Source organism: Acinetobacter sp. ANC_7512, assembly GCF_056779935.1.
On the sequence record NZ_JBWYIX010000006.1, the window covers coordinates 1 to 57,671 of the forward strand.

A 57,671-nucleotide genomic window follows, 5' to 3' on the forward strand; every position below is an offset into this window, starting at 1 on the left:
GATGGTAGTGTGGGGTTACCCATGTGAGAGTAAGTCATCGCCAGCTCATTATTCTAAACACCCCCTTCATTCGAAGGGGGTGTTTTTTTATATATATAAATTGAAATAAAGAATTAAATATAAAGGGAAATGTATCTTAGAACTCACTGATAAAGATTTTTATATAGTGAGGAACTAATAATAAAAGCCTTCATCAAATCTTCATTGATCTGTCAGAGGAATGACACCATCATGCCGTTTAATCATGAGTCCTTAATTAAGTGATACATATGGATTTATGAACAAGACACTTTTAAGCACAGTGGTATTGTCATTTTTAGCCCTTAGCGGTTGTAATGATTCTGATGATAAGATTACCTCAGATCAACAAAATCAGATAAAGGAACCTACACTTGTTTCATTTGCAAAGCTTGATGTAGCTACCTATGCCGATGGACCAGATTCGGGACTTTATGTTAAAGGTGCAAATGGTATTTATCCACCATTTAAAGGTCAGCCAGTTCAAGGATTTTCTGGGGCATTAAAAAATGCTGATGGAACGTATCTTGTAATGTCTGATAATGGATTTGGGGCACAAGATAACTCAGCAGACTACCTATTACGTCTTTATAATATTTCAGTAGATTTTAGAACTGCTAAGACCAACTCAAATAACGTTAAAGTACTGTCTCATATACAGCTTCGTGATCCGAATAAGTTAGTACCGTTCAAAATTGTCAATGAGAGTACGCCAGAACGCCTTTTAACAGGTGCTGATTTTGATCCGGAATCTATACAGCGTGATAAAAATGGTGATATTTGGATCGGAGATGAATTCGGTCCATTTTTACTGCATTTTAGTGCTGATGGTGTCTTAAAGAGTGCTCCGATTGCATTGCCTCATCCTGAAAAAGAAGGAGAGGAGCTTCGATCTCCACAAAATCAACTTCATCAAAGTGCGGCTGAAATAGAAAATGCGCTCGTGCAAAGAAGTGGTGGATTTGAAGGCATGGCTATTTCTCCAGATGGTCAATATTTATATCCAATGCTGGAAAAACCATTAAGCAAGAATGCGCAAAGACATTTATTAATTTCAAAATTTGATATTGCTAAAAAAGCATATACAAATGACCATTACTATTTTGAGCTCGACCCTAAAGCAACAGCAATTGGTGATTTCCAGTTATTTAGTCAAAATGAAGGTGTTGTGATTGAGCGCGATGATTCTGAAAATAATATTGGTGGTTTCAAGAAATTAGTTCGCATACAACTGAATGAACCGAAGAGGTTGGTTAATAAGACTGACTTGGTCAATTTAATGGATATTGCGAATCCAAATCTATTATATGGTACGCCACGTGAGGGCGATATTATGACGGGTGAGCGTTTCGGTTTTCCATTCTTTACCATTGAAGATATTGTGATTGAAGGACCTGATTTAATCACAGTGTTGAATGACAATAATTTCCCTGGTTCGAGTGGACGTAATGCAAAACTTGCAGATGATAATGAAATTATTCAGATTAAATTAGACAAAAAGTTATATTAATTGTTCGAGACCTCATGGATTTTGATCTATGAGGTTTTTTATTAAATTAAGTGAAAAATATCATAATGAAATAAGTAATTTAATAAATTCGTATTTGAGCGAGATATCATCATTACTCACCAATAAAATGATGGAAACACTGATTTTCGTAAGTCAAACAAACTTTGGTCTAATGCGATATTTAGATAAAAAGCCTAATTTTGATTGGATTTTAGACTAACGTTCAATTTTTATTAACACAGAATTATGTGAAATTTACCTCACAGACTTTAAGCACACAATTTTGATGCGTGGCTCACAACAATTAAATTCAAAGTTGGTTGGATCGTGCTTAAAGATTATTGAAATACGATCTCTCACAGGAGGTGAGGAATGTCACAGCAAGCAATGAACGTCAATAAAATTATTGACCATGCTAAATTCACACCATTTCACTTCAATGTTGTCGCTTGGTGTTTACTCATTATCCTGTTTGATGGTTATGACTTAGCAATTAATGGCGTAGTTTTACCATTATTGATGGATGAATGGGGTTTAAGTGCTGTTCAAGCAGGCATGCTCGCAAGTACTGCACTTGCAGGGATGATGTTTGGCGCAATGATTTTTGGTTCTTTAGCAGATAAAATTGGCCGTAAAAAAGTCATTATGATCTGTATTATTTTATTCAGTGGATTAACCTTTGCGGGTGGTTTTGCATCCAATCCAACTGAGTTCGGTATTTTGCGTTTCTTGGCAGGTTTAGGGATTGGTGGTGTTATGCCAAACCTTGTGGCTTTGACCTCAGAATATGCACCTCAAAAAATGCGTAGCACCTTGGTAACTACTATGTTTAGTGGTTATGCGGTAGGTGGTGTGATGGCTGCATTATTAGGTTCATGGTTTACACCAAGTTTTGGTTGGGAAATCATGTTCTTTATCGCAGGTATTCCATTACTTTTACTTCCAATTATTTGGAAATTCTTACCTGAGTCTTTAACTTTCATCGTAAAAGAAAATCGTCAGGAAGAAGCTCGTCAAATTGTGGCGAAGATTGAACCTAAAGTAAAAGTTGAGAAAGATACAACTTTCGAGCTTGATCAAGTAGATGAGCCTGAATCGGCAACTGTTGTCAGCTTGTTCCGTCGCGGTCGCGCTGTAAATACATTGTTGTTCTGGGTTGCATTCTTTACATGCTTATTAACCATGTACGCACTCAGCAGCTGGTTACCGAAATTGATGATGGCTGCGGGCTACTCAATGGATAATAGCTTAATGTTCATGATGGTCATGAATGTTGGAGCGGTAGTGGGGATCGTTGGCGGTGGTATCTTGGCAGACCGTTACCATTTAAAACCTGTATTGATGTTCTTGGGTTTAATGGGTGCGATTGTGATGAGCTTAATGGGCTTCCAGTCGAATATGCTGTTACTTTACATCTTGGTGTTCTTGGCAGGTGCTGCATCGATTGGTTCACAGATGTTGTTATACAGCTACGTAGCTCAGTACTATCCATTGGCAGTTCGTTCAACAGGGATTGGCTGGTCATCTGCGATTGGTCGTATGGGAGCAATTGTTGGTCCAATCTTGATTGGTGGCTTATTAGGGATGAACTTACCAGCGCATTTTAACTTTATGGCAGTAGGTTTACCTGTGTTGATTACCGCAATTGCAGTGGCTCTGATTATGAATGAAAGTGAATCTGAAAAGATTGGTTCAAGTCAGCCAAGTATTGCCAAAGCTTAAATAATTGAATGATTTAAAAGCCTCCGTAAGGGGGCTTTTTTATTAAAGTAGCAGGAGCTAATATAATGATAATATTTAAAATTATTATCATTGATATGGAAAAAGATTGGATAGATTATGTTGTGGCTTTAAGTAATACATTAACACCTTTGCTAGTTTTAGCATTAACTGGCGTTGGATGGCATATAAAAAATAATGTCGAAAAAAATACAGATTTAGAATTAAAAAATTTAGAACGCATTAAAGAGTTAGAAGATAAATTACATGTAGATAGAATTGAAACATATAATTTATTATTAGAGCCGTTCATCATTATGTTCACAAGTGATGCTATCTTTAATTCAGATCCAAAATATAAGGGAAAGACTAAGGATCAATTAAGTATCGGAAGAATGCTGAGTGTAGACTATCGTAAAATTGCTTTTAAGCTTTCATTAGTTGCTGATGATTCGGTAATTCGTGCTTACAATGCCTTGATGCAGCATGCTTATTCTTATAACAAGATGAAAGATAATTCCCCTGAGCATGTGTTAGTCCAAACATCAGTCTGGATTTCTTTGTTATCTGAAATGTTATTGGCAATTAGAAAAAGCATGGGTAATGCTTCGACTGAATTAGATAATTGGGAAATGATAGAATGGTTTATGTCTGATTCAGCAGAAATGAAAGACTTATATTTATCTACTCAAACTAAATGAAAAAACGAATTTTTCATTATGGAACAAGACATGAAACTTAACTCATTCTCCCCAATCCCTGACGATGATAGCGAACTTCATCTTCCTGAACTCATCTATTGGGCTTCATTAGGCGAAATCACAGAAGTTGAAACAGCTTTAAACAACGGAGCTGATGTAAACCAAATTGATGATGAAGGTTATAGCGCACTTCAAGCAGCCGCAGAGAATGGGTACTTAGATGTAGTACAACTGCTAGTCGCAAAAGGTGCAAATGTTGCTTACAAAGGTCAATTTACTGCATTAGAACTCGCTGAAATGGCAGGCGAGCAAGAAATCGTAGATTACTTAAAAAGTCTGTAAAACATACAAAATAAAACCCCTAAAAAGGGGTTTTAATCTTTTAAGACTGCGTCAATTCTTTATAAATGGCTTCATTAAATGCAGGAATATCATCAGGACAACGTGAAGTAATGAGCGGCCAACCGCCAGTATTACAACGATGCACCTCTTCATCGACCCATTTACCGCCTGCATTTTCTAAATCAATTTTTACTGACTTATAAGACGTCAGATTTTTATCTTTGATACGTTGCGCATCAATTAATGCCCAAGGCGCATGACAAATAGCTGCGATTGGTTTTTGATGGTCAGCAAAAATTTGAATCAATTTTTGAACCTGTGGATGAATTCGCAAGTTATCCGCATTCACCGTTCCCCCAGGAATAATCAGGATGTCATAGTCATTTGCGATGACTTCATCGAAGCTTAAATCAGGTTGAACTTGATCAGAAGGCTCTTGATCCCCAACCACAGTCTGAACAGATTTCTTTTCTTCAGCAGCATGATAGGTTTCAATCCCTTTTGATTTTAAAAATGCTAAGGGTTTGATTAATTCATCTTTTTCAACACCAAAATTTGCAGTAATAAATAAAGCTTTTGCCATGTTCACATCCTCAATCTTTAAAATTTTGTATGCAAGCCGTTTGCACTAGGCTATTCCGTATTGTAGGAACAGCATAAGTTGCTTGCACTTTGGAAATTACAGTCAGAGTTGTTGCGTGACACACTTTAAAACTAACAAATGGAATGCATGAAAGTGTTGTGAAAGCGAAAAAGCATGATGAATAATTGTTTTACAAGCGTGACAACGTGTAGTGTGCTTAAAAAATTCTACGTCTAAGAAAAAGAAAAGCCCATCTTCCTGATGGGCTTTTCTTCGTATCGGCTGCTTTTAGGTATAACTCCTGTCGTACCTCACGTCCTGATGCTCAAACTTATTATTGTTGTTTTTTGTTTGGGAAACTTCCTGTTTCCTGATGGTTTAAGAATAGTGCAGTGTCGTTGATATGCATAGCCGACAATGGAAGAGATGATTGTAGGAAAATGCTTACAAAACAATCTAAGTGATTCATTTATCGTTCAATAGATCAATTTAGCGTTGTAAATTTTCACGAATGAATTGATCACTGTATTTTACCAGCTGATCTAATGCAGGTTGCTCAACAGGGTAGTGCCCGCCATTTTGTAAACTCATCACACGATAAGGTACTTTCAACTGTTTCAAAACAGGTTGGCTCAATTTTAAAGGAGTCCATTGATCCTGTTCAGGTTGAGTCAGTAACACAGGTGCTTGATTAAACTGAGTCAAAGGATATGGTTTTTGGTAATGCATATAGCTGTTTAAAAATTCAACGCTCATGCTATTACCTGCAGATGTTTTGTCTGCCAACATGATGCGTAAGGCTTCAGGGTCATTGGTGAGTTTTGACATCTTTGAAACCAAGGACATAGGTAAGGTGATTTGCTTCAAAGGGGTATGCGCTACTGCTTTCATACTTGGCAAAAGAATAGGGCTTAGAGCACTAAAACGCATAGTTCCTTTTTGAACGTCTTTAAATTCTTGATCGAGAAACGTCATTCCGATGATGCCATCGACATGTTGATTCTGCATGGCCACATGTAGCGTGAGCATTCCACCTGCTGAGAGTCCATAAAGGAAAATAGGACGATCATCTTTTTGCGCTTGTTCGTTCACAAAATCATTGACCAATTTCACCCAATGATCATAACGAATTTCTTTTTTTGAAGGATATTGTGTCAGACCATAACCGGGTAAATCCAATGCGAAGGTTTCATACCCTTTTTGGGCAAGTGGACGCCCAAGAATTAAACTCATCTGACGACCATTTGTACCTACGCCATGTAATAAAATGACTTTGGCTGGCGCTTTAGTATTGGGATAAGCATCGACATGTACACGGTAATCATTCCAACTCCAGTAGTACTCATGTGGTTTGTTTTGGTCATTGATACGAAACTTCGAAGGGAGTCTTTGTTGTAATTGTTGCCAAGCTGCTTGTTGCTGGTAAGACTGTGGAATTTTAGTTTGAGTCCAAGCCAAATTGGAAATTAATAAAGCCATCATGGTGGCAACGGTTGTGAGTATTATTTTGAGCACGATTAAACGCCTTTCGTTTTTTTCAAACACTATAAAAATGAAAAGCAACTTTGTTTATTACCCAAATCATCAGTCGTAAAGGAATCGAGTCAATTGCTAAGCTCAAGTTACTGAAATTAAATGCATATTATTTTTTGTTTAGATTTGGTTGTATGTTAAGTGTACACAACTAGGTCTTAGGTCATCAGTGATGAATAGAAAATTTAAGCAGTTGTATTTGATTGTTTTTTAATCAAGCAAGTTGAGTTGAATTCATGGTAAAATGATCGGCTTTCATCTTTGATCTAATTTTTGATCTTCCATCTGCCAGCCGAGAATTGCTAGCCATGTCTACTGCTTATACCGCTCAGACTGCGCCAAAAGCGTTGTTTGATTACGACAAATATTGGGCGTCTTGTTTTGAACCCGCGCCTTTTTTGCCGATGTCACGCGAGGAAATGGACCAACTCGGTTGGGATAGTTGTGACTTTATTTTTGTTTGTGGTGATGCTTATATCGATCATCCATCATTTGTAACCGGTATCATTGGCCGTGTGCTTGAAGCGCAAGGTTTCCGTGTTGGTATTATTGCCCAACCAGACTGGACGAATGTTGAAGCATTCCGTGTACTTGGTAAACCAAATATTGCTTGGGGCGTATCGGCAGGTAACATGGACTCTATGATCAACCGTTATACGGCTGACCGTAAGATCCGTTCAGATGATGCTTATTCTCCAGATAACCAACCGAATAAACGTCCTGACCGTGCAGCAACAGTCTATTGTCAACGTTGTCGTGAAGCGTTCCCTGATGTTCCTGTTCTGCTAGGCGGTATCGAAGGCTCATTACGTCGTATTGCGCATTATGACTATTGGTCTGACAAAGTTCGTCGTTCTATTTTAATGGATTCAAAAGCAGATCTATTGATGTATGGTAATGGTGAACGCTCAATCATTGAAGTGATGCACCGTCTAGCCAAAGGCGAAAAAATTACAGACATTACTGATGTTCGTGGTACTGCATTTATTATTAATAAGCATAACCGTGCAGCGAAAGCTAAATTTGTTGAGATCGCATCAAATGATGTTGATACCATAGGCCGTGTTGATCCAATCATCAATCCATATGTGATGACCGAAGATATTGATGGCTGTGAAATTGAGAAAGACAAAGGCAACAGCTTAACGCAGTATCAGAATTTCCAAAAAGAAGTGGTTAGCAATCCGATTGTTCGTGAAGGCGACAATTTGGATGCAGATACGCAAATCGTGCAGTTACAGCCATCATCTAAGGCGATTAAACATAAATTGCCACCACGTGAATTGGCTGTGATTCGTCTGCCTTCTTTTGAAGAAGTTGCCAATGATCCAGTGCTATATGCCCATGCAAACCGTATTTTGCATCTAGAAACCAATCCAGGGAATGCGCGCGCACTCGTGCAGAAGCATGGTGAGCGTGATGTCTGGATTAATCCACCGCCAATCCCACTAACCACAGAAGAAATGGATTATGTGTTCGACTTGCCTTATGCACGTCTACCACATCCATCTTATGGAGATGCGCGTTTCCCAGCGTTTGACATGATCAAATTCTCCGTGAACATCATGCGTGGTTGTTTTGGTGGTTGTACCTTCTGTTCGATTACGGAGCATGAAGGTCGAATTATTCAAAACCGTTCTGAAGAATCGATCTTACGTGAAGTTGAAAAGATTCGTGATACGGCGCCAGGCTTTACAGGTATTATTTCGGACTTAGGTGGTCCGACAGCCAATATGTATCGTTTGGCATGTAAAGATCCAGAAATTGAAAAGAACTGTCGTAAGCCATCGTGCGTGTTCCCAGGTGTTTGTCAAAACTTGCATACTGATCACGCACCTCTTACGCAGTTATATCGTAAAGCTCGTGCTTTACCAGGTATTAAAAAGATTTTGATCGGTTCGGGTCTACGTTATGACCTTGCAGTATTGAACCCTGAATATGTCAAAGAATTAGTCACGCATCATGTCGGTGGCTACTTAAAGATTGCACCTGAACATACCGAAAAAGGCCCTCTCAATAAAATGATGAAGCCGGGTATTGGGACGTATGACCGCTTTAAGCAAATGTTTGATCGTTTTAGTAAAGAAGCAGGTAAGGAACAATATCTTATTCCTTACTTTATTGCGGCGCATCCGGGTACAACCGATTACGACATGATGAACCTTGCAATTTGGTTGAAAAAGAATGGTTTCCGTGCTGACCAAGTACAAACCTTCTATCCATCACCAATGGCAACTGCGACCACCATGTACTACACCGGTAAAAATCCGCTTGCGAAAGTGGCACGTTATACTGAAGATGTCGACATTGTAAAAGGTGAAAAACGCCGCCGTTTACATAAAGCTTTCTTACGTTACCATGATCCAAATAACTGGCCTTTACTGCGTGAAGCTTTGAAAGAAATGGGTCGTCAGGACTTAATTGGTAATTCTAAGCAACATTTGATTCCGACGTATCAGCCTCAGGGCACGGATGGTCAATATCAATCTGCACGTAAGAAAAATTCAACTGTTGCAGGTGATTCACAAAAACGTACGGGTCAAACCGCTAATCGTGGTCAATCACAAGGACAAAATAATCGTCCGAAGAAAGGCCAAATCTTGACACAGCACACTGGTTTGCCACCACGTGAGACTGGAGATCGCAAAAAACCTTTTGGCGAGGGGAAACCTAAGGGTAAATCCAAACCCAAGTCTCGTGCATAAATGATAATTTCTTTCAAAAGGACGCTGCGGCGTCCTTTTTTGAACATTTTCTATACAATATTTTCGATGATGCTCATTTTATCGGAATATTGGGCTTGATTTGGGTAAGTCTCTTTTTTATTTTAAAATAATCATTTAAATTAGTAGTTTAGTGAGGTTTTGAGTTTTTCATTTCAGGTGATATTGTATTATCTTCAAATGAAATTTTCATCATTGTCCAACAATTATGTAATAGTGTGATGTGGTTCATGTTTTAAACTATAGCCAATAAGTGCAGAACATGTTTAATATAAGCTTGGTCTGAAGCGCTTTTCACTTGGACTATGCGATGTATAACATCAGCATAATGAAACAATAATAAAAGTTGTGTTTTTTGAAGTAGTTTAAAAAAGAAATTAACGATAAGAATTCAAATAAGGATACTAGTCATGGATATCATGATCATCGCGAGTGTGATCATACTCGCTGTGGTGTTGTTCATTGCTTATAAAGGATTAAAGCATCAACAACCCTCTGATAGCATGCTCCGTCAAAGAGCAGTGTTTAGCCCCTATCAGCAAGTAACTTTCAATCGTCTTAAAGAAATCATGCCAAATGCGCATATTTTGGCACATGTCTCTTTTGACGCCTTACTGACCACAAAGTTACCGCGTACACGCCGTAAATATGAGTCAATGTTTGCTGATTTTGTGGTGATGAATAAGGATTGTAAAGTTCTTGCCATTGTCAGTTTAGAAGATAAATTTTCATTCAAACGTGGACATACTTTACAGTTTCAAAATGCATTACTTGAAACCGCGGGATACAAAGTGATCTCTTACCATGCTGTCCCAGAATATGTGCAGTTAAGACGTGATTTTTTGGATGAATACACTGAGGATATGCCAATTGAATGGGGAGATGAATCCGTGATTGAGCATAAATTAGAAAAGTATAGTGCTGGGCGATTGGCAGATATTCGCGCATTTAGCTAATCATCTTTGAAATAAAAAAGCATGCTCAGGCATGCTTTTTTTTATCAAGGTTTCGCGGCAATTACCGTTAGCTCAACAAGAACATCGGGATGATACAGTTTAGCCTCTACGCATGTACGCGGTAGAGCTTGAATATCAGAAACCCATGCATCCCAAACTTCATTGAATGCTGCATAATCTTTGTCAATATCTTTTAGATAAATTGTCACAGACATGATATGGCTTTTATCTGTACCTGCTTCAGCCAATAAACGGTCAATAATGTCAAAGGTTTGTTGTGACTGTCCACGAATGTCGAGAGACGTATCTTCTGCTAACTGACCTGCCAGATGAACGAAGTGACCAAAAATAGCAACCTCAGAAAAACGTTTTTGAACGTGTAAACGTTGAACAGACATAAAGCTCATCCCTTATAGATATAAATATAGATTATGAAATGCCGTATAGGATTTAGAAAGTATAGGGTAAGTGGAACTATGAATTCGGTTTAATTGCTGTATCTCTGAAAGTTTATTTTTATGGGAGGAGATCAGAAATATTTGGAGGAAAAAGACATTGTACCCATTCAGATTAGAGTGCCCTGTAATATTCGGATGGATTGTCACGCCAATCACAGGACAAATGTGTTAGATATAGGTCTTCTAACAACATCTCAGCAGACACATGGGTAAATGTATTGCGCGATTAGATTACTCTAAAAAGGAAAAAAAGGCGAAAAAAATTGACTTAATTTTGTTCTTTTGCATGAAAACTAGACGAAATTTACAATCCGAATAAATTGAGTTGCGTGTCTTGTTGTTTTTCTGAAAGTTGATACACCCCAACACCAATGAGTCTAAACTGATATTCATCAGGAATATTCATTTCCATTAACAATAATTTGAGTGCCAGTTGCAAATCCTCTATGTGATTGAAAGGTTGTTTAAAGCTTTTAGAGTGTTGTAAAACTTGAAAATTTTTAAGTTTGAGTTTGACGCTGATACCTCTAGCGATCATTTCCTTGTTTTGAAGATTTTGCCAAACACGAGAAAGCAGTGAAGTCCAAAATTGATCACATTGGTTTAAAAAAAGATCTTCATCAAACGTGGTTTCTTTAGAAATTTGCTGTCTTTGGCGTTCGCTTTGAACAGGTCGCTCATCGATCCCTTGAGCATAGAGAAATAATTGTTTGCCATATTTTCCGAAATGATGAGTGAGAAAGTTTTCTTCGACTTGCTGTAAATCCCCAAGTTTTTCGAGTTGCAAAGCTTTTAATTTTTCCTGTGTGACCTTTCCTACACCAGGGATTTTTTTGAGTGGAAGATCATAGATAAACTGTTGCACCTGATTGGGTTTGATCACACAAATGCCATTCGGTTTATTCCAATCAGATGCAATTTTGGCTAAAAACTTATTTGGTGCAACGCCTGCTGAGGCGGTCAATCCAGTAAGCTGAAATATTTCATCACGAATATGCATCGCAACTTCAGTAGCGCTTGGGATCTGCTGTAAATTTTCAGTGACATCCAGATATGCTTCATCCAGCGATAAGGGTTCGATGATGCTGGTATGTTTTTGAAATATCTCATGAATTTGGGCTGATACATGTTGGTATTTAGAAAAATTTGGCTCAATGACGATCACTTGTGGGCAAAGTTTTTTGGCTTGTGTCATCGACATGGCCGAACGTAAGCCATACTCACGAGCTGGGTATGATGCTGCTGCAACGACGGCCCGTGGGTGATGAGATGCAATGACCACAGGTAAGTGTTGTAATTCTGGACGCTCTCTAAGCTCCACAGAAGCGTAAAAAGCATCCATATCGATATGAATTATCTTTCGCAAAATGTTCAATCAATCATGAGATGCCTTAATTTTAACCCATAATTAAGGCATCGTTGAGCTGATTATTGGGTATGCGTAAGGCTCCGTCAGTAAAGTCACCTTTCGACCTTGATGCTGTGCATGATCAATCACGAGTTGTAGGCTTTTCGGAGAATGATCTGCTATTCGTGGTAGAAACTCTAAAGGCTGTGAAAGTGGTTTAAAGAAATTGTCCCAATGAATTGGAATGACTTCTTTCGGTTGTAACTGATCAATGGTTTCAGCGAGATACTGTTGTTGAAACTCGGGTGATTGTTTTGAAAGCTGAGCAATTCCTAAAAACAAGACATCTACATTTAACTTTTGAAATTGATTAGGAAGCGCACCTGTGCTGGCTTTAACTAAAATTTTGTGATTATTGTGCTCAATCAAGTAGTCAAAGCTACCGCCTTCTTTAAACTCATAAAAACGTGCTGGCTGAGGCAGTGGATGCAGAATCTCTTCACCTAAATCATTGTTCACTGCTGTAGGTGGCGTATGTTGTGAGGGAATAGGCGTAATACGAAATGCACCCAATTGTAGTGCTTGAAAAGGCACTGCCAGTTTCAATTGATGCTCAGGCACTTTGCCGCCTCGTGCTATATTTAGTGTACTCAACGAACCAATGATGTGAGTTTTTGGGAGTGAACTTCCGAGCACTGAGATATCCAAAGCATGATCATAGTGACTGTGGGTCACCAATATGGCTTTGAGGCGTTTAAGCTCATGGTCCTGAATCATATTGTGAAGCAGTGCTTGATCACTGGAGAGGCGTTGTAAAGCAATGTTCATGAGAGATGGTCGACTAAAAAAACCATCAATTAGAATTTGTGAATTACCATCATCAAATAGCAATGTGGAAACGCCAAAAAAGCGAACATTTAATTTTTGTTCACTGACGGGTTGGTCTATTTTAGCCTTCCATTGATTAAATTCGGAGAGCTTTCCTGATGGTTGCCATAAATAAAAAAACGCAGCCATGAGCGTGACAGCCAAAAGACCAACCACTGTTAAAATCCCTTTTTTAAGCGACATCATGTCATCCTTATAAAGCGTAACTCGCTTGCTTGAGCCCAGTTGCACTCTATTTTTTTGTTAGATCTCTTTAGTTGTAACGTACTGACTCCTTAAGATTTATGGCTCAATTTGATTTAATTTTAGAAATTTTATCCAGTCGTTTTGATCGCCATTAAATACATTCAAATCCACTGGTGTAGAAATACCCTTAATTTTACCTTTATTAGTGTATTGCCAAAAGATCCAATCTGGATTGTCTTTTAATTCAGGTTGAGAGTTGTATTCACGTACCCAGAGTAGGGTATTCGTAAAAGCACCCGCAAGTACGATGTTATAGAAGGCTTTAGAAACATAAAAGATAGGTTGTTTGCCATAATGTTGATGCAGCAAATCGTGCATAACATCGATTTCATATAACAGTTGTTCTTTGCTATAGGTATTGATGCAATTGCTGTCGTATTCCAAATCAATGACTGGAGGAAGGGCATCTTCTTTACGTGGCACAGAATCAATGAAATTTAATGCCTGAACTTTACCATCACGGCAAAGTCGATAGAAATGATACGCTCCGACTTTAAAACCATGCTTGCGTGCTTTGAGCCAATGATCCTGAAATTTTCGATCTTTAAAGTCGCCACCTTCTGTCGCTTTGAGGTAGACAAATTGATATTCCTTTTTGGGAATTTGTGACCAGCGAATTTCTTTTTGATGATGTGAGACATCAAATCCTTTGATTGGATATTCTTGAGCTGTTGCTGGTTGAAACGGCAAAAAGAAAAAGCTCAATAATCCGACCATGAGTGCGATCAGGGCTGCACCTAAAAGGGAAGTCCACAAGATAATCTTCTGCGAATAGATATGCTGCTTATTTTTTGAATTCATGAGCACTTAAAGTTTGGTGCAAAATATAATTAATATCATAACGCGAATAAACGTAAATGGTAGTGACAGTATCTAGAATCCATATCCATTAGTCATCATCCATTTCTTTCGGAATTTTCCAAAAAATAAAGATGGTAATAATGTTAATTGAGCCCATTAAAATTAAGGTCCATTGGAAGGCCTGTTGCATTTGTGCAGTACCAAGATAAGCGGTGAATACATTGACCAGTGTACCTGCAAGCGCTACACCAATACTCATAGATACCATCATAATCATCGAGAGAAAACTGTTACCACTACTAGCATCTTGTTGAGGCAAATCCTTTAAGGTTAGCGTATTCATAGAAACAAATTGCAGTGAGTTCAACATACCAAAAATGAAGAAATGCAATGTTCTTAACCATAAAGGTGTTTCGGCTGAGGTGAGGGCAAAACTTGCAATACATAAGCCAATAAGGCAGGTATTGACTAATAACACCCGACGATACCCAAATCGTTGAATAATTTGGCGAATGATCGGTTTGGATGCCAGTGAACCCAATACCGTTGGAATCATAAGTAAACCGGTAATAAATGGTTCAAAACCAAAAGCAACTTGTAGCATTAAGGGGATAAGAAAAGGCATCGCATTGCCGCCTAAGCGGGCAAAAAAGTTGCCTACAATACCAATCGCGAAAATTTGATTTTTGAATAGTTTCCCACGAAATAGAGCATTTTGGTGGGTATGGGCATGCACCATGTACCAAGCACTTGCAGATAAACCAAACACAATAAGAACAATACTCCACCATAGTGGAAGATAGGGGCTAGCAAAATTTTCAATCCCTAAACTTAAGCCAACCATCGCGATGACTAATAACAAGAAGCCAAAAAAATCAAATTTAGCAACATGGGTCTCGGTCACATTTGGCATGGCTTTAAATGTGAGAAAAACTCCAATGAGTCCAATAGGAATATTAATTAAGAAAATCCACTCCCAAGTCACGTACTCCACCAGCCATCCGCCAAGAGTAGGACCGATTAAGGGGCCAATCAGACCTGCAAGACTCATCAGAGACATGGCTGCAAGGAATTGCGTTCTAGGAATGATTTTCAACATTGCAAGACGCCCAACTGGAAGCAGTAAAGCACCTCCAATCCCTTGAATCACTCGGAAAAATAAAAGCTCATTTAAATTAGAAGAAAATGCACATCCGAGCGATGCCAAAGTGAAAATGATAATTGCAGAAAAATAAACATTTCGGACACCAAATCGGTCAGCCAGCCAACCACTGAGTGGAATACAGGCTGCGACTGACAATACATAAGCCACCACGACACTATGCATGTGTAGAGGATCTTCATTGAGGTGATGAGCGATTGCAGGAATCGCAGTATTGATGATAGTTGTGTCTAGACCTTGCATAAAAAAGCCGATCGAGACCAAAAACACCAATAATCTAAACTCAGGCTGTAAGGGTTGGTGTGCTGTGCTGCTCATCTTGTAGGATCATATTAGTAAGTTAATATTTTAAAACAGTTTCTCAGTATCACTTGTGGTTTATTTACGAAGGATTTGCAACAAAATTGCAATCTGATGGTCACAGCATTGTCATCGCATGGTCATAGAGTTGTTGCCAACAACATCATAAGAAGATTAAAAAAATGAAGCTAAAGTCTAACGCACTTGTGATCGCAATGTGTGCATTGGGGCTAGGGGCATGTAATGATGACACTAACAATATCACATCAGTACCAAATATTACGCCTGAATCGATTGAACTCAACTATCTCAGTCGTACAGAAAGTCGTGGTTTTGCGGTCAGCGCAGCAGAGATACCTGCCTATGATGCACAAAGCCAAAGATTGTTTGTTGTAAACGCAAAAGAAGGCGTGGTTGATATTTTTGATTATCGCCAACCTCAGCAACCTAAATGGATTGGCTCTTTAGATGCTAAATCATATTTAACAGACTCAGAAGTAAATAGTGTTGCTGTAAAAAATGGAATTGTTGCCTTAGCTGTACAAGCCAAAGATAAAACAGATCCAGGAATCGTGGCACTTTTTAATGCCAATGATTCGAGCTTTATTGCCCAAGTTCCAGTGGGTTCTCTACCCGATATGCTGACCTTTAGTGCAGATGGTAAAACCTTATTGGTGGCGAATGAAGGAGAGCCATCTCATGATTATGCGATTGATCCCGAAGGTTCGATTTCAATCATTGATCTCTCAAATTTGAACAAACCAGTTGCAAAAACGGCTGACTTCAAAGCCTTTAACAGTCTAGCACAGCTATTACGTGATCAAGGTGTGCGAATTTATGGTCCAAATGCAACAGTAGCGCAAGATTTTGAACCTGAATACATCACACTCAGCGCAGATGGCAAAATTGCATGGATCGCATTACAGGAAAATAATGCCTTAGCTAAGGTGGATGTTTTAAATGCCAAAGTCATGGCTGTTTATCCGCTCGGTTTTAAAGATCATGGCTTACAAGGTCATGGTTTAGATGTCAGTGATGCCGATGGTGAAAATGGTCTTGCGAAGATCAATATTCAAACTTGGCAGCATGTTCGTGGCTTATATATGCCAGATGCGATCTCAAGTTACGAAGTCAATGGTAAAACGTATATTGTCACTGCCAATGAAGGGGATGCTCGTGCTTGGGGTGAAGATGATCCTGAATATTGGGGAGAGAGATTGAAGGATAATCCGAATGCTCAAGGTAATATTAAAAAGGGTTTTGTTGAAGAATGGCGTGCGAAGCATCTATTCCATAAAGATGGTTTCGACAGACGGCAAGGTGAAGATCTGCCACCACAATTAAGAGCACTGGCGAAAGGTGCTGAATTGAATCCTCTGCATTTTGCATATTGTGGAGCGATCGATGGCGATGCTAAAGGATGCCGTGAAGACAAGATGCTTGGTCGTTTGAATATCACTTGGACTGAAGGTTATCAAAAGAATACTGATGGCACACCTAAACTCAATGCTCGAGGCAATTTAGTTTACGATCATTTATATAGCTTCGGGGCACGATCTGTCAGTATTTGGACAGAAAATGATGCTCAAACAGGATTAGAGCTGGTTTGGGATTCGGGTGATGATTTTGAACAATATATTGCTCAGCACCATCCTGAGATCTTTAATGCAAACCATGAAGAAGCAGGGTTCGATAATCGTAGTGACAATAAGGGACCAGAGCCAGAAGGCGTGGTGATCGGTCAAATCGGCCAGAAAACTTATGCATTTATTGGTTTAGAACGAGTTGGAGGCGTGATGGTATATGACATCTCCAATCCTGCCCAACCCCAATTTGTGCAATATATTCATTCGCGAAAACTTGATGCAACCACTGCCGATATCGAGGAAGGTCAGGCAGGAGACTTAGGTCCTGAAGGATTAACCTTTGTTGCCGCAAAAGAATCTCCAACGGGTACGCCTTTACTGATTGTAGGGAATGAAGTCAGTGGTACTACAGCAACGTATCAAATCACGTTGAAATAGAGCCTGATCGTGTAGATGTATGATAAAAGAGCCATATGGCTCTTTTATTTTTTACCCGTCATGCGTAATGCTTTAAAGTCTTGTCGAATTTAGACCACGAATTGTTCAGGGCATTTCATGTTTGCGATGGCATTGATGATTTGATGTGAATGCTCGCATACGATGATTTTTGCCCGATGTTGAGCAGGTAGAAAACCTTCTTCTACTGCATGATCGAGTTGTGCAATCAAGGCATTATAGAATCCATTGACGTTATAAATAATCATTGGTTTTTGGTGTTGATTTAACTGTCCCCAAGTTGCGATTTCTAAGATTTCTTCAAATGTACCTAAACCTCCCGGGAGCGCAACAAAAGCACTAGCACGTTCAGCCATCATGGCTTTGCGTTCATGCATTGTTCTTACCACGTGAAGTTCTGTTAACTGATTATGGGCAACCTCGTAATCAAGCATAAATTCAGGAATAACACCAACAACTTCACCATTGTTTTCAATGACTGTATCTGCGACTTGTCCCATTAATCCGATACTTGCACCACCATATACAATGCCAAATCCTTGCCTTGCAATTTTTTCAGCCAAAGCAATGGCTTTTTGTTGGTAAATAGGATTATTGCCAAAACGAGAACCACAATAAAGTGCAATAAGGCATTGAGTTGCTTTTGATTTAACTGATGTATCGGTCTCTAAGGTGTTATTAAGAACGCTTGTATTCATATTTATTTACTCACCTTTTTTAAATGAACTTCATCATGCAGTTTAATCTAAGCAAGAAAGGTGACAACTGTATAGATAAATAAGAATTTTTTGAAATATTTTGTAGTTTCATTCCAAAATGATTGATAAAGCCAATCTTGATTCACCGAAAAAATAGTGAATTGCAATAAAATCTTTTCTATACTGAAAATCTGTTCGGCAACCAATACATCAATATGAGTAGTGATCGACATCGCTCAATAGAACAAAATATTATTTATTTTCTAAATTTAAATACTGCATTTATAACTTTGCCTCATCACTTTGGTTTAAATGAATCCCATCTTCCTGAAACGTGGGAGTGTAACTCATGATTTTTGAATGGATGTCTGATCCTTCCGCATGGGTGGGACTCTTAACTTTAATTATTTTAGAAATTGTTCTCGGGATTGATAATCTCGTCTTTATCGCGATTTTGGCGGAAAAACTGCCGCCTGAGCAACGCAATAAAGCCAGAATTTTAGGCTTAACGCTCGCGCTTGGCATGCGCCTAATCCTTTTGGCGTCAATCGCTTGGATTATCACGTTAACGAATCCATTATTCCATATCTTTGATCATCCGTTTTCAGCCCGAGATCTTATTTTGATTTTTGGCGGTATTTTCTTGTTAATGAAGGGAACTTTAGAACTACATGAACGTCTAGAAAGTAAAGTTCATGTTAAAGAAGAAAATCCTGTTCATGCTGCATTTTGGATGGTCATTGTACAGATCGTGGTATTGGATGCAGTGTTCTCACTCGACAGTGTGATTACAGCAGTCGGTATGGTCAAAGATCTTTCGGTCATGATGATCGCCGTAATTATTGCGATAGGAATCATGCTATGGGCCTCTAAAGCCCTCATGGACTTTGTGAATAAGCATCCAACTGTGGTGATTCTGTGTCTATGTTTCTTGATGATGATCGGTTTCTCATTGGTTGTCGAAGGCCTAGGCTTCCACATTCCGAAGGGTTATCTATACGCTGCAATTGGTTTCTCTGTCCTGATTGAGTTTTTAAATCAATTGATGCGCCGTAACCAAGAAAAAACGGTAACAACGACTGATTTACGTTTCAAAACAGCATCTGCCGTCATTCGTATGCTTGGTGGTAAGTCAAAAACGGCAGATGCTCAATCGACAAATACGGATGATGTTTTGGCTACCCAAGCGTTGGTAGAGGAAATGTTCTCGGATGAGAATGCTGTATACCAAAGCGTGATGTTGCAAGGAGTATTAGGTTTATCTGAGCGACCAGTCAAATCATTAATGACCCCACGTCCAGAACTCGAATGGATCGATTTAGATGACGATCCTGAAAGTATTAAACATCAAGTGCTTTCTATGAAACATTCACGTTTGATCGTTGCACATGGCGAGCTAGACAATATTGCTGGGGTGGTGCTCACGCATAACGTTTTGAATGACTATATTGAATCAGGCGATTTTAATTTCGAAAAACACATTCGAGAGCCTGTCATTGTCCATGAAAGCGCTCAAGTCTTAATGGTGATGGATCAATTGCGTCAGGCACCCTTACAAATGGCGATTGTGCTCAATGAATATGGTTCCATTGAGGGTATTGCAACACCGATTGATATTTTAGAAGCGATTGCGGGTGAATTCCCGAACGAAAATGAAATAGAAACTGCAGTTGAAAGCTTAGAGGATGGTTCACTCATGCTCGAGGGTTCAACTGATATTCGTCATATTTCATTATTGCTTGATCGTGATTTAGTTGATGAGTCAGAACAGTATTCTACGCTGTCTGGTTATATCTTATTCCATTTAGGACATTTACCTGAAAATGGAGAAACCTTTGAAGCAGAAGGGTATCTATTTGAGGTGGTTACAATGGATGGTCATAAAATCGAAAAAGTACATATTGTACCCATCGTAAAACAAGACCCATCAGAATGATTTAAACTCAGTTAAAATAGCATCTCATTAGGTGCTATTTTTTTGGAATATTGATGTCCGAACTCAATTGTCCTTGCGGGCATGGAATTTATACACACTGTTGTGAACCTTTACATCGTGGTCAGCGTGTTGCAGAAAGTGCTGAACAGCTCATGCGTTCTCGCTATAGTGCATTCGCTAAACATGAAATCGACTATATTGTGAGTACCACAGCATCAGGTCAGCAAAGTCATTTAGACATTGCTGCCATTCGGGATTGGGCGATGAGCAATCAGTGGTTAAAATTAGAGGTTATTCAGCATTTACCTCGTCTGGATAAAACCCATGCTCAAGTTGAATTCAAAGCACATTACCAACATGTCGATCAGGTACATCTCCATCATGAAACCTCAAATTTCGTATTCACCAATAGACAGTGGTATTTTTTAGACCCAACGACAGATCAAACTGTGACGATGAAGCAGACTTGTATTTGTGGATCAGGAAAAAAATTTAAGCAATGTTGTGCGCGATTTCTCTAGAATTAATTTTTAATTAACTTAGAATATTGCGCATTAAAAACCCTCATTTGGAAGTAGGGCAATGTTACTCACCGTTATTTATATTATTGCGATTACTGCGGAAGCGATGACAGGCGCCTTGTCTGCAGGTCGACGAAGTATGGATTGGTTTGGTGTCATTATTATTGCCTGTGTGACTGCTTTGGGCGGAGGATCAGTTCGTGATGTTTTGCTAGGGCACTATCCTTTAACTTGGGTGAAACATCCTGAATATCTAGTACTTACATGTTGTGCAGCATTATTTACGATTTTTATCGCAAAATGGATGCGACATCTACGTTCGGTATTCTTACTTCTAGATGCCTTAGGTCTGATAGGTTTTACCATTATTGGTTGTCAAATTGCGATTCAAATGGAACAGGGTTTCGTGGTTTGTGCAGTGGCAGGGGTATTGACAGGCGTTTCAGGGGGTATTTTACGAGATATCTTATGTAACGATGTGCCTTTAGTCTTCCGTCGCGAACTTTATGCCAGTATTTCTTTTGTTGCGGTCATTTTCTATTGGGGCTGTATCGAAGTCGGTTTTTCACAAGATATCACCATTATTTCTACTCTTATTTTTGGTTTCACATTGCGTTGTATCGCAATTTACTTTGGCCTTGAAATGCCAAAATTTATTTATAAAGATGATGATGAACAGTCGGCGTCATCAAAAGATGTAAATTAAACTTTTTACACTCATCTTTCAAAATGGCCGATAATGTGATCGGTCATTTTTATATGGTTCTTTAGAAAATAAAAATAAGCAGTGTTGAGAAAACAGCGATTGTCATTGGTTGTATTTAAATCACTCCTCACAGAGAGCATGCTATGGATTTAATCTCACGAATACAGCGTTTACCTATTGGTAAATTTCACTACACCTTGTTGTGGGTGATTGGATTAGGCTGGATGTTTGATGCAATGGATACTGGACTAATTTCCTTTATCTTGGCGAAGATGGCTGAAGACTGGCAAATGACGCCTGCTGAAAAAGGTTGGGTTGTATCCATAGGCTTTGTGGGGATGGCGATAGGTGCAGTGTTCTCTGGTGGACTGGCAGATCGAATCGGGCGTAAAGCAGTATTTGCTACAACTTTGGTCATCTATAGTATAGCAACAGCTCTTTGTGCTTTCGCACCAAATTTAACATGGTTATTAATCTTTAGATTTATTGTAGGTTTAGGCTTAGGCGGACAGTTACCAGTTGCCGTGACTTTAGTGAGTGAATACATTCCAGCCCATGTTCGTGGTCGCTTTATTGTGTTACTTGAAAGCTTCTGGGGGCTAGGATGGTTATGTGCTGCACTGGTTTCTTATTTTGTCATCCCCAAATTTGACTGGCATGTTGCATTTTTATTGGGTGGTTTGCCTGCACTTTATGTCTTCGTCATTCTAAAAAAAGTTCCGGAATCTGTTCCTTACTTGATCAATCGAGGTCGTATTAATGAAGCGCACGCGATTGTGCAAAAAATCGAGCGACAGTGTGGTGTCGAAGTCATCGAAAAAATTGAAGTGAAACCAGTTTCAACACATTCAAATGTCAGTTTTGGTCAGTTATGGTCAAGCGGTTTCGCTAAGCGCAGTTTAATGCTGTGGTTAATTTGGTTTGGGATTGTTTATTCGTATTACGGTATTTTTACGTGGTTACCAAGTCTTTTAGTCAAAGAGGGATATACCATTGTGCAGTCTTTTGAATATGTTCTCGGGATGATTTTAGCACAATTGCCAGGTTATATTGTCGCGGCATGGCTCGTTGAAAAGTTAGGGCGTAAAGCGACGCTTTCAGGCTTTATTGCAATGTGTGCAGTATCAGCATATTTCTTTGGGCAGGCTGATACCGTAGCGATGATCATGTTCTGGGGATGCTTGATGTCATTCTTTAATCTTGGTGCATGGGGCGTTTTATATACCTACACGCCTGAACAATATCCTGCAAATATTCGTGCTTTCGGATCAGGATGGGCAGCAGCAATTGGGCGTATTGGTGGGATTGTTGCACCTTTAGTGGTTACCCATATGATGGTGGCTTCAAATGGATTTAGCCAAGTATTTATGATGTTTACCGCTGTATTATTGGCAGTTGCAGCCGTGATCTTGGTGCTCGGTGAGGAAACCAAAGGTAAGACACTTGAGTCTATGGGGATGTAAATCTGTGAAAAAAGAGGAGCTAAGCTCCTCTTTTTTAGACCCATTTTTGACGTGCTTTAGTTAAGTCAAAATGTAATGTGTTCGACACTTGCTGAAGATTGAATTTTTCTTTATCTTCAGGGAGTTGAATTAAAATAGGCAAAGCTGATACCCCATTGTCGCCATTGACAAAAGCATAGTGACGCTCAGTCTGATTAATTGAAATCAAACTTTCAAACTCAAGGTACACCGTCGTTTCATCATGTTTTTTGGGCACTTTCACGAGATCTAAATATGCAATTCGTCGATTATTAATTCCAGCCAATTTAAGCGCTTCAAGCTCCGATTTTAACTTTTCAGTTTTATCAAACATTTTTTGAAAGAATCCTTTGTTTGATTGGCTTTCGAGTTCTCTTTTTTTCTGATTAAAAGCAATTTGATTGACTTTATGTTGGTCTAGAGCATCGGCAATAATAGTTTTGACTTGCTCAATCGCTGCTTGAGATTTGCTATGACTTGCCGCATAAGACTCTGCATCTAAACTCACGAAAATAGTATGTCGTCTTTTTTCCATCAATTTTAAATAGGATAAAATTTTATATTCGAAAATTTGAGCTTGAGTATTGAAGGCGATAATGGGTTCACTTGAAAAGTCTTTATAAAAACTCGCAATATCAGAGAACAGACGATGCATACTGATAAAACAATAATCAAATTCATCAGGGTGACGAATTGAATGACGCAGTGCATATTGAAAAGGTTGCAAGATCTCAAGGGTTAAAGCTTTTTCGAAATCTAAAAGTCGCTCGTTAATGACTTGTTCGACTGAAAATCCAGAAGCATCGAGCGGTTTTTTGAGTAATGGTAATAACAGATCAAAATTGACGTTATGAAATTTTTCCATCAGATCCAAAATAGGAGTCGTGATCTGTCGTTGGATCGTAATAATTCGACTGACTTGCCATTTAAATTGTTCTAAATAGCTTGGATCATTTAAGCGTTTCTTATCTAACACCACGCCATTTAGGTAAACTCGATCTTCAAGACCTAGCTTTTCTTCCATTAAAAAGCGGCGGATAGAATATGGGTTCTGTCTAAAGTCATGAATGGTCGCGACCAGATATAAATACTGACTGCTTTCAATGACATCAAAATCACGAATTTTTTGTTCTTGAATAATAAAGTCTTGGAATAATGGATGGCTAATTTGCTTCAGTTGTCTCGGGAGGATGGTTTTGAACCAATAGCCTAGAATTTGATGTTTAATATGAACTTCAAGAATAAAAGTACGAATTTCTTCAGCTGTTAAATGTCGGCAATTATCAGGAACATTTAAGTCGAGTGTTTTGATGATATTTGCAGCATCATATAAAAAAGTTTTTCGTAGGAGTTGTTTGTCTCTAAGAAAACTTTGATCTTCTTCTGTTTCAATACGATCAATTTGATTTTGTACAGTTTCTAAGTAATCGGCGATTTTAATTACGTCTTGATATGATTTAAGCGTTTCTAAAGTGGCTGCGATCTTTTCAGCCAAAGTTCGCATTTTCGGTGAGATTAAATGACTGCTTAAATCCTGAAGACCAACAATGCCCTTAAAAGTGAATGATTGTCGATGTTGATCCCAGTAAATATTCTTCGCAGTCAGGAATTGTTCCTGGATCAGACCTTGTATTGGTGCGGGAACACTATTAAAAATATTTTTTAAACGCGTTTGCCAATGAACATCTAGATTAGGGTCAATTTGAAATAATTTTGAGCGAAGATCATAAGGAATGTAATTATGCATGTTTGTTCCGTTCATACGATGAGCGTATGTAAAAGCATTTGTTATAAAGTTGTGTTTTGATTATTGTATATTCAATAAAATTAATTGGATACAAGAAAAAAGTCCAATTTAAAATGAAATAAAACCAACTGGCCTTTTTTTTGTTATTTTATCTTTACAAAGTGTCCAACCTTGCTTGTTCTTCGCAGTTTGGGAGACTAGCATACACCCTTAAACTATTCATTCATTAGGATTTCACGATTCAATGACAAGCCTTGCGCACCAAGCGACAGAGAATCGTTCTGTAGCAGAATTTACAGAACAAGCTTACCTAAACTATGCGATGTACGTGATTATGGATCGTGCATTGCCTCATATTAGTGATGGATTAAAACCTGTACAACGCCGTATCGTATATGCGATGAGCGAGCTTGGTCTAAAGCATAGTGGTAAACCCAAGAAATCAGCACGTACAGTTGGTGATGTTTTAGGTAAATATCATCCGCATGGTGATTCTGCTTGTTATGAAGCAATGGTCTTAATGGCACAGCCATTTAGTTATCGTTATCCATTTATTGAAGGGCAGGGCAACTGGGGATCACCAGATGATCCAAAGTCGTTTGCTGCAATGCGATATACCGAGGCCAAACTATCACAATATAGTGAAGTCCTGCTCTCTGAGTTAGGTCAAGGAACTGTCGACTGGCAAGATAACTTTGATGGTTCATTAAAAGAGCCTGTAAATTTACCAGCACGCGTACCGAATATTCTTTTAAATGGTACGACGGGAATTGCGGTGGGAATGGCAACAGATATTCCACCACACAATTTACGGGAAGTTGTTAAGGGTACAATTGCACTGATTCGTAACCCGAATTTGTCTGATGAAAAAGTTGCTGAATATATTCCTGGTCCAGACTTACCGACTCAAGCAGAAATTATTACACCTGCTGATGAATTACTGAAATCACAAAGCACTGGGCGCGGCAGTTATCGCATGCGTGCGGTATATTCGGTTGAAAAAAATGAAATTGTCATCAGTGAATTACCATATCAGGTTTCTGGCTCTAAAATTATCAGCCAAATTGCTGATCAAATGCAGGCAAAAAAATTACCGTTGGTAAGTGATGTACGAGATGAATCAGATCATCAATGTCCAACACGTTTGGTAATTGTCTTGCGTTCAAATCGTATCGATGCAGATGCGGTCATGAGCCATTTATTTGCCACGACCGATCTTGAGTCGAGCTACCGCGTCAATATGAACATGATTGGTGCTGATGGTCGTCCACAAGTAAAATCAATCCGTCGTATTTTATTGGAATGGATTGAAATTCGTAAAACGACTGTGACGAGACGTTTGCAATACCATTTGAATAAAATTGAAAAACGTCTACATATTCTGGCGGGACTTTTAATTGCGTATTTAGATATTGATACGGTAATTCGCATTATTCGTGAGGAAGATCATCCGAAAGAAGTCTTAATGTCACATTTCGGTATTGATGAAATTCAAGCCGAAGCCATTCTAGAGCTTAAATTACGTCATTTGGCGCGTCTCGAAGAAATGGAAATTCACCGTGAACAAGAAGAGCTTGAAGCTCGAGCAGCCGTGATTCGAGAGCAATTGGCGAATCCTGAATCTTTAAAAAATCTGATCATTTCAGAATTAAAAGAAGATGCGAAAAAGTTTGGTGATGATCGCCGATCTCCAATTGTTCAGCGTGAAGAAGCGACCGCGATTAGTGAACAAGATTTGATGCCAGCTGATCCTGTCACTGTCATTTTATCGGAAGCGGGTTGGATTCGTTGTGCGAAAGGACATGAGATCGATCTAGATAAAGTCAATTTCCGTGCAGGAGATCAATATTTAAGTCATGCACAAGGTAAATCTAATCAAAAAGTGTATGTATTAGATCAATCTGGTCGAAGTTACGCATTACCAATTACAGGATTACCTTCAGCGCGCGGCTTAGGTGAACCATTAAGCTCGAAATTATCGCCAGCAAATGGAGTAAATTTCCAACAAATTCTGATTGCTGAAGATGAGGTGGAAATATTAGCGATCAGCTCCAAAGGATATGGTTTTAAAACACAAGCGAAACAATTGGACACCAATGCTAAAGCGGGTAAAGCGTTTTTAACGCTTGCAGATGATGCAAGCGCAATGCCATTGCAACAAATTGATGGTACACATATCGCTGTACTCAGCAGTTCTGGACGATTATTACTGACAGAGCTGACAGAATTACCAATGCTCAATAAAGGAAAAGGTAATAAATTGATGCAGTTGGATGCAAAGGAACGCATTGTGTCTATGACAACACTTAACTTGGATGATGTGCTTCAGGTCGTTGCTGGACAACAACAATTGAAATTAAAAGGTGATGATCTGCTGAAATACATCGGTAAACGTGCTTCAAAAGGGCAGGTATTACCACGAGGTTATCAAAAAGCAAATAAACTCTTCATTCAAAGATAAAGCTAGCATCTAGTCGACAAAATACGTTATATATGAAATGTATTTATGGCTATGGATGCTTTATTGAGCAATAAATTAAATAAGATGCTCAATACATTATCGAAAAGAAGAGTTTAAAACCAAGTATTACTAATTGGAGAATATGGCATTATGGAAAAGATTTGGTTCGCTGAATACCAAAAAACTGGAATTCCACAAACAGTAGAGTTACCACCAGAAAATACCTCTCTTGTTGATATTTTTGAGAGAAACTTCCAGAAATTTGGTTCGCGTGATGCTTTTATCTTTATGGATAAAACATTAACGTTCAATGAACTTGATACGGCGAGCCGTCAATTTGCAGCCTATCTTCAAAGCCTTGGTTTAGCAAAAGGTTCTCGCGTAGCGGTCATGATGCCAAACGTACTGCAATATCCAGTAGTGGCACTTGGTGTATTCCGTGCGGGCTTAGTTCTTGTCAACGTGAACCCACTTTACACAGCTCGTGAACTTGAGCATCAACTGAATGACTCAGGCACTGAAGCGCTTGTGATTATTGAAAACTTCGCTTCTGTTTATCAATCAATTCTTGGTAAAACGCCAGTTAAGCATGTGATCGTGGCGACAGTAGGTGATATGTTAGGTACCTTAAAAGGTACACTCGTGAATTTTGTTTTACGTAAAGTGCGTAAGCAAATTCCAGCTTGGAGTATCCCAGGACATGTGAAATTCACGACTGCGATGTCTAAAGGCAGTACTGCACATTATAAGCGTCCAGCAACAACGTTGAGCGACACTGCTGTATTGCAATATACAGGTGGTACAACAGGCGTATCAAAAGGTGCGGAATTAACACATCGCAACCTTGTTGCAAACTTAATGCAAGCAGATGGTATTTTCCAATCTAAATTTGGTGCTCAAGATGGTGCGAGCGACGATCGCATTTTCTGTGCATTACCGCTATATCATATCTTTGCATTCATGGTTTGTGCACTTTATGGTATGTACAAGGGTCAAGCAAACGTACTGATTCCTAACCCTCGTGATCTCCCTGCAGTCATTAAAGAGCTACGCAAATATCAGCCTGGTTTCTTCCCAGCAGTGAATACTTTATTCAACGCACTCGTTCATAATGAAGAATTCAAACAACTTGACCATAGCAAATTAAAAATGGCGATGGGTGGTGGTATGGCTGTATTGCCTTCAACTGCTGCAGCTTGGAAAAAAATCACAGGTACAAATATTATTGAAGGCTATGGTCTTTCTGAAACTTCACCTATTGCAACGGCAAACCCACCAGCATCTGAAGAGTTTAGCGGTACGATTGGTATCCCATTACCTTTAACGGATGTCGCTGTCTTGGATGACGATGGCAATGAAGTTCCACAAGGTGAGCAAGGTGAAATTTCAATCCGTGGTCCTCAAGTCATGAAAGGCTATTGGAACCGTCCAGATGAAACAGCTAAGGTGATGACCGCAGATGGTTTCTTCCGTACTGGTGATATCGGTATCATGGATGCTCGTGGTTACTTCAAGATTGTTGATCGTAAGAAAGATATGATCTTGGTATCAGGCTTTAACGTATACCCATCTGAAATCGAGGAAGTGATTGCAACACATCCTAAAGTACTCGAGGTTGCAGCGATTGGTGTAGCTGATGAAAAATCAGGTGAAGTGCCTAAGCTATTTGTTGTGAAGAAAGATCCATCATTAACAACAGAAGAAGTATTAGCTTTTGCGAAAGAAAACTTAACAGGATATAAGCGTCCTCGTTATGTTGAATTCATGGATGAATTGCCAAAATCGAATGTTGGTAAAATCCTTCGTAAAGATTTACGCAAATAATTCAAATAAAAAAGCGCCGTAAGGCGCTTTTTTAATTTATTCTTTCATTAGCCAACGGTCGATATAAGGTCGCGCTGTTGCAATAATAAATGTAAATGTCAGCATTGTACCTAAATGACGCCCTACAGCAGAACTCGGTAACTGTCCTGAATAACTGAAGTAAATATCAACTAAGCTATATACAGAAATAATGCTCAGCCAGATCCATTTATTCGCTCGTTTAATCCCCACCGCGATAAAGGCGATGATGAGAACCAGCAATGTGCCGAGAGTCGATTGCCAATTCATATTGGCACAAATTACGCTTATCAAGAAAGCCATAATCGGAAGAACGATATAAAGCACACGATCGACACGTTTTTGATGTTGCTTTTGTAACTCGAGAACATCAAATAACTTTTTTTGGTCAGAATTGGTCATGCCATTACTCAGAATTTTAATAAACAAAATAATTTAACTAAAATTATCGCACAAACATCATGCTAAGATAAAACCAGCTTAAATCATTGGACTGAAATCCATGCACGGTATTGAAGGTGTTATTTACCTTATTTTAATTGCTTGTTTACTCCCTTATTTATTTACAGTCATTGCTAAAATTGCAGGTGGTTTTAAAGGGCAGGATAATCAAAATCCGCGTGAATTCATGTCTAAAACCACAGGCTTAGCGGCTCGAGCAAATGCAGCTCAGCAAAATAGCTTTGAAAGTTTGCCATTATTTATTGCGGCAGTTTTGATGGCTGAGTATATGGTTGTTCAACAACAATTGGTGATTCTATTAGGTTCGGCGTATATCGTCTTACGAATCATCTATGGGATTTGTTATTTATGTAATTGGGCGACCCTTAGATCAATTGTTTGGTTCTTATCAATGCTTTGTCCGATCTTATTGCTTTTATTAATTATTCGATTGCTCTAAGAAAAACAGACTAACACCATACCTAAAATACATCTTCAGCTTGTATAATCGAATGATGATTGCTTAATAAAGCGTTATAATCAACCCCATTTTAATGAACACTGACAGTAAAGAGTTTGCTATGAGCTACAGTAATATCCCTGCAGGTAAAGATGCACCAAACGATATCTATGTAATTATCGAGATCCCTGCAAATGCAGCACCAATTAAATATGAAATTGATAAAGATTCAGATGCACTTTTCGTAGATCGTTTCATGGGTACTGCAATGTTCTACCCAGCAAACTACGGTTATGTACCAAATACATTATCTCTTGATGGCGATCCATTAGACGTATTAGTTGTTACTCCACATCCTGTAGAACCAGGTTCGGTTATCCGTTGCCGTCCAGTGGGTAAATTAAATATGGAAGATGATGGTGGTGTTGATGCGAAACTTGTCGCTGTACCACACGATAAATTAACGCCAATCTATAAAGATGTTCAAGAATATACTGACCTTCCTCCTTTATTGATTAGTCAAATTGAACATTTCTTCCAACACTACAAAGACTTAGAGCCAGGTAAGTGGGTCAAGTTAAGTGGTTGGGAAGGTGCAGATGTTGCTAAACAAGAAGTGTTAAGCTCAATTGCTGCTTATGCAGAAGCAAACAAATAATTTGCCTGATGTATAAATAAAGCTACAAACTTTGAGTTTGTAGCTTTTATAAAAAACCTGCACAAAGTGCAGGTTTTTTTTATTGATCTTTTTAGTTGAAAATTAGAATAATTTCACGGGAATGTCTAACCAAATACGCCATTCGTTGGTCGAACCAATTGCATTACTCACGTAATTGCCAGAAGCGTTGTTGTACGTATCACTACCACGTAAATAAGAGTGGCGTAATCTTAAGCTTGCATCTTTAAGATATCCAGTTTGGATGGTGTATTTGATCTGGTTGAAGAATTCATGCTCTTCTGCTTGATCAACAATTATCGAAGGAGTGTTTTTTTCAGCAACATCAATATCCCAACCATAAACAAATGCAGTCGTCCAATTTAAGCCTGCTAAGCCGTGATTTTTGAAGTTGTAGTTGTATTGAAGACCAACAGATTTCTCATCATTACCATTAAAGTCAGATAAATATGAGTTTGGTACATAAATACTTTGTAAACCATCTGAGTTATAAGCATAGTCATAACCTGTATTTCCAGCATTGTCTTGATACGAGATCATCACATTGTGAACATCTTTACTATAACTTGCTGAAACACCCCAGATAGAGTTGCTTAAATCTTGGAAGTCAATACGTGGGTCAGATGAACCTGCACCTTGTTTCCAATCAGTGTGATAACCAGAAAAATCTAAACTTAAAGATGCATCATTTTTTAAACCATGTGTATAGTTCACATTGGCATAATGACGATCTAATTTGTCTTTGACATCTAAGCCATAGTATGAAGAATTTAGTTGATCATTAAATTTATATTTAGCACCCCAATAGACTGCACGATCTAAATTTTGCTCATCAGTACTAATATCATTAGACCATTGATTTTTAGTAAATTTTCCTGCATACAAACTTAAGTTATCTATTTCGTTACTGATAATAGAAAGACCAGTAAAATACTCAGGTGTTAAACGGGCTGTGTTACTTGCGATCACAGGGATTTCTGAAATTTGTGTACCATAAGTAATGGTTGTATTTGAAACTCGTGCTTTAACAAAGCCACCACCACGAACCCAGTGATCATAGGCATTGCCATTATCATCTACAGGGATCATTTGGTTAGCTGTATTGTTATTTGCGCCTAATTTAAATGAGGCATCACCGATAATACCAGCACCAAAGCCGACAATGCCCTCAGTAAAACCTGTTTCTAATTTTACTATTGCTGTTTGAGCGGTAGAACTTGAATCGTTTGTTAAACCATCTTTTTTGTCACGATTTAAAAAACCAGTACGGAATAAAACCGAACCTTCCGCGTCAGCGACTAGGCCCTTTGATTCACTTTGCTCACTCGCAAATGCAGTAGAAATTAAAGCAGTTTGAATAAGAACTGCTAAGCTTAGTTTTTGGAATTTTTGCATTGGGAGAGAGCCTCATACAAAATGATTATGGTTAATGTTTAGTATTTGTATACGTAATGTATAACAAAATTGGCTCTATTATTCACAATTTCGCACCTAAAGTCATAAGCAAAAAGTATATAAATTGAACTAAGTTGTGAATTATTAAAGATTAAAAGTATTATAAAATTAAATTTAACTATTAATAACATATATTTATTTTTAACCTGATATTCTTTTTTTTATTTAATTTAGTCAATCTGGCACGTTTTTTTTTGTAACTCTAGAAGCAGACAAGGATGAATAAAGGATTTTAAATAAGAATGATAGTTATTCAGTTCATTTTTATTTAATTTTAATGTGCTTCAGAGATCACTTGCTTTTTGTGACGCACTAAATTGATACTCCAACTGTAAGGCTGATTAAAAAATAGCCTTAAAATGAGGCAAGTTGTAAATGAATGTGTGATCTAAAAAGATATGTCTTTAACTCAGGTAAATCGTCAAAAAAAATTTCTTTGAATATTTTTAAAAATAAGAAATTTAAAAAAATATAATAATAAAATCATTAATTTAAATTATTTTATCTCGTTATTTTAATTCCTTTGTATCTAAACACCTTTAACTTTGGCATAGCTATTGCTAATTCATATATGAGTTCAACAAATAAACCGAAAAAGCATCTCATCATGATGAGGGGGAACATAAATATGAAATTAGCAATTCAAGCATTGGGTCTAGCAGTTGTAGCATCTGCATCAACATTTAGTTTTGCTGAGGTACCAACTTCACCGCATTCTGTATCGGGTAATATCAGTGTTTTATCAAGTTATATATTGCGTGGTAATACGGCAGCTCCTGAAAATACTGAAGCTACATTACAAGGTGGATTAGACTATAGCCATAGTTCTGGATTGTACGCAGGGTGGTGGACATCTACTTTAGGTACAGATGCTTACGGTACTACCAATCCAATGGAAAATAATTTTTATGTGGGTTACAACGGTTCAATCAATGAAAACACTGGTTTTACTGTAGGTACAACTTATTACTATTATTATGACGTTGAAACCTCAGTTTATGATGGCTTTGAATTATTACTCGGTCTGAATTACAAAGATGTCGGAGTAACTGCTCAAACTTTGTTGGAGGATACAGGTTGGGGGAACGCTGGAGACACATATTTAAAAGCTACATATAGTTATCCTCTACCAAACGATTTTAGCTTGGACACAGCTTTGGGTTTATATGTGTATGAAAAAGACGGTAAGTATGTTGCAGAAACACCAGAGTCAGAAAGTTTTAATTTCCGTCACTTTGATATTGGTCTAAGTAAAGCTTTAGGGGAAACAGGTGTCACAGCAAGCATGAATTATATTATTGGTGGTGATGATCGTTATGGAAACAATTTAAAGAATAAAATGGTATTAGCATTGGGTTATAGCTTCTAAACTCAATTCAATTAAAAAAGGCGACTCAACTGAGTCGCTTTTTTTACATTAAATTTAAAGTTAATTTAGAAATTTTTTACATAAAGATCCATGTTTAATAACATTTATAAAAATATGTAATTATTGAGGATTGAAACACAGTAAATGTGAGTAATTGTTAGAATATTTTAATAGTGGTTGTTTAATTAAATATTTGAAAAATATAATAAAAATTTTTATTAATTGGTATAATAGTTAACAATTTAATCAGTTTTATTTATAAATACGAGTGGGCATTTTTACGTGAAATCTATAAATTTAAAATTTAAAAAACAAAGAAATATTTTATCTATATCAATGAGTCTAGCCCTAATTGGTTGTGGGGGTGGTGGATCGGGTTCTACATCAGCTCCTCCGCCTGTTACAAAACCGCCTATTGATGGTGGTCCTGGAACTACACAACCGCCTGAGCCTGAAACTCCTAAATATGAATATAATCCTGATGACTTTAAGGTTACCCCTACAGATACTTCGGGTAATAAGGTTAAAGTGGGTGTAATTGATACAGGTGTGCGTTCTATTGCTCAGTTGGCATCTGCTCTTAAAGGTCAATACTCATACAGCAATAATATTCAAGATGGTACTGTTAGTTATCGTGATCTAAGTGATGAACCTTTAGAGCTTCAAGATTTAACAGGCCATGGTACTAATTCTGCCCAAGTTATTGCTGGTGAAAAGGCTGGTGAGAGCTTCAATTACAATGAGGGCTTTGCTAAAGATGTTGCGGAAATTTATAGCGCACGTACATCTGACACTGGCTCAGGAATTGGCGGTACTATTCAAACTCTAATGGCAATTAATGATCTAATTGATCGCCATAATATTTTAATCTTCAACAATTCATATGGTTCTGATGTTGATGATAAGGCTGACATTTATTTAAGTTCAATGGCACCTTATGCTAGTCAGGCTGTTGAGAAAGGGGCTTTGCTTGTCTACTCTGCTGGAAATGAGGGTTTAGATAATCCATCGCTTCAAGGCTATCTGCCTAGTTATGATTATTCTCTTGAAAAGGGTATGTTGATTGTTGCTGGTATGGCAAATAACGGGAAAGAATTGCATTCACAATCAAATGCTTGTGGTGTGGCAGAACGTTTTTGCTTAACCGCTAATTTCACACGTTGGGGATTGGTTGATTCTTTAACAGGTGAGCATATTGGATATGCGGGTACTTCTAATGCCGCACCTGAAGTTACTGCTGTTGCTGCTGTGATTGCTTCTAAATATCCTTGGATGGATATGAACCAGGTTCGACAGGTATTATTGACTACTTCAACATTTATTGATGATGGTAGTGAATCAAACGGCTTATACAACAAAACATTTGGTTGGGGTTATTACAATCCTACTCAGGCGCTTGGAGGTATTGCTTATACAGGTCATAACTTTGGCGACTTTGAAGCAAATGTAGACAATGGCACTTATATTTTCTCAAATGACATTAAAGGTGATGGGGGAATTGTTAAGTCTGGTGCTGGTACATTGGCATTCACTGGGGATAGCACGTACACAGGTGATACTGTTGTTAAGAGTGGTGAAATCATTGTTAATGGCTCACTTCAGTCTTCTGTGGTCTTGAATGATCAAAATGCTACGTTATCTGGTACTGGTTCTGTAGGTTCGGTTTATAATAACGGTGTTGTTAGCACTGAAAAAGGTCGTTTAACAGTTAACGGTGACTTAATTAACTCATCTGTTGGTTCTAAACTGGCTTATGGTGTAGATCATCATTTAACTGTAAAAGGTGATGCTCAATTAGATGGTGGTTTAACTGTTTACGCATCTAATAAAGAAATGGTGACTGCTGGTGAGTATTTAGTTGTTGATTCCCAGTCATTAACAGGTGAGTTTAAGTCAGTTGAATCTAAATCTGCATTCTTAGATGTAGGTGAGCTTCGCGCTACTGATAAGCAATTGTATGTTGATGTTCAATTTGCTGATGCTACTGCTGCAGGTACAATTGCAGGTGGTATTTCTACGCCGTCAGGTAACCTTATCAATCAATTAATGGTTGAGGCTGCTCAAGCTAAGGCAAATGGTTCAAATGATCAGCTCGTTGACTATGTTAAAAATATTCAACAGGCATCTTCAAGTGAAGCTGCTCAATCTGTTATGAACTCTGTGTCAGGCGCTATGTTTGCAGAAACGCCATCAGTGTTGTTGAAGAATGATACGATGGTTAATGCTCAAATTGCACAACGCAACTACCAAGTTGCCAAAAATGGCAAGTCTGGTGCTTGGATTGCTCACGGTCAAGTTGATACTAAGGCAAGCGCAAAAGGTTGGGATTCTGTTGAGTCTGAAATCGACAGTCTAACTGCGGGCGCAGATGTTGCAATTGATGGTCGTGGTTTGATTGGTGCTTATGTTACTAACTATGATGAGCAATCTAAGTACACACTTTCTAACGGGAATAGTGAGATCAATCTTACGACTTTAGGTGTGTATGGTAAGTTGGATTTAAATAAGAACGTTTATTTAAGTGCAAATGCGAATTATGGCTTCGGTGACGCTGAGTTTAACCGTTTAGCTACGGATGGTGTAAACTCTGAAAACTCTTTAGCAAATGCTGATTTGGATAAGTTTGGTGTTTATGGTGAAATTGGTTATCAACGTTTAATTAATCAATTTAACTTGTCACCTTATTTAGCTCTAAGCCACAATACCGTTTCAATGGATGCGATTAAAGAATCATCTGAATTTGGTGTTAGTGTTAATGATGTGACGGCTAAAGAAACTAAAGCTCATTTAGGTTTGCGAGCAGAATTTAAAGCGACACCTCAATTATCTTTAGTGGGTTATGGTGAATATGCTTATGCGATTGACCGTGATCTACCAATGGTAAATCTATCTTCAAACTTGTTAAATGGCGTGTCAGTTGATTATCGTGCGCCATCATTTGATAAAGATTATTTCTTGTATGGTGTTGGGGTGAACTTCGCAACAAGTGATAATAAATGGAATCTATTTGGTGACCTAAATGGTAACGCTGTGAATTCTGCTGATCAGCAAGTACAAGTAGGTTTAAAATATAATTTTTAGACGAAGATAACTGTGTGTTTTTATAATATTTATCAATAAATTATTAACAGTTTGAAAAAGCGACTCAACTGAGTCGCTTTTTTATTCCTGTTTACGATAAGAGAGCGCTTCAGTTAAGTGAGCTGTTTGTATATGTTCAGAACTCGCTAAGTCAGCAATTGTACGAGCGACACGTAAGATTCGGTGGTAAGAACGTGCTGATAAATTCAAACGTTGCTGAGCCATAGCGATAATCTTTTTTGCAGAATCATCTAGTTGAGCCACTTGATCAAGCTGTTGAGAACTTAGATTTTGATTTGTCACACCTTGTCGTTGAATTTGCAACTCATAGGCCTGAATCACCCGTTTTCTGACGGTTTCAGAATTCTCCATCGGTGTAGTGCTTTGCATGTCTTGGGGAGGTAAAGGTGGCACATCAATATGTAAGTCAATCCGATCTAGTAAAGGGCCAGAAATTCGATTTTGATAGCGCTTAATTGATTCAGGTGAACATTGACAACGGCTATCTTGATTGAAGGCATATCCACATGGACATGGATTCATTGCAGCGACAAATTGAAAATTAGCCGGGAAAGTAATTTGTCTTGATGCTCTGGAAATGACGATTTCTTTCGACTCAAGAGGCTGCCTCAATACTTCTAAGACTTTTCGGTCAAACTCAGGTAATTCATCGAGAAAAAGTACACCTAAATGGGCTAAGGTGATCTCACCTGGTCGAGGGTGTGATCCACCACCAACCAAGGCCACAGCGGATGCCGTATGATGTGGCGCTCTAAAGGGGCGATGACCAAATTGATAAGGTGTATTTGCAATGGAGTAAATACTTGCGACCTCTAAGTGTTCTTGATTGGTTAATGGGGGCAAGATGCCAGACAATCTTGAGGCAAGCAGTGTTTTACCAGTGCCTGGCGGGCCTTTAAATAAAATAGAATGTCCACCAGCTGCTGCAATTTCTAAGGCGCGTCTTGGACGTAATTGACCTTTGACATCAGCGAGATCAAATCGATTTATTTGAGGTTGGATCGTTTTATTCGCTAATATGGGTTGAATTGGACTCGATTGATCAAAGTGTTGGCAAACATCTTTTAATGACTTGGCTGTATACACCTCAAAATTGGGAAGAAGGGCTGCATCATCCAAATTACTCACAGGAATCATTAACTCATGACCTGCGGTTTGACATGCCATTGCGATAGCCAAAGTTCCAGTTACAGGTCTTAACAGACCATCGAGTGCCAATTCACCTATAAATTCAAAACGGTCAATATTTTGATCATGTAGTTGCCCTGAAGCGATTAAAATCCCCAAAGCAATAGGTAAATCAAGCCTTGAACTATCTATGGGTAAATCAGCAGGGGCTAGATTGATCGTCAGCCGTTTGGTTGGAAATTGAAAACCGCTATTAATGATTGCAGAACGGACACGATCTTTGCTTTCTCGAACAGCAGCTTCTGGAAGACCTACAATGGTGAGTGAAGGTAATCCTTGGCTGACATGAACCTCTACTTCAATCAGTGGTGCATGTAAACCAAGAAGACCTCGGGTATAAATTTTGGCAAATGACATAAAACTGAACCATTATTATATTATTTTTAGAATTGCTTTATTTTTAATCACTAACTTTGTGTTTAAGCACTGTATTGGTGCAATTTTGCTTATTTTTGATCGGAAATTAAGCTTTCTAATGATTTTAATTGTGTTTGAAGTTCTGTTAAACGCAAATTGGCATTGTTTAGTGCAGTTTTCTGACGCTCTATTTCTTCTTTAGAAACCAAATCCATTTTACTAATTGCTTCGTTTAACAACGCTCTCACATTTTTTTCTAAATCTTTTTTGGGTTGGTCAACCTGTTCTAAGATTGCCTGTAATAAAGTTTCAATCATAGTTCTTCCGAATAATAAGTCATCAACATTGAAGTTTAACATTCGTTTTGGATTGACCCTAGTGTTAACTACATTTCATAGGTTAAACCAATAAGAACATAAAAAAAATCCATCAAAATTCCCAATATTTTTAGAACATAAGACCGTGTAGGCGTATAAAATAGGTTATAAATAAGTTCATGCTAGCTGATTAATATCCCCAACCATTATGAAGTTTGGCATGAAATTTGAACATAAAACCTTACTGGTGAAAAAAGCCGAAGGAAAACAACATGAAACTCGTAACAGCAATTGTAAAACCATTCAAATTAGATGACGTGCGTGAAGCACTCTCTGAAATTGGCGTTCAAGGGATCACCGTAACTGAAGTAAAAGGTTTTGGTCGTCAAAAAGGTCATACTGAACTTTATCGTGGTGCTGAATATGTGGTTGATTTTTTACCTAAAGTAAAAATTGAAATCGCAATCAGTGACGAAATGGTTGATTCAGTGATTGAATCAATTACACGTGTAGCTAGTACTGGCAAAATTGGTGACGGAAAAATTTTCGTGACGAATCTAGAACAAGTTATCCGTATCCGTACTGGTGAGACTGGTGCTGACGCAGTTTAATTTGGCATGAAGTTTGCTGAGTAGCGAATAACTCAAAAAACTAGGTTGGGGGATACGAATGAAAAAAATGCTAATGGCGCTGAGCTTGTCTGGCGCACTCTTAGGTGGTTCTGTCGCATGGGCTGAAGAAGCAGTGTCAGAACCGACCTCTCCTGAAGTAGCAGTTGTTGAAACTGAGGCTTCATCTACAGATTCTAATTTGGTTGAAACATTACCAGCAGCTCCAGAAGAAGCTCCTGCTGAAGAAGCGGCAGTTCTTGATACGGGTGACACTGCCTGGATTTTAGTTTCAACTGCACTCGTTTTACTCATGACCATTCCTGGTTTAGCGCTGTTCTACGGCGGTATGGTACGTAAAAAAAATGTCTTAAGTACCATGGCACACAGCTTTGTCGCTGCTGCGGTGGTCAGTATCGCTTGGGTAGTGGTTGGCTACACACTTGCTTTTGGTGAAGGTAATGCCTTTATTGGAAGTCTAGATAAATTTATGTTGTCTGGTATCACTACAGAAGCATTGAGTGGAACAATTCCAGAAATTTTATTTGTCATCTTCCAGATGACATTTGCAATCATTACCGTTGCCATTATCAGTGGTTCTATTGCTGAGCGTATGAAATTCAGTGCTTTTGTTGCGTTTATCGCAATTTGGGTGGTGGTTGTCTATGCTCCTATTACACATTGGGTATGGGGTGGTGGTTGGTTAGGTAACGATGGTGCACTTGATTTTGCAGGTGGTACTGTTGTTCATATTAACTCAGGTGTTGCTGGTTTAGTTGCGGCGTATATGCTTGGTAAGCGTATGGGGCTAGGCAAAGAATCAATGGCACCACATAACCTTACATTGACTGTCATTGGTGCGAGTTTAATTTGGGTCGGCTGGTTTGGCTTCAATGGTGGTTCTGCATTAGGTGCAAATGGTTCAGCAGGTTATGCATTGGTAGTAACTCAAGTTGCTGCTGCCGCTGCTGCCATTTCATGGTTAATCACTGAAAAAGTGGTTCGTGGCAAAGCTTCTGTGTTGGGTGCCGCATCAGGTGCGGTAGCTGGCCTGGTTGTGATTACGCCAGCTGCTGGATTCGTGACAGTAGGTGGTGCTTTAGCGATGGGCTTAATTGGTGGTGTCGTATGCTTCTGGGGTATTACAGCATTAAAACGTGCATTGAAAGCGGATGACTCATTAGATGCCTTTGGACTTCACGGTGTTGGTGGTATCGTTGGCGCAATTCTAACCGCATTCTTTGCAAGTGAGTTCATCATGGGCGATGCAGCACCTACAAACGTATTAAGCCAATTATGGGTACAAGTTGAAGGTGTTCTTGCAACAATCGCTTATTCAGCAATCCTGACATTCATCATCTTAAAAGTCATTGATTTAATCATCGGTATTCGTGTTGAATCAGACGATGAGCGTATGGGTCTGGATTTAAGTCAACATGGTGAGCGTGTTGAATAACGATTAAACTCAACAATCAATATATAGTGTGAAACAGCCCTTTGGGGCTGTTTTTTTTCTATATATTGATGAAAGCTCAACATGAGCAGAATTTTTTGATACACTTGGTGCAAATAGAATTTGTTCAATTAAACTGCTATGCATTGTCCATTTTGCAACGCCGCTGATAGTAAGGTGATTGATTCACGTTTAGCTGCTGAAGGCTGCCAAATTCGTCGTCGTCGTGAATGTATTAGTTGTAATGAGCGTTTTACTACTTTTGAAAGTTTTGAAGTGGTGATGCCTCGTGTCACCAAGTCCGATGGTAAAAACGAACCTTATGATGAAGCGAAACTTCGTCGTTCACTCATGCATGCTTTACAAAAACGTCCTGTGACACAAGAACAAATTGAAGCGGTGGTCAGTGATATTCAACTTCAAATTCGTCGACTAGGTGAACGTGATGTGCGTTCGCGTACTATAGGCGAAATTGTAATGAAGGCTTTATTTGCACTCGATCATGTCGCATACGTACGTTTTGCATCTGTATATCAAGATTTCCAAGATGTAGAAGCGTTCCGCCGTCAAATCGAACAAATGCAACACCGAGATCAAGAACATTAATCTCGCCCCAAATTCAACTTCAAGGTTATGAATGTCTGAGTTCTCGCAACAAAAGATCGATCAAGATCAAATGTGGATGCGTCGTGCAATAGCATTGGCGAAGAAAGGTCAATATTCGACAAAACCAAATCCTAATGTAGGTTGTGTCATTGTCAAAGACGGACAGATTATTGGTGAAGGCTTTCACCCCCAAGCTGGGCAACCACATGCCGAAGTGTTTGCACTTCGTCAAGCAGGGGAGCAAGCACAGGGTGCAACCGCGTATGTCACATTAGAACCTTGTGCGCATTATGGTCGTACTCCTCCTTGTGCTAAAGGTTTGGTCGAAGCGGGCATTGCAAAAGTGATAGTGGCTTGTTCAGACCCTAATCCATTGGTTGCTGGTAAAGGTGTGGCTATCCTACAACAAGCAGGTATAGACGTTGAAGTCGGGATCTGTGAGTTGGAAGCGCGTCCTTTGAACTTAGGCTTCTTTAAAGCTATGTCTAAGGGATTACCTTATGTACGTTTAAAGGTCGCGTCGAGTCTCGATGGTCGTACAGCAATGGCTTCAGGGGAGTCGAAGTGGATTACAGGTGAATTGGCACGTCAGGATGTTCAACATTGGCGTGCAATTTCTGGTGCAGTGATCACGGGTATTGAAACAGTGTTGGCTGATGATTGTCAGTTGAATGTTAGAGCTCTACCGAATATTCAATTAGAACGAGTTGTGCAGCCTAAACGTGTGATTTTAGATCGTCAAGGTCGCTTACCTTTAGATGCTAAAGTGTTAGAGAATCCTGATACTGTCATGGTCATGGGGCCATTTCGAGCAGAGCTTGCACAACTTGGCGTGATTCAATTCGAAGTTCAGCCCTTAGTTGAGTTGCTAAAAGTCTTAAAAGATTTTCAAATCTATGATGTGATGGTGGAAGCTGGTGCAACCCTATCTACTGCATTTTTGCAGGAAAATTTGGTAGACGAATTGATTAGTTATATTGCGCCTACACTATTAGGTCAATCAGCTCGTCCAATGTTTAATGCTGAATTTAAACAAATGACAGAACAACTCCGTTTTAAACTTCAAGATGTAACTCAGTTAGGTGATGACATCCGTTTAAAATTAATCCCTGATCAAGAGTCGCTATGAGTACAGAGTCAACGGTTTATCATAAACGTCGCCATGCAGCACGTACGACAGATGAGTATTTGTTTAATCAACTTGTGCCTTATTTAGGCAACAAGCGTCGTTTATTACATTTGATTCTTGAGGCATTAGAAAGCACTGGAACTTTGAATACGAGTTCAGGTCGAGCGCCTATCTTTGCGGACTTTTTTGCTGGGAGTGGTGTGGTTTCTCGTTTGGCTCGTCAAAATGGCTACCGAGTAATAGCTAATGATTGGGAGCCTTACAGCCACGCACTCAATCATGCCATATTATCATGTACTGAAGCTCCTGCTTTTAAAGAATTAGGCGGATATCAGAAAGCAATTGATTATCTTAATCGCTTGCCTGAGGTCAAAGGATGGGTAACACACAATCTTTGTCCTCGTAATGATGAGATCTATGATCCTTCACGAGACCGTTTATTCTTCAAACGTCGAAATGGCATGCGCATTGATGCAATTCGTCAACAAATTGCAACCTGGCAAGCTCAAGGTGCAATTGATGATGTGGAAATGAGCGCTTTACTTGCACCTTTATTGTATTCAGCAAGTTTTGTGAGTAATACGTCAGGCGTATTTAAGAGTTTCCATCACGGCTGGGGCGGTAAAACTCAGACGGCTTTAGAGCGAATTGAATCATTACTATGGCTGACCCCAAGTCGTTTTTGTGAAAATTCAAATCTGACAGGCCCAGCAGCTGAAATGTGGTGTGTGGATGCTCAACACTTAGCAAACCAAATGAGTGGTTTCGAAGTCGATGTGGCATATTTGGATCCACCCTATAATCAGCATGCGTATAGTAGCAACTATCATGTATTGAATGCTTTGACTTTATGGGATCAGGTAGATTTACCAAGTCCAGATACTAAGGGTTTCAAGAGTGGAATCGACCGTGCTTGGCGTAAAGAACGACCAAGCCCATACAATTCTTCTAAACATGCCAAAGAAGCGTATGAAAAGCTTTTGCAAACCATTAATGCACGCTATATTTTGACCAGCTATTCAACGGATGGAAATATTGAGGCTGGCGATTTACTTAAAGCGAATTTAGAGCGTGGACGAGTCACAATTTTGACTCAAGATGTTCCAAGATATCGTGTGAGTAAGCAGCGTCAGTCTGAGCGTGCGCGCGTTCTTGAGTTTATCGTCATTACCGACACGCACGCAAAATCAGGACCGCCAATTCGACAGTTACTTGGTCAGTTACACCACTATGCTGAATTGGGTGGAGTTGATACTACAGGCGTCGCTGAACAATTGGATTTATGGTAAAAATAGAACAAATTTAAGAGTACCCATTATGTTTACAGGCATTGTAGAAAGTTTAGGAAAAGTCGAAAGTTTACAAAATGTAGGTGGTGATATCCGCTTGCGTATACAGACTGATCTTGATATGTCTGATGTTCACTTGGGTGATTCTATTGCGACTAATGGCATCTGCTTAACTGTTATTGCATGGGGCAATCAATGGTACGAAGCAGATGTGTCACTTGAAAGTATTCATCGTACAACTTTATCGAGTTGGAAGGTTGGGCAAACCGTCAATGTAGAAAAAGCGATGTTACCAACAACTCGCTTTGGTGGTCATATTGTTAGTGGACATGTAGATGTAGTTGGTGAAATTACGGTGCAACGTCAAGATGCACGTTCACTCTATTTTGAGGTAACGGCCCCGCCTGAAATTGCAAAATATTTAGCGGAGAAAGGTTCCATCACAGTTGATGGAATTAGTCTTACAATCAATCATCTACGTGGCAATGTGTTGAGTTTAAATCTTATTCCTCATACTGCAGAGCGGACCAATATTAGTACGTGGAAAGTCGGGACTAAAGTAAACTTAGAAGTCGATGTACTTGCACGATATATTGAACGTTTATTGCTTGGGGATAAGGCTGCTGAACATAAACCTGAGTCTAAATTAAGCATGGAATTTTTAGCACAGAATGGCTTTTTACGTTAAAAAATGATTAAAATAGAAAACAGCCTAAATTTTTAGGCTGTTTTTTTGTTTAAATAAATTAGGTATACAATCTATCTAAAGGAGAAAGCAACATGCTCAGAGAACTTCAGAATGATTGATTTTTTACTGCATTTAGAGCAGCTTTTACCTAGTTTATTAGAGCAATATGGCGTATGGATTTACGCAATTTTATTTTTAGTGATATTTGCGGAAAATGGTTCCGTTTTCATGTTTTTTTTACCTGGGGACAGTTTGCTCATCGCCATCGGTGCTTTATGTTCGACCACTGAGTTGATTCATTTGCACTATATGGGATTGTTATTATTTATCGCCTCAGTCCTTGGTTATATTCTCAATTTCTATACAGGGCGATGGCTTGGTATTAAATATTTTAGCGACCACTCACGTTGGTTAAAACCTGAGTATATTGCCAAAACGAATGCTTATTTCGAAAAACATGGTGGTAAGACCATTTTAATTGCGCGCTTTATCCCTTTTGTACGTTCTTTTGCTCCATTCGCTGCTGGCTCTGGATATATGAGCTATAGCAGTTTCATGTTTTACAATATTATTGGTGCTTGGATTTGGATCGCACTTTTACTAGGTATGGGGTATGGCATGGGAAATATATTCTCAGCCGTTTTAGATTTTTTTGCTTAAATTGATACTTCAAACCTGATAAAAAAAGCCCTCAGTGGGCTCTTTTAAATTTTATTAATGGTGAGTGATGTGCGATCAAACCAATTCTCTACCAAATCTTCATCTTGAATTAAAAAGTCGCCTCTTTTCGACTCATGTTTTAAATACACTAAAACCGATTGAAAATCTGCTCGACTAATCAATAGTTCTTGAGCACTGATCGTGACATGTTCGCCAGATTTCAAATGAGTGATTCGTTCAGAGATGTTGTTTAAAAGATCCATGGTGATACTTTCCTCATGTCCGTCAAATCGCAGAGAGCATTTAAATTACATTCATGGTGTGACAAATATGTTTCATTTTGATGACACTAAGCATCCACCGTTCGAGCCTCTAAGAAGGTAGAGATGTATTTTTTAAAATAAGTTCGATCTCTTCTTTTGCTGCTGCTTGAAGTTTTGATTTAAAGATTTGTACGGCATCTTCAATCATGGTTTCAGCTTCAAGCTCGAGACGTAAACGAATCGTATCTAAATCTTGATGAATTGATAAATGCGCAGGAGAGTTTCCTGAAAAGTCCCGATGGGGTGTAGTCACTTTTTGGTATTTTTCAGTATATTCATCGATTTCTGCATCAATCACTTGTCGTAACTGTACGAGCGAATCGGTTTGTTGTTGAAATTTAAGATATTCATCTTGTAGAAGCTTTTGATTATAAGCCTCTTGCAGTGCACGTTTTTCTGCTAATGATTTTTCTAAAGCCAATTGCTTACGAATACGAGCTTCTTCAATTAATCGTGCTTTTTCATCCGCATAAGCCTGTTCAACCTTTAATTGAGCCACTTGCTGGGCACGATTGTCATGGTCTAGCCATTGCTCTGGTTGAGTTTGAGGTTCGAGTAAATCACTGATGCGATTAAGGTCGTCGATAAAAGCTTGGCGAACCGCTTCTGGCGCTTTCAACCAACGTTTTTTAAAATCTTGACCGACATTAATGGCCACCGTGATTCTCCTTTTTCCAATGACAACGCGCTAAAGTTTATGTGTTTGAGGTGAGATACCTAATTTTCGATAGGTTTTATATTTCTCTCGTCCAATTTCTTTGGCAGCTTCGTTGTTTTCAATAATTTCGATAATGTGACTGAAACGTGAAGGATCTTCAAGTGCATGAATGTGAAAATTAAACACGATCCATTCCTGAGTTTCAGGGAGCTTAGACGAAATACAAATAGCTGCTGATTGATCATCAATGCCATGTGTCAAAAAACTCTGTGGATCGAAACTCCAAAGTAAATCATCGAGTTCGTTTTGAATGCTCAATTCTGGACAATGAATCCATATTTTTGCAGGGTGACGCAGAATTTTTCGACATAAACGACAGGCACTTTGGACCTGTCGTTCTGGACTCTTTTCAAATAAGTAGAAGCTGATTTTAGACATTAATTTACGCGATTTGCGAGAAATTGAACCAATAATGGAACTGGGCGACCAGTTGCACCTTTTGCTGCGCCAGATGTCCAAGCTGTACCAGCAACATCTAAATGTGCCCAACGATATTCACGTGTGAAGCGTTGCAAGAAACAAGCAGCTGTAACAGCACCAGCTTTTGGACCACCAATATTGGCAATATCAGCAAATGGAGAGTCAAGCTGTTCTTGGTAGTCATCATAGACAGGCATACGCCATACACGGTCAAAGGATTGTTCACCAGCTTGAGAAAGTTCATGTGCCAGTTCATCATCTGGTGTGAACATACCTGTTAAAACAGAGCCTAAAGCAACAACACAAGCGCCTGTTAATGTTGCGATATCAATCACAAGTTCTGGGTTAAAGCGTTTGACATAGGTCAGCGTGTCACAGAGGACTAAGCGACCTTCGGCATCTGTATTTAGAATTTCAACAGTTTGACCACTCATCGTGGTGACGATATCACCTGGTCGAGTTGCATGACCTGATGGCATGTTCTCAGCCGCCGCAATTGCACCTACAACATGAATCGGAAGGCGAGCTTCACAGAGTGAGCGCATGGTTCCTAAAACTGAAGCTGCACCACCCATATCGTATTTCATTTCATCCATGCCTAAACCTGGTTTTAATGAAATACCACCCGTATCGAAAGTGATTCCTTTACCCACGAGGACGATAGGAGCTTGTTCAAGTTGACCTTGATATTCAAGAGTAATGATACGTCCAGGGCGATCTGAACCTTTGCTGACTGCAAGAAATGCATTCATGCCAAGATCAGCAATTTGCTGTTCATCTAGCACGGTTACTTTCAATAAATCTGGGAATTCTGCTGCCAATGCAATTGCATGATCCGCTAAATATTCAGGAAAACAAATATTTCCTGGACGATTTGCTAAATCACGTGCAACGTTTTGACCGCTTTCAATTGCTTGAATTAAGTTGAGTTGATTTGACGTTAGCGTAGAGTTTGATGCAATTAGATGAACTTGTTCGAGTATAAAGTCATTTTTTTTCGACTTAAACTCGTCAAAAGCATAAGCAGATTGAGTGAGTTTAAGTGCAAATAAGTAGTGCAATTCATTCGGCAAAGCTGAAATATCAACACTGATTTGTTTGAATTTTTTTTGTGAAGCTTTGATAATAGTTTGTGCAATTTTTGCTAATTTTGCAGCTTTAACTTCTTGTGCATTACCTAAGCCAAGTAGAATGCTATTCGGTTGATTTTCAATTTGACCCAATAACGATAAAGACTCATTGAAACCTGCTTTGAATTGAACTGCTTCAGTTAGGCTGTCTAAATTGTTGATTTGATAGTTGCTTTTAACTACATGGGTGTTTTCAGAGTCGACTAAAATAACCAAATGTTGGCTTTCTGAAATTTGTGCCAATGATGTATTAATTGAAAGTTTCATATGCTTGTTGTGTGCCTATTGAGACCGTTTAAATCATTAAACCATTGAAACACTACCAATGATAGAATTTCAATGAGGTTTTATATTTTTAACATTCGGGTAAACTAGCGCTAGCCGATTTAACCTAATTTTGGAAGATTACTTTGATTATAAGACGTTACCTCGTCAAACAAGTGGTATCTACCTCTGTGGTTGTGATTTCATTGCTTACACTCATCATGTTGGGTGGGCGTTTGATCAAGTATTTTGGCGTGGCAGCTCAGGGTCGAATGGATGCAAGTATTTTATTTAGCATCATTGGCTACCGTCTTCCAGAATTTTTGACATTGATCTTACCTTTAGGTTTTTTCATTGGTCTCATGTTGGTGTTTGGCCGACTGTATGTAGATCATGAAATGGCGGTTCTCAATGGCAGTGGTGTTAGTCGTAATCAATTGGCTCGTTTATTGTTACCTCTCACAGCCATTTATTTGGCCATTCAAACGGTATTAATGGTATGGATGTCTCCATGGGGTATACGTGAATTTGAAAAGCTTACGACGACTCAAGCGGTTCGATCAGGCTTTGATTTGGTGCGTCCAAAAGAGTTTATTTCCTCAGGTCCTTATACCATTTATGCTGGTGCACTTTCAGAAGATCGTAAAAACTTAAAAGAAATTTTCTTCTATCAGCGTGCAGATAAGCCTGAAAAACCTGACATCATGATTTTAGCGAAAGAAGCGACACGTGTTGAAATGGTCGGTGAAACAGCGAGTGTTGTTGATTTAACTCAAGGTCGTCGTTACGAAATTTATCAAGATAGTCCGAAATATAGTCATACCGAATTTGCTTCATATCGTTTGCGTCTTGAAAGTGATAAAGAGGCGAAATTCGAAAGTGGTGATGTAGAAGCGTTACCAATTTCGAAGTTGATTGAAACTCGTGAAGACCCTGTAGTAGCCAGTGAATTGGGCTGGAGAATATTTGTGCCATTTACATTGATTGTGGCATTGATGTTAGCAACGGCATTGTCTGAGGTTACTCCACGCCAAGGACGATATTTAAAATTATTTCCTGCACTCTTAATTTTTGCCAGTTTGATTGTGGCATTAATGGCGATTAAAACCAGAATTAGTAAAGATGAGATTGGTATTTGGGCTTATCCCGCTATCTTGATTGTTTATGCAGTGGGTGCAGCGATTTTCTCGCGTAAACAAAAACTAGCACCTAAGTTAAAAAAACGAATTGAGCAGGTGAAATCATAATGTTGGCACGTCGAATTGTCGCAAAACATGTGACGAAAACCACAGCGCTGGCGATGTTGGGTGCTACAGCGATTTTATCAGCCCTTCAAATTCTTTTTACCTATATGGGTGAATTAGGCAGCCTGAAAGAAGGATATGGAGCTTGGCAAGCGCTTATTCATGTTCTATGGGCTTCACCGCAATATTTATATGAAATTTTACCTATTTCAGCATTGATTGGTGCAGTGCTCGGTTTGGGTTCAATGGCTTCAAATAGTGAGCTGATTGTCATGCGCGCTTCAGGGATTAGCCTGTGGCGTATTGTGGGTTGGGTCATGCGCTCAGCAATGCTCTTGGTATTGCTTTCATTTTTACTCAGTGAATATGTTATTCCTTACACCAATGAGCGGGCGGAAAGTATTAAAGACCGTCGTTCTGTTGCTGAGCTTGGCGAAGTCAAAGGTTATTGGACTAGAGAAGGTCAACGATTTATTTATATTGACTATGCAAATGCGCAAGGGCAGTTACGTCAAGTTGAGATGATGGACTTTGATCAAGATTATCGTCTGAAGTCAGTCTTGACTGCGAATCAAGGTCAATTTGTACAAAATGGACAATGGTCTTTAATTGAAGCCAGTCAGATGGATATTTTTCCTGAAGGCTATTCGAGACTGATTCAAACTCCTCAGCAGGATGTTGCTTTAGCGCTTCAACCTAAATATGTTCATATGGTGACGATTGATCCTGAAGATTTAGCTCCAAGCCAATTGATCAGTTTTATGCGCTATATGGATGAATATAGTCAAGTTCCTAAAACGTATTTACTTGCATTCTGGCAAAAAGTGGCTTCGCCATTTGCATTGTTGGCACTCGTACTGATTGCTTGCTCTTTTATTTTTGGCCCTTTACGGCAACAGTCTATGGGTTTTCGTTTAGTGATTGCGTTATTTGTAGGGCTTGGTTTTTACTACCTACAAGACTTCTTAGGGTACGCGAGTTTGGTGTATTCACCATCTCCAGCTTGGTTTGTTTTTCTGCCAATTGTGCTTATCTTTGCGGTAGGTAGCTATTTGCTATATCGAGCGCGCTAGAGAATTTTTAAATTGAAAAATAGATGGTCTAGATCAATCAAAGCCATCGTGTTCAGATAGAGTCTTAATGAAAAATTCGTTAAGATACGTTGATTAATTTGTAAACAGAAAAGAGTGTATATCATGACGGATGCAACTGCTGGCAAAATCCCTCACGTTTTAGTCATTATGGATGGTGTGGGTCATCGTGAAGCGGTCGAAGATAATGCTTTTCTTGCAGCGAAAACACCTAATTTAACTGCAATGAAACAGAATCATCCACATGGTCTGATTTCAGGTTCAGGTGAAGATGTTGGTCTTCCAGATGGCCAAATGGGGAATTCAGAAGTTGGTCATATGAATCTTGGTGCTGGACGCGTGTTGTATCAAGATTTCACTCGTATTACCAAAGATATCCGTACTGGTGATTTCTATAAACATGAAGTATTGGTTGATGCTGTAGAAAAAGCAAAAGAAAATCAAAAAGCAGTACATATTTTTGGATTGTTGTCTGAAGGTGGTGTTCACTCTCATGAAGACCATATTGTTGCTATGGCAGAGTTGGCACTAAAAAGAGGTGCTCAAGTCTATTTACATGCTTTCTTAGATGGTCGTGATACTCCCCCAAAAAGTGCACAACCATCTTTAGAAAAATTAGATGCATTATTTGCCCAATATCCAGGTCAGGGTCGAATTGCAACGATGATCGGTCGTTATTTCGCAATGGATCGTGACAATCGTTGGGATCGTGTCGAACAAGCATATCGTTTATTAACAGAAGGTGAGGCTGTTCGCGTAGTTGAGTCTGCTGTGGAAGGTCTCGAACAAGCGTATGCTGCTGAAGAGTCAGATGAGTTTGTGAAAGCAACACGTATTGGGGATGTAGCCGCAGTACAAGATGGTGATGCTGTTGTTTTTATGAATTTCCGTGCAGATCGTGCTCGCGAATTGACAAAAGCATTTGTTGAACAAGGCTTCGATGGTTTCGAGCGTAAAGTTGTGCCTCAGCTTGCGAAATTTGTCATGTTAACGCGCTATCAAGCGACAATTGATGCGCCGGTGGCATATATGCCAGAACCGTTGGTCAATTCAATTGGTGAATACCTGTCTAATTTAGGTAAAACTCAATTACGTATCGCGGAAACTGAGAAATATGCCCATGTGACTTTCTTCTTCAGTGGTGGTCGTGAAGATGAGTATCCAGGTGAAAAACGTATTTTGATTCCATCACCAAATGTTGCAACCTATGATTTAAAACCAGAAATGAGTGCTTATGAAGTCACTGATGAGTTAGTGAATGCAATTAATTCAGGTGAATTTGACTTACTCGTTGTGAACTATGCAAACGGCGATATGGTTGGACATACAGGGGTATTCGATGCTGCCGTTAAAGCAGTAGAAGCAGTGGATGTCAGCTTAGGTCGTGTCTATGATGCAGTGATGGCGAAGAAAGGCCATATGTTGATCACTGCGGATCACGGTAATGTTGAACAAATGCAGGACTATGAAAGTGGTCAAGTCCATACTCAACATACAACTGAGCATGTGCCATTTATTTATGTAGGTCCAACTCAAGCGAAAATTGCAGAGGGTGGTGTGCTTGCAGATGTTGCACCGACATTATTGAATTTAATGCAGTTGCCTGTTCCTGCTGAAATGAAAGGTCGCAATTTAGTGACTTTAGTTTAAAAATAAGAAGGAATTCAGTATGAATCCATTGTTATTCAAACTCATGTTAGGTCTAGCTTTAAGTTTGAATGGGGTTCATGCTTTCGCTGCTGGATCTAAGGGTCCAGCAGTTGATCCTTTAGAAGAAGACTGGTCATCAAACAGTTCAGAAGTTCCGATTGAATCTATACAGCAGTTTGTTCAGATTTACGGTACAGTAAAAGAAAACTATGTCACTGAAGTCACTGACGATCAGTTATTTTTACAAGCGATCCAAGGTTTGGTGAGTGGGCTAGATCGTTATTCTCGCTATTTATCTCCAGACGATTATCGCCAGCTCCTCAAATATACCGAGGAGGATTTAGCGAGTATCGATTTTGATCTTAGCTTTGATACCTCACGCGGTTTATGGCAGATCGAAAATTTAGATCCCGATAGTGACTCGGCAAAATTAGGATTAGCCAACGGCGTTACACTTTACAAAATTGATGGACAAGAGCTTAGATTGCTAAACCAAGATCAAGTCAAAGACTTGCTCAGTGGCTCGATTGGATCAACCATCAGTTTACAAAGATCACCGAACTCATCTCCAATTATTTTAGTGAGAAATCAAAAACTAGATGTTGCCGATATACAAGCACATATGCTGAGTAATCAAGTTTTACTATTAAAGGTGAAAGTTTTTCAGCAAGATACTGCGAATGAAATAAAACGTTATATCGATGAGCATCATAGCCAACAACTCAAAGCTGTTTTAATAGATCTAAGAAATAATCCGGGTGGATTATTATCTTCTGCTGTGGAAACGGCAGATTTATTTTTAAATCAGGGTTTGATTGTATCTACGCGTAGCCGTTCAGAAGGTGATCAACAATTCCAAGCTTTACCAGGACATGAATTTACAGGGCTTAAAGTCGGAGTATTGATTAATCAACGTTCGGCTTCTGCAGCAGAAGTATTTACGGCAGCAATGAAAGATCATCAACGCGCCGTAATCATTGGTGAAAAGAGTTATGGTAAAGGTGTTGTGCAAAAACTCTTTCCACTTGAAAATGGTGCGGCACTACAAATGACAGTATCTCATTACTTAACACCGAATGGTGTCGAGATTGATGGGCAAGGCATAGCCCCTAATATCGAATATCCTTGGCCGCAGGATATGAAGGAGGAGGTTTACCTCCAACACGCAGCCGATTTGTTGTTAAGAAGCCGTTAAATATCATCAATATCGGGGTGATGCTAAGTTATTCATCTTCAGTATCTAAACCAAATTTTTTTAAACGATATCGTAATGAGCGGAATGTCATTCCTAATTTTTTGGCGGCTAGGGTTCTGTTCCAATGCGTTGAGTTTAACGCATTAATTAAAACTTCTTTTTCTACTTTCTCAAGGTATTGTTCTAATCCCTCTTCGGGCAAACCTTTGGGTATTTGAGACGTTAAATCAGTAGTTGCTTCAATTTGACTATTTGGTTGTTGTGCTAAAGGTTGGGATGTTAAGCCTAATGAAGGGCTTTTAACATGCTCGACGGCTATGAGCTTATCATCGCAAAGTGTAAGTGCACGCTCGATGATATTTTTAAGTTCGCGTACATTCCCTGTAAATGGTTGTTGTTTAAGGAATTGTATCGCCTCTTGAGACAGTTGAGGGGCTTCAATACGCCATTCACTACTGATTTTATCAATAAAATGTTGAGCTAGAACAGGAATATCTTTGGGTCTATCGCGGAGTGGGGTAAGACGTAAATCCATTACATGAATTCTAAAAAATAGATCTTGTCTAAATTTGCCTTGTTGAACCAATTGCTCAAGATTTTGATGGCTTGCACTGACAATCCTAAAATCAACATCAAGCTCTTTATCACTGCCAATCGGACGGATTTTCTTTTCTTGAACTGCTCTCAGCAATTTAGCTTGCATGGCGAGTGAAAGCTCTGCAATTTCGTCTAAAAATAATGTTCCACCGTCAGCTGTTTGAATTAACCCTTGTTTGTCTTGGTCAGCACCCACAAAACTGCCTTTGATATGACCAAATAATTCACTTTCCATCAGGTCTTCATTCATCGCACCACAATTGATCGCGACAAAGGCATGATCATGACGATTACTGAGTTGATGAATAAGATTCGCAACGATTTCTTTACCAGTCCCTGATTCACCTGTAATAAAGACGGGTGCTTGTGATCGAGCTATTTTTTTGATTGCTGTACGAAGCTGTTGAGTTTGTTCTGAGACACCAATCAGCAGTTGTTCCTCAAGTGGAAGCTGATTGAGATCATCATCCACTGCAGGGGTATGTAATGCTTTCTTAAGCAATTGATGCAAATGTTGTTGATTAATGGGCTTACTGACGAAATCGAAAGCGCCTGCTTTTAAAGCGGAGATTGCCAACTCCATATTGGCATAGGCGGTCAGTACCGCGATGGGCGTCTTCGGATAGTGCTGGGTGACGTATTTAACTAAATCGATGCCATTGCCATCTGGTAAATTGAAATCGGTGATACACGCATCGTATTTATATTCGCTTAGAAAATGTAGCGCTTGTTTCAAATGATGTGCCATATGCGTTTTAATGCCCATCCGAGAAAGGGTCATTTGCATCAACATACATAAATCAGGTTCATCATCGACTAAAAGTACTAAAGGTTGTTGCTTTACCATAACCTGATCTTATCCATCTAAACGTCTGTCTTATGGCATGTAATACGAAAACATGCACCTTGCTGTTCTTGCTCGATATAACTCAATTTTGCTTGGTTAGCTTCACAAATACTTTGTGATAAATATAATCCTAAACCAGTTCCATTGGTTTCAGTACTAAAAAATGGTTGAAATAATTGAGATAAATCATGTTGTTGGATGCCTTTGCCAAAATCGATAACATCAATAAAAATTTGATTTTCTGAACAACTGCTTCTGACAAAAATGTACTCTGCGGTCGGATCATTATGACGAATAGCATTGCGAATTAAATTAATCAGAACTTGTCGCAGTTGGATTTCATCAAAATAAACTTCAATATTGGCTTCAAGCTGTAATTGGATATGAGAACTGATATCTGCTAAATCTTGTTGAATAAGATCATGCATAAACTGCTCAAAATGAATCAGTACACCGGCAGTTTTTTTATTCTTTGCCATATCCAATGTGTCTTTGATGATTTTATCAATACGTTTTGCTTGCTTAGCAATCATTTGATTGAGCATACGTTTTTGTTCTTCATCCGAATCATCATTAAGTTCATTGGCTTGTACGATTGCTGCTAAAGGATTACGTATTTCATGTGCAATACTGGCTGATAATTGACCAAGAGAAGCTAATTTCATTTGTTGAACTTTCTGATTAAGTTTTTGCGCATCTTCCAAAATTAATAGCGTGAGCGCTTGTTGAGGCGTAATCAGTTTTTGAACACGAATATCAACTGTATAGGATGATTGATGAGATTCAAACTGAAAGCGCTCTCCATGAGCAACCAATGTGTTTTTTAGAATTTCATAGAGATCTGGTTGGAAGTTGGCAAGATTATATTGTTCATGAGCGTACAGGGGCGAAATACCAAGTAAGGAATATGCAGCAGGATTGCAGACGATAATTTTACAGTGATCATCTAAGACCAGATAACCGACTTCGATTTGCTCAAGAATATAGCGATTAATATTTTGTAGTTTAAAGAGTTCATTGGCTTGATGTGTATTGACGGATTCGAGTACTTGAAACCGTTGTATTGATACTTGACCAATGCCATGAACCACAAAAAATAAAAAAGCAAGAAAGGCACTGTCACCAATATTATTTAGACTTTCAATGGAGAATAAACTGCCAAAAAACTGCTGATATACGACCCCAATCACCGCGACTAATGTGATGAATAAGGCTTGGTTTTTACTGAGTAAAAAGTTTGCTGCAAAGACGGAAATGACAAACAATAACCCAATTGCGATATTGGGACCACCGAGTGCAAAAGTAAGGGTATTTAGAAAGAGCAGGTCAACTGCAAATAAGGTGATAATTTGTTTAGAAATAGCTTGTGGTAAGTATTTTAAAACGATCGTTTGTACGATGCTACTTGCAACATAAAGGAGTAAAGCGTAAAAATAGATTGATTCATATTGATAAAAATAACGTTCAGAATCAATCGTCAGTAGGAATATGAGTGTTAAGCTTAAGGCGATAATGACACGATAACTTGAATATAGTGTTCCAAGACGGTAGATCGTTTGATAAATAGAAATTGAAGCAGCAGACGTCATTGGAATACTCAGATCAAATTAAGGCTTAATCAAACCATAACGAATTGCCAAATGAGTCAGTTTGACATCACTATCGATTCCTAATTTTTCAAATATACGATAGCGATAAGTATTCACTGTTTTTACGCTAACAAAAAGTTTGTCTGAAATTTCTTGGGCACTAATACAATTCACAACCATCATCGCGACTTGCATTTCACGTTCAGAAAGTGCATCAAAAGGAGAGGTTTGTGTATCAGATAAATAAGAACTCGCAAGCTGTTCAGCAATATCTGCACTGAAGTATTTACCACCTTGCATGACTTTATTAATTGCACGCACCATTTCTGTGATCGGAGCTCCCTTCGTGATATAACCACGAGCCCCGGCTTTTAACAGTAGTGATGGATAGGGTTCTTCCGCTAGACCACTGACGGCGAGAACTTTGGTGTCAGGCGCTGTTTGCAATAAACGTCGAGTAGTTTCCACGCCACCGATACCAGGCATGTTCACATCGAGCAAGACGACATTAGGGTGGTGTTGACGAACAAGACTAATGGCTTCTTCACCGGACTCTGCTTGACCAATGACTTGAATATCTGCTTGATCTTCAAGCATACGACAAATACCTGTACGAACTAACTCATGGTCATCTACCACTAATACCGTGATCACAAACACCTCCTCTGAAATCTATTCTTACTTTTTTGTTACATGATGCAAAAATTGCTTGCATTGGACTAACAAAAATAGCAATGCTATTCCTAATCTTTACTAAAATACTGTGCATAATCACGTGGTTTAATATTAATCACGTTTGTACCTAAATGTAAGTCATATTTGAGGTGATTAGCAATGATGCAAAATGCCTCCGTAAGATGAGTAAGTTATCGTGAAAAAACAGAAATTAACGCTAATGCATGTGCTGACTACATCAGTACTACTCTCTATGAGCTCATTGAGCTTTGCAGAATTAATTAATCATGCTAATTCTGCACCGGGGCAGGCGAGTATCAGTTGGTCATCTGAAGATGCAAGCCAATTCTTAAATAATGATAGTGTCAAAGCTTCTACTTCCTCTTCGGAAGAGTATACACCTCAAGCAACGACCACGATTACAACAACAATTCGTAAATCTACAGGCCTTGCGACCTCAACATCACCAACTACGCAGATTCTTGATAACAGTCGCTATAGTAATCAACCTTCAGTGAACGCGCGTGCAGCGTTGGTCATGGATGCAAATACAGGTGAGGTCTTATTTAGTAAGAACACGAATACTGCTCTTCCGATAGCGTCTGTTACAAAGTTAATGACAGCTGTTGTGATCGCAGATGCACAATTAAATATGTCTGAAAATATTACGCTGCAAAGTATTGATTTTGCAGGTGCAGGTGGTAAAAACTCAAGCTCGACGTTGCGTGTAGGTGACACAATGAATCGTGCTGAAGCCTTATTATTCGCTTTAATGAAATCTGAAAATCCTGCAGCTGCGGCTTTGGCTCGAACATATCCAGGAGGTCGTGCGGCTTTCGTCTCTGCTATGAATAATAAAGCACGTGCCTTAGGGATGCATTCATCTAAATTTACTGAGTCAACAGGTCTAGATCCGCGCAATGTTGCATCTGCGCGGGACTTGGGCATCTTGGTGAGTACCGCATCACAGTACGGTCTTATTCGTCAATTTTCTACGACGCCAACCTATGATTTTAACCTCGGTTATCGTGTGTTAAAATCGAACAACACGAACTCTCTCGTTCGTAACGGTGGCTGGAATATTAACATTTCAAAGACGGGATTTATTAATGAGGCTGGGCGTTGTGTGGTGATGCATACGACTTTGAATAATCGTCCAGCTGTAGTTGTGCTTTTAGGAGCAAGCAATACTCAAGCTCGTAATGATGATGCTGTTCGCTTAATGCGTTGGACCAGTCAGTTACCACGTGCGATCTAGACCATAAATAAAAAAACCCTGCATCTGCAGGGTTTTTTATCATGCAATCTTACATATTAGACAAAATTGAATCGCGTACTTGATCCATAGTTGCATCAATTGAAAGCATGACTGCATCAGAACATTGTTTGATAGCAGTATCAGGATCTT

At 38.9% G+C, this 57,671-nt stretch carries 49 protein-coding genes and 2 pseudogenes (1 of these 51 running past the window's edge); 29 read left to right on the plus strand and 22 right to left on the minus strand.

Annotation, left to right across the window (positions count from 1 at the left end; translation table 11 throughout):
- The first annotated feature begins 277 nt into the window (after positions 1–277).
- From AC1M9H_RS07140 to AC1M9H_RS07155, 4 genes are all read left to right on the plus strand, one after another.
- Complete coding sequence (locus AC1M9H_RS07140; RefSeq protein ID WP_481613076.1) at positions 278–1,528, plus strand: esterase-like activity of phytase family protein; 1,251 nt, start codon at positions 278–280, stop codon at positions 1,526–1,528.
- A gap of 372 nt (positions 1,529–1,900) precedes the next feature.
- The gene (locus AC1M9H_RS07145; protein ID WP_092767403.1) at positions 1,901–3,250 is read left to right on the plus strand and encodes an aromatic acid/H+ symport family MFS transporter; all 1,350 of its coding nucleotides are present in this window, start codon (positions 1,901–1,903) and stop codon (positions 3,248–3,250) included.
- Positions 3,251–3,315: 65 nt separating this feature from the next.
- On the plus strand, positions 3,316–3,948 hold the full coding sequence (locus AC1M9H_RS07150) for a hypothetical protein (RefSeq protein ID WP_213032612.1): 633 nt from the start codon (positions 3,316–3,318) through the stop codon (positions 3,946–3,948).
- Between the two features lie 30 nt (positions 3,949–3,978).
- Positions 3,979–4,290 (plus strand): ankyrin repeat domain-containing protein, encoded by a 312-nt coding sequence (locus AC1M9H_RS07155; protein ID WP_092767432.1) that lies wholly within the window; start codon positions 3,979–3,981, stop codon positions 4,288–4,290.
- 40 nt (positions 4,291–4,330) lie between these two features.
- On the opposite strand, the gene AC1M9H_RS07160 is transcribed toward AC1M9H_RS07155, so the two are convergent.
- Complete coding sequence (locus tag AC1M9H_RS07160; RefSeq protein WP_481613077.1) at positions 4,331–4,873, minus strand: type 1 glutamine amidotransferase domain-containing protein; 543 nt, start codon at positions 4,871–4,873, stop codon at positions 4,331–4,333.
- A gap of 489 nt (positions 4,874–5,362) precedes the next feature.
- Entirely contained in the window at positions 5,363–6,388 is a 1,026-nt protein-coding gene (locus tag AC1M9H_RS07165) for an alpha/beta hydrolase (protein ID WP_481613078.1), read from the minus strand.
- Positions 6,389–6,714: 326 nt separating this feature from the next.
- Here AC1M9H_RS07165 and AC1M9H_RS07170 point away from each other — a divergent pair, with 326 nt between their 5' ends.
- Positions 6,715–9,111, plus strand: coding sequence for a YgiQ family radical SAM protein (locus tag AC1M9H_RS07170; RefSeq protein WP_035268131.1), 2,397 nt, complete (start codon positions 6,715–6,717; stop codon positions 9,109–9,111).
- 428 nt (positions 9,112–9,539) lie between these two features.
- A complete protein-coding gene (locus AC1M9H_RS07175; RefSeq protein ID WP_092767397.1) occupies positions 9,540–10,085 on the plus strand; it encodes a DUF2726 domain-containing protein in 546 nt (181 codons plus the stop codon).
- 44 nt (positions 10,086–10,129) lie between these two features.
- Here AC1M9H_RS07175 and AC1M9H_RS07180 read toward each other — a convergent pair whose 3' ends face one another.
- The 5 genes from AC1M9H_RS07180 to mdtD all read right to left on the minus strand — a co-directional run bounded on the left by AC1M9H_RS07180 (position 10,130) and on the right by mdtD (position 15,306).
- Positions 10,130–10,483 (minus strand): RidA family protein, encoded by a 354-nt coding sequence (locus AC1M9H_RS07180; protein ID WP_481591509.1) that lies wholly within the window; start codon positions 10,481–10,483, stop codon positions 10,130–10,132.
- Positions 10,484–10,847: 364 nt separating this feature from the next.
- Complete coding sequence (gene dinB, locus AC1M9H_RS07185) at positions 10,848–11,909, minus strand: DNA polymerase IV (RefSeq protein ID WP_035268128.1); 1,062 nt, start codon at positions 11,907–11,909, stop codon at positions 10,848–10,850.
- Between the two features lie 42 nt (positions 11,910–11,951).
- A complete protein-coding gene (locus tag AC1M9H_RS07190; protein ID WP_481593212.1) occupies positions 11,952–12,962 on the minus strand; it encodes an MBL fold metallo-hydrolase in 1,011 nt (336 codons plus the stop codon).
- Between the two features lie 99 nt (positions 12,963–13,061).
- On the minus strand, positions 13,062–13,826 hold the full coding sequence (locus AC1M9H_RS07195; protein ID WP_481613079.1) for a glycoside hydrolase family 25 protein: 765 nt from the start codon (positions 13,824–13,826) through the stop codon (positions 13,062–13,064).
- An 88-nt stretch (positions 13,827–13,914) separates the two neighbouring features.
- Entirely contained in the window at positions 13,915–15,306 is a 1,392-nt protein-coding gene (gene mdtD / locus AC1M9H_RS07200; protein WP_481607888.1) for a multidrug transporter subunit MdtD, read from the minus strand.
- Positions 15,307–15,470: 164 nt separating this feature from the next.
- Between mdtD and AC1M9H_RS07205 the strand changes: the two genes are divergently transcribed.
- Complete coding sequence (locus tag AC1M9H_RS07205; RefSeq protein ID WP_481613080.1) at positions 15,471–17,312, plus strand: choice-of-anchor I family protein; 1,842 nt, start codon at positions 15,471–15,473, stop codon at positions 17,310–17,312.
- Between the two features lie 89 nt (positions 17,313–17,401).
- Here AC1M9H_RS07205 and AC1M9H_RS07210 read toward each other — a convergent pair whose 3' ends face one another.
- Positions 17,402–18,028: an LOG family protein gene (locus AC1M9H_RS07210; RefSeq protein WP_481591504.1), complete on the minus strand. Its 627-nt coding sequence runs from the start codon at positions 18,026–18,028 to the stop codon at positions 17,402–17,404.
- A 349-nt stretch (positions 18,029–18,377) separates the two neighbouring features.
- Here AC1M9H_RS07210 and AC1M9H_RS07215 point away from each other — a divergent pair, with 349 nt between their 5' ends.
- From AC1M9H_RS07215 to niaP, 4 genes are all read left to right on the plus strand, one after another.
- Complete coding sequence (locus tag AC1M9H_RS07215; protein ID WP_481608929.1) at positions 18,378–19,964, plus strand: TerC family protein; 1,587 nt, start codon at positions 18,378–18,380, stop codon at positions 19,962–19,964.
- Positions 19,965–20,017: 53 nt separating this feature from the next.
- On the plus strand, positions 20,018–20,485 hold the full coding sequence (locus AC1M9H_RS07220) for a YchJ family protein (RefSeq protein WP_481613081.1): 468 nt from the start codon (positions 20,018–20,020) through the stop codon (positions 20,483–20,485).
- A gap of 61 nt (positions 20,486–20,546) precedes the next feature.
- A complete protein-coding gene (locus AC1M9H_RS07225; RefSeq protein WP_481613082.1) occupies positions 20,547–21,191 on the plus strand; it encodes a trimeric intracellular cation channel family protein in 645 nt (214 codons plus the stop codon).
- Positions 21,192–21,334: 143 nt separating this feature from the next.
- A complete protein-coding gene (gene niaP / locus AC1M9H_RS07230) occupies positions 21,335–22,654 on the plus strand; it encodes a niacin transporter NiaP (protein WP_481596093.1) in 1,320 nt (439 codons plus the stop codon).
- A 34-nt stretch (positions 22,655–22,688) separates the two neighbouring features.
- Here the strand turns inward: niaP and AC1M9H_RS07235 are convergent, their stop codons facing one another.
- Positions 22,689–24,419, minus strand: a complete 1,731-nt coding sequence (locus AC1M9H_RS07235; protein ID WP_481593219.1) for a hypothetical protein — start codon at positions 24,417–24,419, stop codon at positions 22,689–22,691.
- A gap of 244 nt (positions 24,420–24,663) precedes the next feature.
- Between AC1M9H_RS07235 and parC the strand changes: the two genes are divergently transcribed.
- Positions 24,664–26,880 (plus strand): DNA topoisomerase IV subunit A, encoded by a 2,217-nt coding sequence (parC, locus tag AC1M9H_RS07240; protein WP_481607886.1) that lies wholly within the window; start codon positions 24,664–24,666, stop codon positions 26,878–26,880.
- Positions 26,881–27,030: 150 nt separating this feature from the next.
- The gene (locus AC1M9H_RS07245; RefSeq protein ID WP_481591500.1) at positions 27,031–28,704 is read left to right on the plus strand and encodes a long-chain-fatty-acid--CoA ligase; all 1,674 of its coding nucleotides are present in this window, start codon (positions 27,031–27,033) and stop codon (positions 28,702–28,704) included.
- 36 nt (positions 28,705–28,740) lie between these two features.
- Here the strand turns inward: AC1M9H_RS07245 and AC1M9H_RS07250 are convergent, their stop codons facing one another.
- Positions 28,741–29,124 (minus strand): hypothetical protein, encoded by a 384-nt coding sequence (locus tag AC1M9H_RS07250; RefSeq protein ID WP_035268065.1) that lies wholly within the window; start codon positions 29,122–29,124, stop codon positions 28,741–28,743.
- 100 nt (positions 29,125–29,224) lie between these two features.
- Between AC1M9H_RS07250 and AC1M9H_RS07255 the strand changes: the two genes are divergently transcribed.
- Together AC1M9H_RS07255 and ppa are read left to right on the plus strand one after the other, a co-directional pair.
- A complete protein-coding gene (locus AC1M9H_RS07255; RefSeq protein WP_035268067.1) occupies positions 29,225–29,623 on the plus strand; it encodes an MAPEG family protein in 399 nt (132 codons plus the stop codon).
- A gap of 121 nt (positions 29,624–29,744) precedes the next feature.
- Positions 29,745–30,281, plus strand: coding sequence for an inorganic diphosphatase (gene ppa / locus AC1M9H_RS07260; RefSeq protein ID WP_005233448.1), 537 nt, complete (start codon positions 29,745–29,747; stop codon positions 30,279–30,281).
- A 102-nt stretch (positions 30,282–30,383) separates the two neighbouring features.
- Here the strand turns inward: ppa and AC1M9H_RS07265 are convergent, their stop codons facing one another.
- Positions 30,384–31,694: an OprD family outer membrane porin gene (locus AC1M9H_RS07265; protein WP_481597440.1), complete on the minus strand. Its 1,311-nt coding sequence runs from the start codon at positions 31,692–31,694 to the stop codon at positions 30,384–30,386.
- A gap of 688 nt (positions 31,695–32,382) precedes the next feature.
- Between AC1M9H_RS07265 and AC1M9H_RS07270 the strand changes: the two genes are divergently transcribed.
- Together AC1M9H_RS07270 and AC1M9H_RS07275 are read left to right on the plus strand one after the other, a co-directional pair.
- Positions 32,383–33,123, plus strand: a complete 741-nt coding sequence (locus AC1M9H_RS07270; RefSeq protein WP_180028850.1) for a TorF family putative porin — start codon at positions 32,383–32,385, stop codon at positions 33,121–33,123.
- 336 nt (positions 33,124–33,459) lie between these two features.
- A complete protein-coding gene (locus AC1M9H_RS07275) occupies positions 33,460–36,204 on the plus strand; it encodes a S8 family serine peptidase (protein ID WP_481613083.1) in 2,745 nt (914 codons plus the stop codon).
- Between the two features lie 81 nt (positions 36,205–36,285).
- Here the strand turns inward: AC1M9H_RS07275 and AC1M9H_RS07280 are convergent, their stop codons facing one another.
- Both AC1M9H_RS07280 and AC1M9H_RS07285 read right to left on the minus strand, forming a co-directional pair.
- Positions 36,286–37,770: a YifB family Mg chelatase-like AAA ATPase gene (locus AC1M9H_RS07280; RefSeq protein ID WP_481613084.1), complete on the minus strand. Its 1,485-nt coding sequence runs from the start codon at positions 37,768–37,770 to the stop codon at positions 36,286–36,288.
- Positions 37,771–37,859: 89 nt separating this feature from the next.
- Complete coding sequence (locus AC1M9H_RS07285; protein ID WP_092767430.1) at positions 37,860–38,087, minus strand: accessory factor UbiK family protein; 228 nt, start codon at positions 38,085–38,087, stop codon at positions 37,860–37,862.
- A 272-nt stretch (positions 38,088–38,359) separates the two neighbouring features.
- Here AC1M9H_RS07285 and glnK point away from each other — a divergent pair, with 272 nt between their 5' ends.
- From glnK to AC1M9H_RS07320, 7 genes are all read left to right on the plus strand, one after another.
- The gene (glnK, locus tag AC1M9H_RS07290; RefSeq protein ID WP_004650081.1) at positions 38,360–38,698 is read left to right on the plus strand and encodes a P-II family nitrogen regulator; all 339 of its coding nucleotides are present in this window, start codon (positions 38,360–38,362) and stop codon (positions 38,696–38,698) included.
- A gap of 58 nt (positions 38,699–38,756) precedes the next feature.
- A complete protein-coding gene (locus AC1M9H_RS07295) occupies positions 38,757–40,151 on the plus strand; it encodes an ammonium transporter (protein WP_481591498.1) in 1,395 nt (464 codons plus the stop codon).
- A 138-nt stretch (positions 40,152–40,289) separates the two neighbouring features.
- Positions 40,290–40,754: a transcriptional regulator NrdR gene (gene nrdR / locus AC1M9H_RS07300; RefSeq protein WP_092767359.1), complete on the plus strand. Its 465-nt coding sequence runs from the start codon at positions 40,290–40,292 to the stop codon at positions 40,752–40,754.
- Between the two features lie 31 nt (positions 40,755–40,785).
- Positions 40,786–41,883: a bifunctional diaminohydroxyphosphoribosylaminopyrimidine deaminase/5-amino-6-(5-phosphoribosylamino)uracil reductase RibD gene (gene ribD, locus AC1M9H_RS07305; protein ID WP_481591497.1), complete on the plus strand. Its 1,098-nt coding sequence runs from the start codon at positions 40,786–40,788 to the stop codon at positions 41,881–41,883.
- Positions 41,880–43,172 (plus strand): DNA adenine methylase, encoded by a 1,293-nt coding sequence (locus AC1M9H_RS07310; RefSeq protein ID WP_180028158.1) that lies wholly within the window; start codon positions 41,880–41,882, stop codon positions 43,170–43,172. The genes ribD and AC1M9H_RS07310 overlap by 4 nt, the downstream gene beginning before the upstream one ends.
- 28 nt (positions 43,173–43,200) lie before the next feature.
- Positions 43,201–43,860 (plus strand): riboflavin synthase, encoded by a 660-nt coding sequence (locus AC1M9H_RS07315; RefSeq protein ID WP_092767353.1) that lies wholly within the window; start codon positions 43,201–43,203, stop codon positions 43,858–43,860.
- A gap of 111 nt (positions 43,861–43,971) precedes the next feature.
- The gene (locus AC1M9H_RS07320; protein ID WP_180028159.1) at positions 43,972–44,520 is read left to right on the plus strand and encodes a VTT domain-containing protein; all 549 of its coding nucleotides are present in this window, start codon (positions 43,972–43,974) and stop codon (positions 44,518–44,520) included.
- Positions 44,521–44,564: 44 nt separating this feature from the next.
- On the opposite strand, the gene AC1M9H_RS07325 is transcribed toward AC1M9H_RS07320, so the two are convergent.
- The 4 genes from AC1M9H_RS07325 to AC1M9H_RS07340 form a co-directional block, all read right to left on the minus strand.
- Positions 44,565–44,783: a hypothetical protein gene (locus tag AC1M9H_RS07325; protein ID WP_481591496.1), complete on the minus strand. Its 219-nt coding sequence runs from the start codon at positions 44,781–44,783 to the stop codon at positions 44,565–44,567.
- Between the two features lie 109 nt (positions 44,784–44,892).
- A complete protein-coding gene (blhA, locus tag AC1M9H_RS07330; protein ID WP_481591495.1) occupies positions 44,893–45,501 on the minus strand; it encodes a cell division protein BlhA in 609 nt (202 codons plus the stop codon).
- Positions 45,502–45,531: 30 nt separating this feature from the next.
- A complete protein-coding gene (locus AC1M9H_RS07335) occupies positions 45,532–45,939 on the minus strand; it encodes a DNA polymerase III subunit chi (protein ID WP_092767347.1) in 408 nt (135 codons plus the stop codon).
- Complete coding sequence (locus AC1M9H_RS07340) at positions 45,939–47,378, minus strand: leucyl aminopeptidase (RefSeq protein ID WP_481613085.1); 1,440 nt, start codon at positions 47,376–47,378, stop codon at positions 45,939–45,941. Before AC1M9H_RS07340 ends, AC1M9H_RS07335 begins: the two co-directional genes overlap by 1 nt.
- A gap of 143 nt (positions 47,379–47,521) precedes the next feature.
- Here AC1M9H_RS07340 and lptF point away from each other — a divergent pair, with 143 nt between their 5' ends.
- From lptF to AC1M9H_RS07360, 4 genes are all read left to right on the plus strand, one after another.
- On the plus strand, positions 47,522–48,622 hold the full coding sequence (gene lptF / locus AC1M9H_RS07345; RefSeq protein WP_035263893.1) for an LPS export ABC transporter permease LptF: 1,101 nt from the start codon (positions 47,522–47,524) through the stop codon (positions 48,620–48,622).
- Positions 48,622–49,692 carry an LPS export ABC transporter permease LptG gene (gene lptG, locus AC1M9H_RS07350; protein WP_035263894.1) on the plus strand — a complete coding sequence of 357 codons (1,071 nt, stop codon included), beginning with the start codon at positions 48,622–48,624 and terminating at the stop codon, positions 49,690–49,692. Before lptF ends, lptG begins: the two co-directional genes overlap by 1 nt.
- Positions 49,693–49,815: 123 nt before the next feature.
- Positions 49,816–51,360 (plus strand): 2,3-bisphosphoglycerate-independent phosphoglycerate mutase, encoded by a 1,545-nt coding sequence (gpmI, locus tag AC1M9H_RS07355; RefSeq protein ID WP_481613086.1) that lies wholly within the window; start codon positions 49,816–49,818, stop codon positions 51,358–51,360.
- Positions 51,361–51,379: 19 nt separating this feature from the next.
- Entirely contained in the window at positions 51,380–52,555 is a 1,176-nt protein-coding gene (locus tag AC1M9H_RS07360; protein WP_481613087.1) for a S41 family peptidase, read from the plus strand.
- 28 nt (positions 52,556–52,583) lie between these two features.
- Here AC1M9H_RS07360 and AC1M9H_RS07365 read toward each other — a convergent pair.
- The 4 genes and pseudogenes from AC1M9H_RS07365 to gacA all read right to left on the minus strand — a co-directional run.
- Positions 52,584–52,763: pseudogene (locus tag AC1M9H_RS07365) on the minus strand (helix-turn-helix domain-containing protein); the annotation flags it as partial.
- A 107-nt stretch (positions 52,764–52,870) separates the two neighbouring features.
- A pseudogene (locus AC1M9H_RS07370) lies at positions 52,871–53,999 on the minus strand (sigma-54-dependent transcriptional regulator); the annotation flags it as partial.
- Positions 54,000–54,016: 17 nt separating this feature from the next.
- Positions 54,017–55,588 carry a sensor histidine kinase gene (locus AC1M9H_RS07375; protein ID WP_481613088.1) on the minus strand — a complete coding sequence of 524 codons (1,572 nt, stop codon included), beginning with the start codon at positions 55,586–55,588 and terminating at the stop codon, positions 54,017–54,019.
- Positions 55,589–55,606: 18 nt separating this feature from the next.
- Positions 55,607–56,242 carry a response regulator transcription factor GacA gene (gacA, locus tag AC1M9H_RS07380; protein WP_092767334.1) on the minus strand — a complete coding sequence of 212 codons (636 nt, stop codon included), beginning with the start codon at positions 56,240–56,242 and terminating at the stop codon, positions 55,607–55,609.
- A 217-nt stretch (positions 56,243–56,459) separates the two neighbouring features.
- On the opposite strand from gacA, the gene AC1M9H_RS07385 reads away from it, so the two are divergent.
- Complete coding sequence (locus AC1M9H_RS07385) at positions 56,460–57,521, plus strand: serine hydrolase (protein WP_481613089.1); 1,062 nt, start codon at positions 56,460–56,462, stop codon at positions 57,519–57,521.
- 49 nt (positions 57,522–57,570) lie between these two features.
- Here AC1M9H_RS07385 and thrC read toward each other — a convergent pair whose 3' ends face one another.
- Positions 57,571–57,671, minus strand: the 3' portion of a protein-coding gene (gene thrC / locus AC1M9H_RS07390; protein ID WP_092767330.1) for a threonine synthase. Its footprint extends 1,039 nt past the window's final position; only the last 101 of its 1,140 coding nucleotides appear in the window; its start codon lies off the right edge, out of view; its stop codon occupies positions 57,571–57,573.

What these genes read in the sequence shown, in the direction of transcription:
- parC (WP_481607886.1), top strand. Translation starts at nt 24,664, where the DNA reads ATGACAAGCCTTGCGCACCAAGCGACAGAGAATCGTTCTGTAGCAGAA.
- AC1M9H_RS07325 (WP_481591496.1), bottom strand. Translation starts at nt 44,783, where the DNA reads ATGGATCTTTTAAACAACATCTCTGAACGAATCACTCATTTGAAATCT.
- AC1M9H_RS07175 (WP_092767397.1), top strand. Translation starts at nt 9,540, where the DNA reads ATGGATATCATGATCATCGCGAGTGTGATCATACTCGCTGTGGTGTTG.
- AC1M9H_RS07205 (WP_481613080.1), top strand. Translation starts at nt 15,471, where the DNA reads ATGAAGCTAAAGTCTAACGCACTTGTGATCGCAATGTGTGCATTGGGG.
- lptG (WP_035263894.1), top strand. Translation starts at nt 48,622, where the DNA reads ATGTTGGCACGTCGAATTGTCGCAAAACATGTGACGAAAACCACAGCG.
- AC1M9H_RS07160 (WP_481613077.1), bottom strand. Translation starts at nt 4,873, where the DNA reads ATGGCAAAAGCTTTATTTATTACTGCAAATTTTGGTGTTGAAAAAGAT.
- glnK (WP_004650081.1), top strand. Translation starts at nt 38,360, where the DNA reads ATGAAACTCGTAACAGCAATTGTAAAACCATTCAAATTAGATGACGTG.
- AC1M9H_RS07340 (WP_481613085.1), bottom strand. Translation starts at nt 47,378, where the DNA reads ATGAAACTTTCAATTAATACATCATTGGCACAAATTTCAGAAAGCCAA.
- AC1M9H_RS07190 (WP_481593212.1), bottom strand. Translation starts at nt 12,962, where the DNA reads ATGTCGCTTAAAAAAGGGATTTTAACAGTGGTTGGTCTTTTGGCTGTC.
- AC1M9H_RS07375 (WP_481613088.1), bottom strand. Translation starts at nt 55,588, where the DNA reads ATGACGTCTGCTGCTTCAATTTCTATTTATCAAACGATCTACCGTCTT.
- AC1M9H_RS07140 (WP_481613076.1), top strand. Translation starts at nt 278, where the DNA reads ATGAACAAGACACTTTTAAGCACAGTGGTATTGTCATTTTTAGCCCTT.
- gpmI (WP_481613086.1), top strand. Translation starts at nt 49,816, where the DNA reads ATGACGGATGCAACTGCTGGCAAAATCCCTCACGTTTTAGTCATTATG.
- AC1M9H_RS07250 (WP_035268065.1), bottom strand. Translation starts at nt 29,124, where the DNA reads ATGACCAATTCTGACCAAAAAAAGTTATTTGATGTTCTCGAGTTACAA.
- AC1M9H_RS07265 (WP_481597440.1), bottom strand. Translation starts at nt 31,694, where the DNA reads ATGCAAAAATTCCAAAAACTAAGCTTAGCAGTTCTTATTCAAACTGCT.
- AC1M9H_RS07210 (WP_481591504.1), bottom strand. Translation starts at nt 18,028, where the DNA reads ATGAATACAAGCGTTCTTAATAACACCTTAGAGACCGATACATCAGTT.
- AC1M9H_RS07320 (WP_180028159.1), top strand. Translation starts at nt 43,972, where the DNA reads ATGATTGATTTTTTACTGCATTTAGAGCAGCTTTTACCTAGTTTATTA.
- AC1M9H_RS07295 (WP_481591498.1), top strand. Translation starts at nt 38,757, where the DNA reads ATGAAAAAAATGCTAATGGCGCTGAGCTTGTCTGGCGCACTCTTAGGT.
- AC1M9H_RS07220 (WP_481613081.1), top strand. Translation starts at nt 20,018, where the DNA reads ATGTCCGAACTCAATTGTCCTTGCGGGCATGGAATTTATACACACTGT.
- AC1M9H_RS07145 (WP_092767403.1), top strand. Translation starts at nt 1,901, where the DNA reads ATGTCACAGCAAGCAATGAACGTCAATAAAATTATTGACCATGCTAAA.
- AC1M9H_RS07275 (WP_481613083.1), top strand. Translation starts at nt 33,460, where the DNA reads ATGAGTCTAGCCCTAATTGGTTGTGGGGGTGGTGGATCGGGTTCTACA.
- AC1M9H_RS07155 (WP_092767432.1), top strand. Translation starts at nt 3,979, where the DNA reads ATGAAACTTAACTCATTCTCCCCAATCCCTGACGATGATAGCGAACTT.
- AC1M9H_RS07150 (WP_213032612.1), top strand. Translation starts at nt 3,316, where the DNA reads ATGATAATATTTAAAATTATTATCATTGATATGGAAAAAGATTGGATA.
- AC1M9H_RS07280 (WP_481613084.1), bottom strand. Translation starts at nt 37,770, where the DNA reads ATGTCATTTGCCAAAATTTATACCCGAGGTCTTCTTGGTTTACATGCA.
- AC1M9H_RS07255 (WP_035268067.1), top strand. Translation starts at nt 29,225, where the DNA reads ATGCACGGTATTGAAGGTGTTATTTACCTTATTTTAATTGCTTGTTTA.
- AC1M9H_RS07285 (WP_092767430.1), bottom strand. Translation starts at nt 38,087, where the DNA reads ATGATTGAAACTTTATTACAGGCAATCTTAGAACAGGTTGACCAACCC.
- AC1M9H_RS07335 (WP_092767347.1), bottom strand. Translation starts at nt 45,939, where the DNA reads ATGTCTAAAATCAGCTTCTACTTATTTGAAAAGAGTCCAGAACGACAG.
- AC1M9H_RS07235 (WP_481593219.1), bottom strand. Translation starts at nt 24,419, where the DNA reads ATGCATAATTACATTCCTTATGATCTTCGCTCAAAATTATTTCAAATT.
- nrdR (WP_092767359.1), top strand. Translation starts at nt 40,290, where the DNA reads ATGCATTGTCCATTTTGCAACGCCGCTGATAGTAAGGTGATTGATTCA.
- AC1M9H_RS07245 (WP_481591500.1), top strand. Translation starts at nt 27,031, where the DNA reads ATGGAAAAGATTTGGTTCGCTGAATACCAAAAAACTGGAATTCCACAA.
- AC1M9H_RS07310 (WP_180028158.1), top strand. Translation starts at nt 41,880, where the DNA reads ATGAGTACAGAGTCAACGGTTTATCATAAACGTCGCCATGCAGCACGT.
- AC1M9H_RS07215 (WP_481608929.1), top strand. Translation starts at nt 18,378, where the DNA reads ATGATTTTTGAATGGATGTCTGATCCTTCCGCATGGGTGGGACTCTTA.
- niaP (WP_481596093.1), top strand. Translation starts at nt 21,335, where the DNA reads ATGGATTTAATCTCACGAATACAGCGTTTACCTATTGGTAAATTTCAC.
- AC1M9H_RS07180 (WP_481591509.1), bottom strand. Translation starts at nt 10,483, where the DNA reads ATGTCTGTTCAACGTTTACACGTTCAAAAACGTTTTTCTGAGGTTGCT.
- mdtD (WP_481607888.1), bottom strand. Translation starts at nt 15,306, where the DNA reads ATGAGCAGCACAGCACACCAACCCTTACAGCCTGAGTTTAGATTATTG.
- AC1M9H_RS07225 (WP_481613082.1), top strand. Translation starts at nt 20,547, where the DNA reads ATGTTACTCACCGTTATTTATATTATTGCGATTACTGCGGAAGCGATG.
- ribD (WP_481591497.1), top strand. Translation starts at nt 40,786, where the DNA reads ATGTCTGAGTTCTCGCAACAAAAGATCGATCAAGATCAAATGTGGATG.
- ppa (WP_005233448.1), top strand. Translation starts at nt 29,745, where the DNA reads ATGAGCTACAGTAATATCCCTGCAGGTAAAGATGCACCAAACGATATC.
- AC1M9H_RS07270 (WP_180028850.1), top strand. Translation starts at nt 32,383, where the DNA reads ATGAAATTAGCAATTCAAGCATTGGGTCTAGCAGTTGTAGCATCTGCA.
- AC1M9H_RS07315 (WP_092767353.1), top strand. Translation starts at nt 43,201, where the DNA reads ATGTTTACAGGCATTGTAGAAAGTTTAGGAAAAGTCGAAAGTTTACAA.
- AC1M9H_RS07170 (WP_035268131.1), top strand. Translation starts at nt 6,715, where the DNA reads ATGTCTACTGCTTATACCGCTCAGACTGCGCCAAAAGCGTTGTTTGAT.
- AC1M9H_RS07195 (WP_481613079.1), bottom strand. Translation starts at nt 13,826, where the DNA reads ATGAATTCAAAAAATAAGCAGCATATCTATTCGCAGAAGATTATCTTG.
- AC1M9H_RS07360 (WP_481613087.1), top strand. Translation starts at nt 51,380, where the DNA reads ATGAATCCATTGTTATTCAAACTCATGTTAGGTCTAGCTTTAAGTTTG.